General features: G+C 70.5%; 48 protein-coding genes and 1 pseudogene (2 of these 49 cut by a window edge). 22 read left to right on the top strand and 27 right to left on the bottom strand.

Translation table 11 applies throughout. From position 1 onward, the window contains the following. The 3 genes from G361_RS0132925 to G361_RS0132915 form a co-directional block, all read right to left on the bottom strand. Positions 1 to 289, bottom strand: partial view of a DUF2771 domain-containing protein gene (locus tag G361_RS0132925; RefSeq protein WP_019931401.1) — the 5' portion only. Its footprint begins 236 nt before the window's first position; the window shows 289 of its 525 coding nt (coding positions 1-289); the start codon lies at positions 287 to 289; its stop codon lies off the left edge, out of view. Between the two features lie 34 nt (positions 290 to 323). Beyond that, complete coding sequence (locus tag G361_RS48765) at positions 324 to 2,288, bottom strand: MFS transporter (RefSeq protein ID WP_019931400.1); 1,965 nt, start codon at positions 2,286 to 2,288, stop codon at positions 324 to 326. Positions 2,289 to 2,350: 62 nt separating this feature from the next. Then, a complete protein-coding gene (locus tag G361_RS0132915; RefSeq protein ID WP_019931399.1) occupies positions 2,351 to 3,142 on the bottom strand; it encodes a glutaminyl-peptide cyclotransferase in 792 nt (263 codons plus the stop codon). A 17-nt stretch (positions 3,143 to 3,159) separates the two neighbouring features. Between G361_RS0132915 and G361_RS49895 the strand changes: the two are divergent. Next, a pseudogene (locus G361_RS49895) lies at positions 3,160 to 3,886 on the top strand (DUF3027 domain-containing protein); the annotation flags it as partial. Between the two features lie 1,492 nt (positions 3,887 to 5,378). Then, complete coding sequence (locus G361_RS50570; protein ID WP_019931397.1) at positions 5,379 to 8,375, top strand: sacsin N-terminal ATP-binding-like domain-containing protein; 2,997 nt, start codon at positions 5,379 to 5,381, stop codon at positions 8,373 to 8,375. A gap of 86 nt (positions 8,376 to 8,461) precedes the next feature. Here the strand turns inward: G361_RS50570 and G361_RS0132900 are convergent, their stop codons facing one another. Both G361_RS0132900 and G361_RS0132895 read right to left on the bottom strand, forming a co-directional pair. Next, positions 8,462 to 9,088, bottom strand: a complete 627-nt coding sequence (locus tag G361_RS0132900; protein ID WP_026343791.1) for a TetR/AcrR family transcriptional regulator — start codon at positions 9,086 to 9,088, stop codon at positions 8,462 to 8,464. 141 nt (positions 9,089 to 9,229) lie between these two features. Next, positions 9,230 to 9,466: a DUF2530 domain-containing protein gene (locus tag G361_RS0132895; protein WP_019931394.1), complete on the bottom strand. Its 237-nt coding sequence runs from the start codon at positions 9,464 to 9,466 to the stop codon at positions 9,230 to 9,232. A 64-nt stretch (positions 9,467 to 9,530) separates the two neighbouring features. On the opposite strand from G361_RS0132895, the gene G361_RS0132890 reads away from it, so the two are divergent. After that, the gene (locus G361_RS0132890; RefSeq protein WP_019931393.1) at positions 9,531 to 9,968 is read left to right on the top strand and encodes a MarR family winged helix-turn-helix transcriptional regulator; all 438 of its coding nucleotides are present in this window, start codon (positions 9,531 to 9,533) and stop codon (positions 9,966 to 9,968) included. A 3-nt stretch (positions 9,969 to 9,971) separates the two neighbouring features. On the opposite strand, the gene G361_RS0132885 is transcribed toward G361_RS0132890, so the two are convergent. The 6 genes from G361_RS0132885 to pdxH form a co-directional block, all read right to left on the bottom strand. Continuing rightward, positions 9,972 to 10,361, bottom strand: coding sequence for a YccF domain-containing protein (locus tag G361_RS0132885; protein ID WP_196814735.1), 390 nt, complete (start codon positions 10,359 to 10,361; stop codon positions 9,972 to 9,974). A gap of 58 nt (positions 10,362 to 10,419) precedes the next feature. Beyond that, positions 10,420 to 11,631: a GNAT family N-acetyltransferase gene (locus tag G361_RS0132880; protein WP_019931391.1), complete on the bottom strand. Its 1,212-nt coding sequence runs from the start codon at positions 11,629 to 11,631 to the stop codon at positions 10,420 to 10,422. A gap of 139 nt (positions 11,632 to 11,770) precedes the next feature. Beyond that, on the bottom strand, positions 11,771 to 13,048 hold the full coding sequence (locus G361_RS0132875) for an AI-2E family transporter (protein WP_019931390.1): 1,278 nt from the start codon (positions 13,046 to 13,048) through the stop codon (positions 11,771 to 11,773). Between the two features lie 131 nt (positions 13,049 to 13,179). Then, positions 13,180 to 14,490, bottom strand: coding sequence for a citrate synthase (locus G361_RS0132870; RefSeq protein ID WP_019931389.1), 1,311 nt, complete (start codon positions 14,488 to 14,490; stop codon positions 13,180 to 13,182). Between the two features lie 189 nt (positions 14,491 to 14,679). Beyond that, positions 14,680 to 15,963 (bottom strand): MFS transporter, encoded by a 1,284-nt coding sequence (locus G361_RS0132865; RefSeq protein ID WP_019931388.1) that lies wholly within the window; start codon positions 15,961 to 15,963, stop codon positions 14,680 to 14,682. 107 nt (positions 15,964 to 16,070) lie between these two features. Beyond that, positions 16,071 to 16,736 (bottom strand): pyridoxamine 5'-phosphate oxidase, encoded by a 666-nt coding sequence (pdxH, locus tag G361_RS0132860; RefSeq protein ID WP_019931387.1) that lies wholly within the window; start codon positions 16,734 to 16,736, stop codon positions 16,071 to 16,073. 154 nt (positions 16,737 to 16,890) lie between these two features. Between pdxH and G361_RS0132855 the strand changes: the two genes are divergently transcribed. The 4 genes from G361_RS0132855 (at position 16,891) to G361_RS0132840 (ending at position 22,859) form a co-directional block, all read left to right on the top strand. Further along, the gene (locus G361_RS0132855) at positions 16,891 to 18,036 is read left to right on the top strand and encodes a citrate synthase 2 (protein ID WP_026343789.1); all 1,146 of its coding nucleotides are present in this window, start codon (positions 16,891 to 16,893) and stop codon (positions 18,034 to 18,036) included. 52 nt (positions 18,037 to 18,088) lie between these two features. After that, positions 18,089 to 18,973 (top strand): polysaccharide deacetylase family protein, encoded by an 885-nt coding sequence (locus G361_RS0132850; protein WP_231387179.1) that lies wholly within the window; start codon positions 18,089 to 18,091, stop codon positions 18,971 to 18,973. A gap of 125 nt (positions 18,974 to 19,098) precedes the next feature. Further along, positions 19,099 to 20,685 carry a hypothetical protein gene (locus G361_RS0132845; protein WP_155981933.1) on the top strand — a complete coding sequence of 529 codons (1,587 nt, stop codon included), beginning with the start codon at positions 19,099 to 19,101 and terminating at the stop codon, positions 20,683 to 20,685. Then, a complete protein-coding gene (locus tag G361_RS0132840) occupies positions 20,682 to 22,859 on the top strand; it encodes a hypothetical protein (RefSeq protein WP_026343786.1) in 2,178 nt (725 codons plus the stop codon). The genes G361_RS0132845 and G361_RS0132840 overlap by 4 nt, the downstream gene beginning before the upstream one ends. 6 nt (positions 22,860 to 22,865) lie before the next feature. Here G361_RS0132840 and G361_RS0132835 read toward each other — a convergent pair whose 3' ends face one another. After that, a complete protein-coding gene (locus G361_RS0132835; RefSeq protein ID WP_231387178.1) occupies positions 22,866 to 23,513 on the bottom strand; it encodes a hypothetical protein in 648 nt (215 codons plus the stop codon). Positions 23,514 to 23,640: 127 nt separating this feature from the next. Between G361_RS0132835 and serC the strand changes: the two genes are divergently transcribed. The 3 genes from serC (at position 23,641) to G361_RS0132820 (ending at position 27,237) form a co-directional block, all read left to right on the top strand. After that, a complete protein-coding gene (gene serC / locus G361_RS0132830; RefSeq protein WP_019931383.1) occupies positions 23,641 to 24,768 on the top strand; it encodes a phosphoserine transaminase in 1,128 nt (375 codons plus the stop codon). Positions 24,769 to 25,137: 369 nt separating this feature from the next. Further along, positions 25,138 to 26,310, top strand: a complete 1,173-nt coding sequence (gene sepH, locus G361_RS51530) for a septation protein SepH (protein ID WP_026343785.1) — start codon at positions 25,138 to 25,140, stop codon at positions 26,308 to 26,310. A gap of 198 nt (positions 26,311 to 26,508) precedes the next feature. Then, on the top strand, positions 26,509 to 27,237 hold the full coding sequence (locus tag G361_RS0132820; protein WP_026343784.1) for a DUF6928 family protein: 729 nt from the start codon (positions 26,509 to 26,511) through the stop codon (positions 27,235 to 27,237). A 12-nt stretch (positions 27,238 to 27,249) separates the two neighbouring features. Here the strand turns inward: G361_RS0132820 and G361_RS0132815 are convergent, their stop codons facing one another. Then, positions 27,250 to 27,558, bottom strand: a complete 309-nt coding sequence (locus tag G361_RS0132815) for a DUF2537 domain-containing protein (RefSeq protein WP_019931380.1) — start codon at positions 27,556 to 27,558, stop codon at positions 27,250 to 27,252. Then, complete coding sequence (locus tag G361_RS0132810; RefSeq protein ID WP_026343783.1) at positions 27,558 to 28,361, bottom strand: RNA methyltransferase; 804 nt, start codon at positions 28,359 to 28,361, stop codon at positions 27,558 to 27,560. Before G361_RS0132810 ends, G361_RS0132815 begins: the two co-directional genes overlap by 1 nt. Positions 28,362 to 28,485: 124 nt before the next feature. Between G361_RS0132810 and G361_RS0132805 the strand changes: the two genes are divergently transcribed. Further along, positions 28,486 to 28,848 (top strand): FKBP-type peptidyl-prolyl cis-trans isomerase, encoded by a 363-nt coding sequence (locus tag G361_RS0132805; RefSeq protein ID WP_019931378.1) that lies wholly within the window; start codon positions 28,486 to 28,488, stop codon positions 28,846 to 28,848. Between the two features lie 44 nt (positions 28,849 to 28,892). Here the strand turns inward: G361_RS0132805 and G361_RS0132800 are convergent, their stop codons facing one another. The 4 genes from G361_RS0132800 to G361_RS0132785 all read right to left on the bottom strand — a co-directional run bounded on the left by G361_RS0132800 (position 28,893) and on the right by G361_RS0132785 (position 34,675). Further along, entirely contained in the window at positions 28,893 to 30,059 is a 1,167-nt protein-coding gene (locus tag G361_RS0132800; protein ID WP_019931377.1) for a hypothetical protein, read from the bottom strand. 154 nt (positions 30,060 to 30,213) lie between these two features. After that, positions 30,214 to 31,560 (bottom strand): HAMP domain-containing sensor histidine kinase, encoded by a 1,347-nt coding sequence (locus G361_RS0132795; protein WP_019931376.1) that lies wholly within the window; start codon positions 31,558 to 31,560, stop codon positions 30,214 to 30,216. Then, the gene (locus tag G361_RS0132790) at positions 31,557 to 32,273 is read right to left on the bottom strand and encodes a response regulator transcription factor (RefSeq protein ID WP_026343781.1); all 717 of its coding nucleotides are present in this window, start codon (positions 32,271 to 32,273) and stop codon (positions 31,557 to 31,559) included. Before G361_RS0132790 ends, G361_RS0132795 begins: the two co-directional genes overlap by 4 nt. Before the next feature lie 323 nt (positions 32,274 to 32,596). Beyond that, on the bottom strand, positions 32,597 to 34,675 hold the full coding sequence (locus tag G361_RS0132785) for an AMP-binding protein (protein WP_019931374.1): 2,079 nt from the start codon (positions 34,673 to 34,675) through the stop codon (positions 32,597 to 32,599). A 319-nt stretch (positions 34,676 to 34,994) separates the two neighbouring features. Here G361_RS0132785 and G361_RS0132780 point away from each other — a divergent pair, with 319 nt between their 5' ends. The 6 genes from G361_RS0132780 (at position 34,995) to G361_RS0132755 (ending at position 42,958) form a co-directional block, all read left to right on the top strand. Continuing rightward, positions 34,995 to 39,080, top strand: a complete 4,086-nt coding sequence (locus G361_RS0132780; protein ID WP_081635762.1) for a HAMP domain-containing sensor histidine kinase — start codon at positions 34,995 to 34,997, stop codon at positions 39,078 to 39,080. Continuing rightward, positions 39,077 to 39,490 carry a roadblock/LC7 domain-containing protein gene (locus G361_RS0132775; RefSeq protein ID WP_011207200.1) on the top strand — a complete coding sequence of 138 codons (414 nt, stop codon included), beginning with the start codon at positions 39,077 to 39,079 and terminating at the stop codon, positions 39,488 to 39,490. The genes G361_RS0132780 and G361_RS0132775 overlap by 4 nt, the downstream gene beginning before the upstream one ends. 7 nt (positions 39,491 to 39,497) lie before the next feature. Then, complete coding sequence (locus G361_RS0132770; RefSeq protein ID WP_026343780.1) at positions 39,498 to 39,872, top strand: DUF742 domain-containing protein; 375 nt, start codon at positions 39,498 to 39,500, stop codon at positions 39,870 to 39,872. Further along, positions 39,853 to 40,455, top strand: coding sequence for an ATP/GTP-binding protein (locus G361_RS0132765; RefSeq protein ID WP_019931371.1), 603 nt, complete (start codon positions 39,853 to 39,855; stop codon positions 40,453 to 40,455). Before G361_RS0132770 ends, G361_RS0132765 begins: the two co-directional genes overlap by 20 nt. Before the next feature lie 76 nt (positions 40,456 to 40,531). Further along, positions 40,532 to 42,043: a carboxyl transferase domain-containing protein gene (locus G361_RS0132760; RefSeq protein ID WP_019931370.1), complete on the top strand. Its 1,512-nt coding sequence runs from the start codon at positions 40,532 to 40,534 to the stop codon at positions 42,041 to 42,043. A 60-nt stretch (positions 42,044 to 42,103) separates the two neighbouring features. Then, on the top strand, positions 42,104 to 42,958 hold the full coding sequence (locus tag G361_RS0132755; protein ID WP_036496161.1) for an aldo/keto reductase: 855 nt from the start codon (positions 42,104 to 42,106) through the stop codon (positions 42,956 to 42,958). A 5-nt stretch (positions 42,959 to 42,963) separates the two neighbouring features. Here G361_RS0132755 and G361_RS0132750 read toward each other — a convergent pair whose 3' ends face one another. Next, positions 42,964 to 44,100, bottom strand: a complete 1,137-nt coding sequence (locus G361_RS0132750; RefSeq protein ID WP_019931368.1) for an NAD(P)/FAD-dependent oxidoreductase — start codon at positions 44,098 to 44,100, stop codon at positions 42,964 to 42,966. 93 nt (positions 44,101 to 44,193) lie between these two features. Between G361_RS0132750 and G361_RS0132745 the strand changes: the two genes are divergently transcribed. The 3 genes from G361_RS0132745 (at position 44,194) to G361_RS51965 (ending at position 46,745) form a co-directional block, all read left to right on the top strand. Next, positions 44,194 to 44,910, top strand: coding sequence for an enoyl-CoA hydratase (locus G361_RS0132745; protein ID WP_019931367.1), 717 nt, complete (start codon positions 44,194 to 44,196; stop codon positions 44,908 to 44,910). A 107-nt stretch (positions 44,911 to 45,017) separates the two neighbouring features. Then, a complete protein-coding gene (locus G361_RS0132740; RefSeq protein ID WP_231387213.1) occupies positions 45,018 to 46,094 on the top strand; it encodes an MBL fold metallo-hydrolase in 1,077 nt (358 codons plus the stop codon). A gap of 54 nt (positions 46,095 to 46,148) precedes the next feature. Next, entirely contained in the window at positions 46,149 to 46,745 is a 597-nt protein-coding gene (locus G361_RS51965) for an antitoxin (RefSeq protein ID WP_019931365.1), read from the top strand. A gap of 567 nt (positions 46,746 to 47,312) precedes the next feature. Here the strand turns inward: G361_RS51965 and G361_RS48750 are convergent. After that, a complete protein-coding gene (locus G361_RS48750) occupies positions 47,313 to 47,672 on the bottom strand; it encodes a DUF397 domain-containing protein (protein WP_196814709.1) in 360 nt (119 codons plus the stop codon). Between the two features lie 39 nt (positions 47,673 to 47,711). Further along, positions 47,712 to 48,053, bottom strand: a complete 342-nt coding sequence (locus G361_RS0132725; RefSeq protein ID WP_255359887.1) for a Scr1 family TA system antitoxin-like transcriptional regulator — start codon at positions 48,051 to 48,053, stop codon at positions 47,712 to 47,714. Positions 48,054 to 48,135: 82 nt separating this feature from the next. Here G361_RS0132725 and G361_RS0132720 point away from each other — a divergent pair, with 82 nt between their 5' ends. After that, positions 48,136 to 50,394 carry an ATP-dependent DNA ligase gene (locus G361_RS0132720; protein ID WP_019931362.1) on the top strand — a complete coding sequence of 753 codons (2,259 nt, stop codon included), beginning with the start codon at positions 48,136 to 48,138 and terminating at the stop codon, positions 50,392 to 50,394. A 10-nt stretch (positions 50,395 to 50,404) separates the two neighbouring features. On the opposite strand, the gene G361_RS0132715 is transcribed toward G361_RS0132720, so the two are convergent. The 3 genes from G361_RS0132715 to G361_RS0132705 all read right to left on the bottom strand — a co-directional run bounded on the left by G361_RS0132715 (position 50,405) and on the right by G361_RS0132705 (position 54,286). After that, positions 50,405 to 51,097: an ammonium transporter gene (locus G361_RS0132715; RefSeq protein ID WP_019931361.1), complete on the bottom strand. Its 693-nt coding sequence runs from the start codon at positions 51,095 to 51,097 to the stop codon at positions 50,405 to 50,407. Positions 51,098 to 51,296: 199 nt separating this feature from the next. Continuing rightward, the gene (locus tag G361_RS0132710; protein WP_019931360.1) at positions 51,297 to 52,034 is read right to left on the bottom strand and encodes an energy-coupling factor transporter transmembrane protein EcfT; all 738 of its coding nucleotides are present in this window, start codon (positions 52,032 to 52,034) and stop codon (positions 51,297 to 51,299) included. Next, positions 52,031 to 54,286, bottom strand: a complete 2,256-nt coding sequence (locus G361_RS0132705; protein ID WP_019931359.1) for an ABC transporter ATP-binding protein — start codon at positions 54,284 to 54,286, stop codon at positions 52,031 to 52,033. Before G361_RS0132705 ends, G361_RS0132710 begins: the two co-directional genes overlap by 4 nt. Positions 54,287 to 54,411: 125 nt before the next feature. Here G361_RS0132705 and G361_RS0132695 point away from each other — a divergent pair, with 125 nt between their 5' ends. Then, on the top strand, positions 54,412 to 55,482 hold the full coding sequence (locus G361_RS0132695; protein ID WP_019931357.1) for an AraC family transcriptional regulator: 1,071 nt from the start codon (positions 54,412 to 54,414) through the stop codon (positions 55,480 to 55,482). A gap of 12 nt (positions 55,483 to 55,494) precedes the next feature. Here the strand turns inward: G361_RS0132695 and G361_RS0132690 are convergent, their stop codons facing one another. The 3 genes from G361_RS0132690 to G361_RS0132680 all read right to left on the bottom strand — a co-directional run. Beyond that, a complete protein-coding gene (locus tag G361_RS0132690) occupies positions 55,495 to 56,274 on the bottom strand; it encodes a metallophosphoesterase (protein ID WP_019931356.1) in 780 nt (259 codons plus the stop codon). A gap of 144 nt (positions 56,275 to 56,418) precedes the next feature. Then, positions 56,419 to 57,168: an RluA family pseudouridine synthase gene (locus G361_RS0132685; RefSeq protein ID WP_019931355.1), complete on the bottom strand. Its 750-nt coding sequence runs from the start codon at positions 57,166 to 57,168 to the stop codon at positions 56,419 to 56,421. 17 nt (positions 57,169 to 57,185) lie between these two features. Beyond that, positions 57,186 to 57,671, bottom strand: partial view of a TetR/AcrR family transcriptional regulator gene (locus G361_RS0132680; protein ID WP_019931354.1) — the 3' portion only. Its footprint extends 99 nt past the window's final position; 486 of the gene's 585 nt are visible here — the last part of the coding sequence; the start codon falls outside the window, past its right edge; its stop codon occupies positions 57,186 to 57,188.

The raw sequence follows: 57,671 nt of genomic DNA, 5'->3' as shown, positions 1-57,671 counted from the left end.
CGACCTGCCGGGGCAGCGACAGCTGTAACGGATAGCCCGCCGGGGTCGCCAGCGGCGCGGTGACGCCGCTCTGGCGGCAGCTCAGCGCCAGCCGCTGACCCTCCTCCTGGACCGTGCAGTACCGGTACGGCGGCACGGTCACGGTCCGGCCGTGCGCGTACGCGGTGAGCTGCGGATCCGCCCGGTGGGCACGATGCACCGCCGTGGCCACGATGCCCGCGACGGCGGCGATCACCACGATCAGCGCCACCGCGGCGAGCACGGCGAACTTGCGGGTGCTGGGCTTCACTGGTCAGTCCTGTCGCTCGGGGGCGGGCGGCCCGTCACAGCCCCGGCGCCTCGGTGCCGCTGGTGACGTCGGCGGCGCCGCCGGGAATCTCCTGCTGCGCGTGCTGCGGCCGGTTGCCGCCCAAACCGGGCAGCAGCGAGTGTCCACGGTAGCTCACGACGGTTTGTGCCAATCCCACCGCCAGCAGCGCCGTGACCACGGCGAAACCCTTCCAATACTCCGTCGGCAGCAGCACCCCGCCCGCGCCGCCGATCACCCAGGACAGTTGCAGCACCGTTTCCGAGCGGCCGAAGCCGGAGGCGATCGACTCCGGCGGCAGATCGTCCTGGATGGACGCGTCCAGCGAAACCTTCGCCAGCGCACTGGCCCCGGCGCCGATCAGCGCCGCGACGGCCGCGCCCAGCAGGTTGTCCAGGAAGGTCGCGATGATCGCCGCCGCCGTACACGCCGCCGTGCAGCTCACCACCAGCAGCGCGGGCCGGCCCAGGGTCAGCCGGGCGCCGGAGGCGTTGCCGATGAAGTTGCCGATCGCCGCCGCCGCGCCGACCGCGCCGAGCATCGCGGCCTGCTGCACCGGCCGGTGTTCGGTGGATTTCGCGACGAAGGCGACGTAGAAGGTGAGGAAGCCGGTCAGCACCCGGATCGAGCTGTTACCCCACAGGCCCGTCACCACCGAGCGGCCCAGCGGCTGGCGGCGGCGGGCCGGTTGCACCACGGCTTGCCGCCGACCGCTGTCGGCGGTGTCCTCGGCAGTCTGGCTGTCGTCCTCGGCGGCGGGCCGCTCACCGGCCTCAGCGGCGGGTCGCGTACTGCCCTCGGCGGCGGGCCGCCCACTGCCCTCGGCGGCGGGCCGCCCACTGCCCTCGGCGGCGGGCCGCCCACTGCCCTCGGCGGCGGGCCGCCCACTGCCCTCGGCGGCGGGCCGCCCACTGCCCTCGGCGGGCCGCCCCTCGTGGTCGGTGGCGCGCCGCCGACCGCCTTCGGTGAGTCGCTCGTCACGAGCGGCCGCGGGCGCCTCGCGATCGGTGACGATTTTGCCGACCCGGCGGTGATACCCCAGCGTGGTCGGTACCTCGCCCTCGGTGACCTCCACCCAGGACGGGATGCGCAGGCTCAGATAGGCGCCGCCCGCGGCGATCAGCGCGGCGAATACCAGCGCCCCGCTCGAACCGGCGATACCGGCGATACCCCCGGCCACCGCGCCCGCGCCGAGCGTGCCGCCGACCAGCCCGAACACCGTGAGCCGGGAGTTGGTGCGGACCAGGTCGATACCCGGCGGCAGCACCCGCGGCGTCACCGCGCTCTTGAGTACCGCGAACGACTTGCTGAGGATCATCGCGCCCAGGGCCAGCGGATACAGCGCCCAGCTGTTGACGTTGAAGATCAACAACAGCACGAACGCCACGCGGGCGGCGAACGAACCGGCCAGCGCCAGCCGTCGGCCGCGTTGCAGCCGATCCAGCAGCGGCCCGATCAGCGGCGCGATCACCGCGAACGGCGCGATCGTGATCAGCAGGTACAGCGCCACCTTGGATTTCGACTCGGCGGTCGCGCTGGCGAAGAACAACGTATTTGCCAGGGCCACCGCGATGGCCGCGTCGAGCGCGAAGTTCGCCATCGTGGCGTAGACCAGGGCCGCGAGCCCCGATTCGCCGGCGCCGTCCGCCTTCGCGGCCCGCTGGAAGGACTGGAAACCCTTCTCGGTGAGTTCCAGACTGCGCATCGCCACCACGCGGGTGACGGTGAGCTTGCGCGGAACCCGTCGGGTGGGCGGGTCGGCGGGCTCGGGGGGCGGCGAGGCGGTGGGGGACGGGTCCAGGGCGGTCATCGGTTTGGTCCGGGGCTTCCCGTTCCGGGAACCGTTCTCGCGGGACTTCCGCTCCGACGACGGGTTCGGCGGCGGATATCGGTCGTAACCGGGATGCCGCTCGAGCATCGGGTACTCCTCGCCGTCCCACCGACCTGGATCGGTGCCGGAGGGATCGCGGGAGACAGTCACGCTGTCGATTCTCTCGCACGCCGGGCGAGTGCGGTGTCCAGCCCGGGCGGCGATCCGCGCTTTCACACCGGGACGAAGCGAACCTCGAAGGTCAGGGGCCAGTTCTTCCCGGAGAGCAGAAATCGGTCCGTGCCCGGGATCTGCGCGATTCCGTTGAGCACGTCGGTGCCCGGCTTGTCCGTCGGCGCCAGCAGGCCCGCGGCGTCGATATCGCCCAGGACCCGGCCGTTGTCCGGGTCGATGTGCAGGATGTGGTCGGTCGGCCAGGCGTTGGCGTACACGGTGCCGTCGGCGGCGCAGTTCAGCGAGTTGAGCCGGACGGCCGGGTGGTCGGCCAGCCGTACCGTGCCGGTTTCGGCGAAGGTCGCCGGATCGCGGAAGGTCAGGGTGTCGGTTCCGTTGCTCATCACGACCCGATCGGCGCGGGTGCACAGGCCCCAGCCCTCGCCGTCGTAGTGCGCCCGGGTGCGCTCGGCGAGGGTGAGCGGGTCGCGGGCGAACGCCACCTGGTTCTTCCAGGTGATCTGCCAGACCGTGTCGCCCACCCGGGTGACGCCCTCGCCGAAGAATTCCGGCGGCAGGTCGACACGCCCGAGTTGCGCACCGGTCGTGGCGTCGTCGACCCGGAGGGTGGAGCGGCCCTCCAATCCGGTGCTCTCGTAGAGCAGACCCCCGTCGATCTCCAGTCCCTCGGTGAATGCCGTGCGATCGTGCGGCCGGGTGGCCACCACCTGTACCCGCAGTTGAGGGGTGTGCACGGCGTCGTCACCGGGGTCGCAGGCCGCCGTCGAAACCGGCAGCGCCGCCAGCACGATCGAACCCACCACGGCCCACGCACGATGTTTGCGTCCCATACGGCAAAATGTAGGTCGTGAGCGCTGTTCCTGTTTCGGAGTCCGGTGTGCGACCGATCCTGGCGGAGGCGGTCGAACTGGCCCGTCGTGCGCTCCTGGAGTTGCAGCCGCTTGGTGTGGGCGAGCATCTGGGGGTGACCGGCGAGGACGAGTACGCGGCCACCCATCACTTCGCCGCCACGCTGCCCGGTTACGGCGGCTGGCAGTGGGCGGTGGTGGTGGCCGCCCCGCCGGCGGCCGACCATGCCACGGTCAGTGAGTCGGCGTTGCTGCCGGGCCCGGATGCCCTGGTGGCCCCCGACTTCCTACCCTGGGATCAACGGGTCCGCCCCGGCGATCTGGCCCCCGGTGATCTGCTGGCGACGAGCCCCGACGACCCACGCCTGGTCCCCGGCTACCTGCTCAGCGGCGACCCGGTCGTCGACGAGGCGATCGAGGAGATCGGCCTGGGCCGCCCGCGGGTGCTGAGCCTGGAGGGCCGCGAGGAGGCCGCCGGGCGCTGGTACTCCGAATACGGCCCCGATACCGACATGGCTCGCGCCGCCCCCTCGACCTGCGGCCTCTGCGGCTTCTTCGTCCCCGTGGCCGGCGCCCTGCGCGCCGCCTTCGGCGTCTGCGCCAACGCGATGGGCGCCGACGGGCACGTGGTGCACACCGCATACGGCTGCGGCGCCCACTCCGACACCGAACTCCCCACCGGCCAGGGCTCCCCCCTCTACGAGGCCTACGACGACGCGGCCGTGGACATGCTCCCCACCGCCGACCTCCGCCGCCCCACCGCGGCTCCGGCACCGGACGCCGCGCCGACCTCCGAGGACTCGGCCACCGCTGCCGAGATTGATCCGAACAGCGGCCCGGGCGCTGCGGCCTCGACCACCACCGAGCCCTCCGGCCCGGCCGACGAGGTCGAATCCTTCACCGCGACTGCCGGTGCCGAGTCCGCAGCTGGGGCGGGCGATGTCGAGCCCTCCGCCGAGGTGGGTCGGGCCGAGTCCTCTGCCGAGGTGGCTGGTGACGAGCCTTCCGCCGAGGTGGCCGGGGCCGAGTCCTCAGCCGAGGTGGCCGGTGGTGAGTCCTCTGCCGAGGTGGCCGGTGGTGAGTCCTCTGCCGAGGTTGCCGGCGCACAGCTTTCTGTCGAGGTCGGTGATGTCGAGCCTTCTACCGAGGGCACCGGTGTCGAGCCTTCCGCTGAGGTGGCCGACGTCGTCTCCGACGATCCGGCGAGCGCGAGTGGTGCCGAGACGGTTTCGGTGGGCGAGGTCGGGATCTCGGCTGGTGCCGCGTCAGGTGCCGAGGAGAACGGCGTCACCGGGGATTCGCCGGTGGCGGTCGGCACGGCTGCTGAGGCCGATGTCGCCGCTGGTGATGCGACGCACGCGAGTGATGCGGGGGCCGAGACGGTTTCGGTGGGTGAGGTCGGGATCTCGGCGGATGCCGCGTCGGGTGGCGAGGAGAACGGCGTCACCGGGGATTCGCCGGTGGCGGTCGGCACGGCTGCTGAGGCCGATGTCGCCGCTGGTGATGCGACGCACGCGAGTGATGCGGGGGCCGAGACGGTTTCGGTGGGTGAGGTCGGGATCTCGGCGGATGCCGCGTCGGGTGGCGAGGAGAACGGCGTCACCGGGGATTCGCCGGTAGCGATCGGCACGGCCGCGGAGGCCGATGTCGCCACCGATGGTGTCGGCACGGCTGCGGAAGGCGATGTCGCTGCCGATGGTGTCGGTACGGCTGCGGTGGACGATGTCGCTGCCGATGGTGTCGGTACGGCTGCGGCGGGCGATGTTGCCGCTGGTGATGCGGCGCACGTGAGTGATGCGGGGGCCGAGGTGGTTTCGGTGGGTGAGGTCGGGATCTCGGCGGGTGCCGGGGCCGGTGGCGAGGAGAACGGGGTCACCGGGGATTCGCCGGTGGCGGTCGGTACGGCTGCGGAGGCCGGGGCCGTGACCGGGGACGGTGAACGTGGTGTCGGGGCGGAAACGCCGGGGGCGCAGTCGGTTTCGGGGTCGGAGGCGCCGGGGGATTCGGGTGCCGAGGCTGCTACGGTTGCCGACGTCGCGAATGAGCACGGTGCGGTTGCCGAGTCGGGGGCCGCGCACGCGGAACCCGGGTCGGACGGTGAGTCCGGGCCGGGTGAGCGGTCGGGCGCGACGCGATACGACGATGCCTGGGCCGTGTCCGCGGTTCGGGTCCGGCCCGATGAATCCGGAGTGGCGGGGTCGAACTGAGCAACACGGTTGTGGATACGTCCGATCCGTTCGGGACGGCGGCACTGCGAGCCGGAGTGCTGGCGGCATGGCGGGATTCACCGACCAGACTGCGTGAGGACGCGGCCACCGAGGCCGACCTCGTGCGTGCCGGGTACCGGGATCGGCTGCTGACCGAGCTGGCGCAGAACGCCGCGGACGCGGCGGTCAAGGCCGGTGTGCCGGGGCAGGTGGTGGTGCAGTTGCGCGATCGCGCGCTGCATGTGATGAATACCGGTGTGCCGCTGGATGTTTCCGGTGTACACGCGCTCACGGCGTTGCGCGCCTCGGCGAAGTCGGGGCGGGATTCGGTGGGTGAGTTCGGGGTCGGCTTCACGGCGGTGCTCAGCGCCGGTGACGAGGTCGAATTCCGTTCCGCCAGCGGGTCGCTGCGGTTCTCGCGGGCGCGCACCTGGGCGGCGCTGCGTGAGACGGGGGTGCCGATCCCGGAGGGCGCCGCCGAGAGCCGGCGCGCCGAAGGCGATTTCGCCCCGCCCGCGCTGCGGCTGGTCTGGCCGGAGGCCGCGACACCGGCCGCCGGATTCGACAGCGAGGTGGTCGTCCATCTGCGCGCGGATGTCGACGCGGACGCACTGCTGACGGCGATGCGGTCCGAGGCGATCGATCTGTTGCTGGAACTGCCCGCGCTGCGGTCGATCCGGGTCGGCGACGACGAATTCCACAGTGTGGTCACCGATCTCGGTGGTGGGCTGGAGGAGTTGCGGATCGGCCGGGGACCGGTGCCCACGGTGGGGCAGGGTTCGATACCCGCGCTCGGGGGTGGCGACGGCCGGGGGTCTGGTGACGGTGCGGCAGGTGAGCCGGATCCGTTCGATCTACTGCTCGCCGGGCTGGATGCCGAGGCGGCGACGATCGGGGTGGCCGATCCGTTCGGCGAGCTCGACGACACCGGCACCGAGCCCGGGGCGGGGGTGTGGTGGCAGTTCCGGACCGCGCGCGGCCGGTGGCTGTTGCCGGTGCGCGACGGGCGTCCGGTGCCGGCCCGGCCGGATGTGCTGCGCGCGCCGACCCGTTCGGACGAGGAGCTGTCGCTGCCGGCGCTGCTGATCGCCGACATCGCGATGCAGCCGGATCGGCGGCGGCTGCTACCCGGCGGCCGGATCGCCGAATTGGCTTCCGGCTATGCGGATTTCGCGCGGGCACTGCCGCCGCGTGACCGGTTGCTGCTGGTACCCGCACCGGGCTTCGCGCGCAGCGAGGTGGACTCGTTGCTGCGCGAGGCCGTGGTCGCCGAACTGCGCGAGGGCTCGTGGCTGCCGGTGCTGACCGTCGACGACTCCGCGGTGGAGGACGGCGGCGAGCCGGTGGTCGTCGAGGGTACCGCCGTTCCGACCCGGTCCAGCGTATTCACCGGCGCCAGTGCCGAATTGGCTCAGCTGCTGGCGGATCTGCTGGGCCCGTTGGTGATTCCGGAGCTGTCCGGTCGCGCGGTCGCGGATCGGCTCGCGGTGCTGGATGTGCACCGGATCGGGCTGGCGCGGATCGCGGAGCTGTCGGCCGGTCTGGAACGGCCGCTGACCTGGTGGTATTCGCTGTACGACGCATTGCAGTCGTTCGTCGGCGATCCGCTGACGGTCGAGGAACTGGGTGCGCTGGCGGTGCCGCTCGCGGACGGCCGTCAGGTCACCGGGCCGCGCACGGTGGTGGTGGACGACCAGCTGCGGGTGCCGATCCCGGTGCACTGGGCCCGATTGGTGCATCCCGAGGCCGACCACGATCTGCTGATCCGGCTCGGTGCCCGGCGGGCGACCGTCGAGGAGCTGCTCACCGATCCCGCGCTGCGGGCCGAACTCGAGGAGCAGCCCGACGATCCGGACACCGTCGACGCGGTGCTGCAACTGGCCGAGCTGCTGCCGGAGGACGTTCCGCTGCCGGAATGGCTGGGCATGCTCGAATTGCCGGACGACACCGGCGAACTGCTGCCCGCCGAGGATCTGCTGCTGCCCGGCGCGCCGATCGCCGACCTGCTGGTCGACGATTCCCCGTTCGGCACCGTCGATTCCGAGCTGGTCGACCGGTACGGCGCGGCGGCGCTGCGGGCGGTCGGCGTGGGCTGGGGCTTCTCCGTTGTCACCGAGGCCGATCCGACCGGGCCCGATCACGACCTGGACGAGGAGGACCTCTGGTGGGACAGCCTGCCGGAGGATCCGCCGGTGCTCGCCGCGGTGCGCGATCTGGACCTGATCGACCCGGACGTGTGGCCGGATGCGTTGCGGCTGTTGCTGTCCGAGCCGGACACCCGCGCGCTGCTGGCCGACCGGGACGGCTACACGGTGTGGTGGTTGCGCCGTTACGCGCGCATCGACGGTGTGCCACTGGGCATCCACCGCGCCCCGGCCGACACCGCGTACGCCGGGCTGTTGCCGGAGCTGACGGGTTTCGGTGAGACCGATCTGCTGGCGTTGCGCGGCGTGCTCGCCGATCCCGACACCATCACCCAGTATTCGGCCGCCGTCCTGCTGGAGGCGCTCGCCGATCCGGCGAGAACCCCGTCGCCGGAAGTGATCTCGCGGGTGCACGCGCGGCTGGCCGATGCGGTGCCGCGGCTGTTCCTGGAGGCCCTGACCCTGCCGGATCACGTGCGCGCGCTGTCCGGTGCGGTCCTCGAACCCGGACGGGCGCTGGTCCTGGATCAGCCCTGGTACGCGGCGGCCGTGCCGCCGGACCGGCTGGTGGTCGGTGATCTGGCGACCGCGCCGGCGCTGGCCACACTGCTGGATCTGCCGCTGGTGTCGCAGGCCGTCACCGCCGAGGTGCTGAGCACCGGCCGCCGGACCACCTGGACGGACGAACCGCTCGGGGTGCTGCTGCGCCTGCGCGGCGGCGGGCCCGAGCCGGTGGGCGAGCTGGTGGTGCACGAGCGACTGCGTGTGCGATTGTCCGGCGCGTACGAGGCCGAGGTGGATGTTCCGTGGTGGCGAATCGGCGACACCACACATGTTCAAGCGCCGCCGGCGATCGGCGGGTAGCGCGGATTCGCGGCCGGTATCCGGCCGCGTTCGCGGCCCGGTCCTTTCCCGTCGGCCACTGCCGGGGAATCGGGCCGGGCCGCGAATCAGCCGGCGTACGAGGTGATCATCTCCGCGAGCAGGTCCAGCTGGGTGCGGACCGCCGCGCTGTCGTTGTCGACCAGCCAGCGCAGCACGATGCCGTCGATGACGGACAGCGTGAACCGGCTCAGGGTCTGGACGGAGACCCGCCAGTCGGTGCCGGTGGCGTCGCGGGCGTGTTCCAGAACGTCCGCGACCGTGGAATCGTTGAACGTGTACTGCTCCCGGGCGATGGCGAGTTTCGCCGGGGTCTGCTCACCCTCGCGCAATGCGTAGGTGGTGGTCTCGTAGGTGAGCAGCTGTCGTTCGGGAGTGGCCTCGATATTGAGCCACAACAGTTCGAGGCTCGCCCGGACCAGGTTCTGGAGTGAATCCTTCCCGTTCCGGACGTCCTGCCAGACCGCATCGTTGGTCTCGACCGAATCGCGCAATTCCATCGCTAGCGCCTTGACCAGTTCGGTCATGAGCGCATCCTTGTTTTCGAAACAGTAATGCACCACTCCGAGCGAAACACCGGCTGCCTGAGCCACATCGCGCGTGGTTACTCCGGCCACCCCCTTTTTCTCCGCGAGGCCGATCGCGGCCTCGATAAGGTGGGCTCGTCGTTCTTCGACGCTCAATCGGGAGGACACCCCGTGGAGTAAAGCGGGAAGGACGCGTTCAGTCAATTCGCCTACCGCGAAACGGCTCTGGGGGCGGGCAGCGCCGTGACCTGGTGAAATCCGACTCGTTGGATTTTCGCTCGATGCACGACCCGTCGTGCATCCTTTCGTTCAGAGCCCTTTCTGTGCACCCTTGTCACCGCGCCGGGCAGAACGGCGTTGCAGGAGAAAGATGCCGTAGGCGAGCAGCCCCACCACCAGCCCCATGAGGCAGACCGGCCGTGCCGGCGCCCAGCTGTCCACGAGCCACACCACCACCGTGGCTATCAGCCACAACCCCACGCCGACGGCCACCACCGGGCGTGGATCGGTCAGCCGCTGCGGTATCTCGGGCACCTTCTGGGTCACGGGTCCACGATAGCCGCGGGGAACAGGAGGTCGGTCCGCGGCGTGTCATGTATCGTTTGCCTCTGTGACAACGCCTTCCGACATCCGTGCGCTGGCCGCCGAGCTTTCTCTGGCGGTCGTGCGCTTGACGCGCCACCTCCGGGGCCGTCGTACGGATGCCCTGATTTCGCTCACCCAGCTGTCGGCACTGGCCACGCTCAACCGCGACGGCGCCATGACACCGGGTGCGCTCGCGGCCCGGGAACGCGTGCAGCCGCCGTCGATGACCCGGGTCATCGCCTCGCTCGCGGAATTGAAACTGGTGCAGCGCGACCCGCATCCGACCGACGGCCGGCAGATCATCGTGTCGCTGTCCGAGGCCGGTCGCGCGCTGATCCAGGACGAGAACAACGCCCGCGAGGCGTGGCTCACCGAGCAGTTGTCCGGACTCACGCCGGATCAACAGGAGGTGTTGCGCGAGGCGGTCGTCATCATGAAAAAGTTCGTTGCCGAGGATAAATAGAACTCAGCGGGGGAAAGCGTCCTCGCTGGAAACGATTTCGTGACCCAGCGGCATCATCGAAACCGGAATCAATTTCAGATTCGCCCAGCCGAACGGAATTCCGATGATCGATGCGAACAACGGGATGCTGGTGAGCAGATGTCCGAGCGCCAGCCACCATCCGGCAACGATGAACCAGATGACGTTCCCGACGAGCGAGGCCGTACCCGCACCCGGTTTCGGAACCACCCGATGGCCGAACGGCCACAGCACGTGGGCGCCGATCCGGAACGCCGCGATCCCGAACGGAATCGTCACGATGAGCAGGCAACACACCACCCCGGCGGCGAAATACCCCAGCGCCATCCAGAATCCGCAGAACACCAGCCAGATCACGTTGAGCAGCAGTCGAATCGGTGACACGACCCCAGGGTAGGCGCGCCGGCTGAACGGAGGCTGTGAACCGCGCCGGTCAGAAGAACCAGCCCAGGGCGGCTTCGCGCTCGCTGCCGAAGGCGAGATCCAGTGCGTTCAGCCGCGCCTCGTCGCCGATCCGCAGCCGGTTCGCCGCGGCGAAGGCGCGGGCCGGATGGGCCCCGAGGTACATGCCCGCGAGCACGTCGATGCCGAGTTCGGCATCGGCGGCGCGATCGGTCGGCGCGCAGTCGGCCACCCCGTCGCGCACGCGCAGCGCGAACGTGCCGCCGGCGTTCCGGAACGGATCCCGCACGGCCAGAACGATATCCAGGTCGCCGCGGTAGCCGCGGGCGGTGAGTGCGGCGGGCACGTCCATCACCCGCACCCACAGCGAGTCCCGGCGGCCGACGGTGCGCACCTGCCGCGGATCGGTCAGCAGGTACGGCAGCGGATCGCCCGGCACGACCGACGCCTCCACCCGGTCGAACAGTTCCTGCGCGAGCAGCGCGCGCCACAACCCGGCGTGCGCGTCGTTCGTCACCGCGCGCATCTCCACCACCTCGATCGCCGAGCCAGCGGCGCGCCGATAGTATCGGTACAGCGCGTAGCCGTCGGGATGCACGAATGCGTACAGTTCGGTCCCGCCGCCGCGGCGATCCGCGGGCTCGTCGAACCGCCGCGCCCACGCGATCTCCGGCCGCTGCTGGGCGCCGGGTGTGCCGCGCTGCCACCGCTGATAGATCTCCGGAATCGCCTGTCGCGCAACCGCGATCGGTACCAGCTCCACGCCGCCGGGATCCGGTGTGGTGGGCAGGAAGGCGGCCCCGGCCCGCGCCACCACGATGTCGTGCTCGACGATCGCCGGCGCGTACCCGAACCGGCCGTAGATACCGCCCTGACTGGCGGTGAACATGGTCAGCGGCAGCCCGGCGGCCTCGGTGCGGCGATGCTGTTCGGTGTAGAGCGCCCGCAGGATCCCGCGCCGGCGATGGGTCGGCGTGACCGCGACGTTCGCGATCGTCTCCACCGTGACGCCGCGCTCGCCCGGCACGGTCACGGTCTGCGGCCGCGCCGCCGAATATCCGACCACCCGATCCCCGTCGACCGCCACCAGCGCCCGCTCGAGCGGGAAGATCCCGAACTCGTGCGGATCACCCGGGTCCCCGCTGACCCCGAACCCCGCGTTGGTGATCAGCAGGACCGCCTCCGCATCCACCGCGGTCGCCGGGCGGACGAGAATGCCGTGCTCGTTCGGCGTCGAAGTCATGGCTGCACCTTCGCACGCCCCCGGGCCGGGCCGCACACCATTTCCGGGCGAGTCCGCCACCGGTCGCCGCCGCGATCCCGGCGCACCCCGATCGGAAAACGCTGTCCGGCAGCAATTTCGGGATCATCGCCCGACCGCGTCACGGTGTTGCGTCGTCCTCGTCGTTTCCCGCATCACCCGCGGGCTTCGAGGTGTCGTCTCCACCATCCGGCGCGTCGTCCCCGGCCACCGGCTTCCCGCGCCGCAGCGATCCCCCGCGCCCCTGCGGGATCTTCCAGCGGGACCGCCGCACATCGCGTTCGATGCGCGGATCCTCGGCCACCTCGTAGCGGGTGACGTATTCGCTGAGGAACGCCTGCACGGTCGCGGTCGCCGGGATCGCCAGCAGCGCGCCCACCGCGCCGAGCAGCGCGCCGCCGGCCAGCACCGCGAGCAGCGCCACCGCGGCATTCACGTCGACCGTGCGCGCGGTGATCCGCGGTTGCAGCAGGTAGTCCTGGAACCACTGGTACAGCACCACGAACCCCAGCACCCACAGCGCGTCGATCGGATGGATCGTCAGCGCCACCAGCACCGGCAGGATGCCCGCGATATAGGTGCCGATGGTCGGCACGAAGGAGGCGACCACGCCGAACCACACGCCGAGGGCCAGCGCGTTCGGCAGTCCGAGGATCGCCAGGAAGATCCAGTGCCCCACCGCCGAGATCACCGCCAGCAGCGCCCGCGAATACAGATAGCCGCCGGTCTTGCCGATGGCCAGATCCCAGGCGTGCAGGACGGTCGCCTGCCGGTCCGGCGGCAGCAGCGAGCAGATCGTCCGCCGCAGCTTCGGCCCGTCGGCGGTGAGATAGATACTGAACAGCGCGATGGTGAGGAACTGCACCAGCCCGCCGAGGATCGTGCTGGACAACCCCCACACGTTGTTCGCGGCCCGTTCCGCGTACCCGGACAGGATGTTCGAGTCGTGCAGCAGCCGATCCCGTAACTGGTCGATCGTGAAGTGCTGGTGGAAATGGTGATTCACGAAGTCCACCAACTCGTTCAGCAGCCGGGGCAGCTCCTCGAGCAGATTGCTCACCGTCTGCACCAGCAGCGTCACCAGTGCCGCGAGAAACCCTGCGACACAAGCGAACAGCGTGATGAACACCGCACCGGTGGCCCAGCCGCGGCCGATTCCCTTGCGCGCCAGGATATCCACGGCCGGCTCCATCGCCAGCGAGACGAAGAACGCCACCAGCATCATGGTGGCCAGTCCGAACAGCTTGTGTCCGGCCCAGTCCAGCAGCTGATAGCCGGCCAGCAGCGCGAAGGCGAGCAGCATGGCCCGCGGCAGCCAGCGCGGCATCCGCTGCTCGGCCGGCCCGGTGGATCCGGCCGAGCCGTTCGGTTCCGCGGATTCGGACGTGTGCTCGGCCACCGGACCAGTCTCGCCGATCCCGGCGCGCAGTCCCGGGGCGAAACGCCGCTACCGGCCGAGAAGCCGATCACACCACGAACGACCGAGGCCCGCCCCCGGGAACGGGAAGCGGGCCTCGCGGTGAATCGGGTTCAGCGACCGGTGATCTCGTGGTAGTCACGCTCGGGGTAGCCGGTGTAGATCTGGCGCGGACGGCCGATCTTCAGCGGCTCGGACTGCAGTTCCCGCCAGTGCGCGATCCAGCCGGGCAGCCGGCCCATCGCGAACAGCACGGTGAACATGCGGGTCGGGAAGCCCAGTGCGCGGTAGATGACGCCGGTGTAGAAATCGACGTTCGGGTACAGTCGGCGCTCGATGAAGTAGTCGTCCGACAGCGCCGCCTCTTCGAGTTCCTTGGCGATGTCGAGCAGCGGATCGCCGCCGAGCTTGCCGAGGATCTGGTCGGCGGTCTTCTTGACGATGGTCGCGCGCGGGTCGTAGTTGCGGTAGACGCGGTGGCCGAAGCCCATCAGCTTCACCCCGTCCTCCTTGTTCTTGACCTTGCGGACGAACTCCTTGACGTTGCCGCCGGAGGCCTTGATCTCGTCGAGCATCTCCAGCACGGCCTGGTTGGCGCCGCCGTGCAGCGGGCCCCACAGCGCGTTGATGCCGCCGGAGACGGAGGTGAAGAGGTTGGCGTCCGAGGAGCCGACCAGACGCACGGTGGAGGTGGAGCAGTTCTGCTCGTGGTCGGCGTGCAGGATCAGCAGCAGATCGAGGGCGGCGGCCACATCCGGGTCGACCTCGTAGGGCTCGGCCGGGAAGCCGAAGGTCATCCGGAGGAAGTTCTCCACCAGCGACAGCGAGTTGTCGGGGTAGAGGAACGGCTGGCCGACCGACTTCTTGTACGAATAGGCCGCGATGGTCGGCAGTTTGGCCAGCAGGCGGATGGTGGACAGTTCCACCTGCTCGGGATCGCGCGGATCCAGCGAGTCCTGGTAGTAGGCCGACAGCGCGTTCACCGCGGACGAGAGCACCGGCATGGGGTGCGCGTTGCGGGGGAAGCCGTCGAAGAAGCGCTTCAGATCCTCGTGCAGCAGGGTGTGCCGGCGGATCCGATCGGTGAAGTCGTCCAGCTGGGCCTGGGTCGGCAGCTCACCGTAGATCAGCAGGTAGCTGACCTCGATGAAGTTGCTGCGGCCGGCCAGTTGCTCGATCGGGTACCCGCGGTAGCGCAGGATGCCGGCCTCGCCGTCGATGTAGGTGATCGCCGACTTGGTCGGAGCGGTGTTCGTGAACCCGGGGTCGTAGGTCACGTATCCGGTGCTGGCCAGCAGCTTGCCCAGATCGATTCCGTCGTTGCCCTCGGTGGCCTTGGCGATCGTCATGGGGTATTCGCCGCCAGGGTAGGACAGTACCGGCTTGGCGTCGTCGTCGACGTTGATGATGTTCTCAGCGGGCACGGAAGGATCCCTCTCAGGCTAGAACGGCAGGCACCGGACGCGATCGGCAACCGATGCTTGGCCTCCACGCTAACCCGCGTCTGTTACGGGCGATCAGCGAGGGTGCGCGTTAACTACTTCGCAGTACGTTTCACAACTCAGCGAATTCCGACTGGTCGGCCGGGGTGCCGGAGAAGATCGTCGGCGGCTTTACGACACGGTGACCTCGGCCGTCGGCCGCCCCACCCGGAACCGGACGAAGGCCGGGAACACGACGGCCGCCAGCACCACGCCGGCAACGACCAGCAACCCGCCACCGGCCGCAGCGGTAGCTGTACCCAACGCTGCGGCGGCGAAACCATGGGCAACGTCACCGATACGCGGACCGCCGGCAACCACGACGATGAACACGCCCTGCAGCCGCCCGCGCATCTCGTCGGTGGCCACCTGTTGCAGCATCGAGTTGCGCAGCGCCGCGGAGAACATGTCGACCGCGCCGCCGAACGCCAGGCAGACCAGCGCGACCCACAGCCCGATCCGGGTCGTGAGGCCGTGCCCGGTACCGCCGACCGCGAGCCCGAAGCCGACCATCGCCACACCCCACAGCGCGATGCACACGACCACCGCGAGGCCTTGGCGCCGGACGTGCCCCAGCCAGCCGGAGAACACGCCACCGGCGACCGCGCCGACCGACATCGCCGCGAACAACAGGCCCAGCGCCACGCCACCCGCCGCCGGATCGACGAAGGTGTGATGCGCGATCTCGGGGAACAGCGCGCGCGGCATCCCGAAGACCATGGCGATGATGTCGACGGCGAACGAGGCCAGCAGGATCCGCTGGGTGGCCAGATAGGTGAAGCCCTCGACCACGGCCTTCAGCCCGGCCCGGCGGGCGGCCCCCGTGGGCGGCACCACGGGCAGTCGCCACACCGCCCACAGCGTGGCCAGCACCGCGACCGCGTCGAGCAGATAAAGCATCGGCAGCCCGGTCAGCGGGATCAGCGCGCCGGCCAGCACCGGACCGGCGATGGCGCCGAACTGCACCACGGTCATGTTCAGCGAGGTCGCGGCGGGCAGCAGTTCCGGCGGCAGCAGGCGGGGCAGCAGCGCGCTGCGGGTGGGCTGGTTGACCGCGAAGAACGCCTGCTGGATCGCGAACAGCGCCAGCACGACCCAGACATTGGCCACCCCCGCGGCCGCCTGCACCCAGAACAGCAGCGAGGTGATCCCGGTGCCCGCGGTGGTGATCAGCAGCAGTCGCCGCCGGTCCATCACATCGGCGAGCGCGCCGCCCCAGAGCCCGAACACGATCAGCGGCACGAGCCCGAACAGGCCCGCCAGGCCGACATAACCCGAGTTGCGGGTGATCTCGTAGATCTGCTGCGGCACCGCGACCACGGTCAACTGGGCGCCGATGGTGGTGACGACACCCGCCGTCCACAACCGGCGGAACGAGTCGGTGCGGAGCGGGGTGAGATCGGCGAGCAGTTTCACCGGGCGAAGATTAGCGTCACGAACTGTGTCATGAACACAAATTTTCCGTGAATCATCCCATGACTACAACCCTTGCGCGGGACCGTTCCGCCGCTCCGGGCTGCCGGTCACGGTTGCAGCCGCTCGACCGCGAGCGTCTCGCCGTTGTCGTCGAGCCGCACCCGGATCCGGTTGTGCAGCCGGCTGCGGCGGCCCTGCCAGAACTCGACCACCTCGGGGCACAGCCGATATCCACCCCACCGCGGCGGCACCGGAATGTCCTCGACATCCTCGAATCGCGCGGTGACGTCGGCGAGCAGCCCGTCCAGTTCGGCGCGCGAGCCGACCGGCCGGGACTGCTGCGAGGCCCAGGCGCCGAGCCGGGAACTGCGCGGCCGGGAACGCCAGTATTCGATCGTGACGTCGTCCGGAACCGGATGCACCGCACCGCGCAGATGGATCTGATGGGCCAGCGCCGGCCAGACGAAGGTGGCCGAGGCGTACGGCACGGCCGCCAGCTGACTGCCCTTCGCCGAATCGTGATGGGTGTAGAAAATCACACCCGCGGGCGAGAGGTCCTTGCACAGGACGGTCCGGGAGTAGGGGCGCGGTCCCTCGTCGGTGAGTTCGACCGTCGCCAGCACCATCGCGTTCGGCTCGGCGATTCCCGAGGTCACGGCGTCTTCGAGCCATCGGCGCACGAGTGGTTCCCAGCCGTCGGCGAGCCAGGATTCGGTCAGATCAGGTTCGCCGCCGTACTCCGCGCGCATCGCGGCGATATCCAATTCCCGCATGAACCCAGACGTTACTCCCCAGTAACGGGCGAGCTATGGTGTGTCCGAGCGGCGTGCGACCCCTCCGATTCTCCTTGTCGCGGGCGTCGCACTCGCCGGCACGCTGCGGCCGCCTCACAGACGTCGCGGCCCGAACGCAAGGAGAGTCGGATCCATGACTGCCAGCGCTGCGGCTCCTCTCAACTCGGAAATTCCCGCCGACTTCGTCAGCGGGCTCGAAGGTGTGGTGGCCTTCACCACCGATATCGCCGAACCGGACAAGGACGGCGGGGCGCTGCGCTATCGCGGCGTCGACATCGAGGACCTGGTCGCCAATCGGGTGACCTTCGGTGATGTGTGGGCGCTGCTGGTCGACGGCGAATTCGGCCGTGGCCTGCCGCCCGCCGAGCCGTTCCCGCTGCCGGTGCACACCGGCGACGTGCGGGTCGACGTGCAGGCCGGACTGGCCATGCTGGCCCCGATCTGGGGCTATCTGCCCGTGCTGGACATCGATGACGACACGGCCCGGGAGAATCTGGCGCGCGCCTCGGTCATGGCGCTGTCCTATGTCGCGCAGTCCGCGCGCGGTATCTATCAGCCCGCGGTCTCGCAACGGAAGATCGACGAATGCGTCACGATCACCGAACGGTTCATGACCCGCTGGAAGGGTGATCCGGATCCGCGGCACACCGAGGCGATCGACGCCTACTGGGTGTCCGCGGCCGAGCACGGCATGAACGCCTCCACCTTCACCGCGCGCGTCATCGCCTCCACCGGCGCCGATGTGGCGGCATGCCTGTCCGGCGCGATCGGGGCCATGTCGGGTCCGCTGCACGGCGGCGCCCCGGCCCGGGTACTGCCCATGATCGAGGAGGTCGAGCGCTCCGGCGATGCCCGCGCGCTGGTCAAGGGCATCCTCGATCGCAAGGAGAAGTTGATGGGCTTCGGCCACCGGGTCTACCGGGCCGAGGACCCGCGCGCCCGCGTGCTGCGCGATACGGCGCGGCGGCTGGCCGCGCCGCGCTACGAGGTGGCCGCGGCGCTGGAGCAGGCCGCGCTGACCGAACTGCGCGAGCGCCGGCCCGATCGGGCCATCGAGACCAATGTGGAGTTCTGGGCGGCGGTGATCCTCGATTTCGCCGAGGTGCCCGCGCACATGATGCCGGCCATGTTCACCTGCGGCCGGACCGCCGGCTGGTGTGCCCACATCCTGGAACAGAAGCGGCTGGGCAAGCTGGTCCGGCCCGCCGCCATCTACACCGGCCCGGCTCCCCGCAAGCCGGACAGCGTCACCGGCTGGGAGACCGTGGCCGGCCACTGACCGGCCCGGGCGATTCGGGCGAAAACGGTTTCCGTCACGTAACATCCGTCGCGTGTCGGTTCCAGAGTTGTCGCGGCGACGGTTGCTGGTGTCCTCGGCGGTGGCTGCCGCCGGATTCGTAGCGGCCGGCTGCAGTACTTCGCAGAACAATTCGCCGGTCGCGAAATCGGTTGCGCCGCAGTCGAGTTCGGCCGTTCCGACGGGTGACGCGGTCGCCGCGCCGGTACCGGTGGCGCATACGGGCGCGTCACCGCAGGCGGTGGCGGCGCGGTACGCGGGCCGGCAACCCGGCCGGTGGGGGATGGATCTCGACGGCATCACCACCACGATCCCGGTGACCGGTAAGCAGATGGCGCTCACCTTCGACGCCTGCGGCGGGCCCGGCAACAACGAGATCAACGACGACCTGATCGACTTCCTCATCGCGCGTGAGATTCCGGCGACGCTGTTCCTGAACAAGCGCTGGATCGACGCCGACCCGGGCCGCGCGGCCCGGCTGGCCGCCAACCCGCTGTTCGAACTCGGCAACCACGGCACCCGGCACTGCCCGCTGTCGGTCAACGGCCACACCGCCTACGACATCGACGGCACCGCCTCGCCGCAGCAGGCGGTCGACGAGGTGTGGGGCAATCACGAGCGGCTCACCCAGCTGACCGGGCAGCCGCCGCGCTTCTTCCGCGCGGGCACCGCCCATTACGACGAGGTCGCCGTCGCGATCGTGCACGACCTCGGCGAAACTCCGGTGGGCTTCAGCATCAACGCCGACGCCGGCGCCACCTACACCGCGGCGCAGGTGCGTCGGGCGATGTCGGAGGTGGCGCCCGGCGCCATCTCCATCGCCCATATGCACCGGCCGCAGTCCGGTACCGCGCCGGGCATGTCCGCCGCGCTGCCCGCCCTGCACGCGGCCGGCTACGAATTCGTCAAGCTGCCCTGATCGACCTCCTCGCGACACCGGCTCGAAATCCGCTCGAGCCGTAGGGTTCACCTCGAGTTTCCATTGCTGGGAACGAGTCGGTCCCCGGGTGACAATCGTGGCGAAAACACCCAGGGAGATTCGATATGGCTGATTCGTTTTTCGTGGACGAATCCGGCCTGCGCGCGACGGTGGCCGAACTGCGCCGTCTCGCCGCCGAGGGATCGCAGATGCTGGCGGACCTGCAGAATGTCGTCGACCACCAGGGACAACCCTGGGGCACCGACGAGACCGGTGCGCAGTTCGCGAGGAACTATGTCCCGGATGCCCAGCGTGGCATGCAGAATCTGCGGGATCTGGTCGCGAGCCTGCACGGATTCGGCGACAGAGTCGCCGCGAGCGCCGAGGCGTTCGACCAGCAGGACGCGCTGGGCGGGACGGCGCTGGGCCGGGCGGATTTCGGCGCGGACAATGCGTCCGCTCCGGTGGACACGGCACCCGCGCCGACCACCGGCGGTACGCCTTTCCCGGATCCGGTGACTCCGGGCACCGCGTCGCCTGCCGTTCCCGTTCCCTCTCCCGGCACCGCCCCGGCCGCGACCCGATCCGGGCTCGGGACGCCGGAAACCACCGCCGGACCCCGGCCGATGGCATCCGGACAATCTGCGGCGCAACCGAATTCGGCACAGTCTCGCGATCCCCGCGCCGACGATCCGGCGCGGCAATCGGAAAGCGCCGCGCCGCACTCGGATTCGCGGTCCGATCCCCGGACGGGTGATATTGCGGCCGAAGCCGATCCGAGGACCGATCCGGCCGCCGCGGCGAGTGCCCCGGAGCATTCGGATCCGGCTCGGCCGAAAGGGAATTCGGCCGCGGCCGAATCACGCTCCCGCACACCGTGGTCCGCGCGCGGCGCCACCAGCACGCCCTGGGCCGAGCCGACCGGCGGCGTCCCGGGGAACGAGCCGGCGCCCCGGGTGTCCCCGCCGCGTCGCGCCGATCGGCCGCCGCGGCCCGCCCGGCCCGCCCCCTCGAAGCGGACCGGTCGCCGGTCGACGCCGGAACGTGCCGTCCCCCGCGCCGATACCTCGGCGCTACGGATACTCCGCGAGGCCGCCGCGCGGCACGGACTGGCGCTGTCCGGATTCGACACCTGCGGGATCGGCCCCGACGCGGCCCGGGAACTGGTCGCCGCACTCGACGCGGTACTGCCGAAATGCCCGGGCCTGCTGCACGGACTGGACGTCGACGGGCGGCCGGGGCCCCGATCCAGGGTGGAGGCCCGGGACACACCGGGTGACCGCCCGGCACTGTGGATCGTGCTCGACCCGGACGCGATGCCGGACACCGCGCTGTTCGGGAATGCCGCCGGCGCCACCGCGGCCGTGGCCGAGATCGGCGGGACCCGGCCGTTGTACGTCACGATCGTCCGCGAAATCGGTGCCGCCCTGGCGATCTCGGTGGGCGAACCGGTGCGGCGCCGGGTACAGCGAGCGCTGATCGCCGAATATCTGCGGATCCGTGGTGCGCGGGCCGATCCGCTGAGCGAGGTGGTCACCGGCTATCGGCGCTGGCGGGAACGGCTGGGCGCGAGCTGTTTCGACCGCGGCGTGCTGCGTCCGGGTGTCGCGCTCGGCGAGGGATTCGCGGAGGTGGAGTTGTGCGGTGACGCCGCCGGTGCGCCGGCCCGTGTCCTGCATCGGCTCGCGCTGCTCCCGGCCACGCGCACATGATCTCGGCGCTGCCGGCGAATTTCCCGGTGGGACTGGTGGAACCGGTCCTCGGTCCCCGGCCCGACGGCGATCCGGACGAGATGCGCCGCTGCGCTGACCAACTCGGCGACACCGCGTCGATCTGCCGCTCGATCTCGGCAGCGCTGTCCGCGCGGGCCGCGGCGACCCCCGCGACGCTCGACGGTGACACCGGTACCCATCTGACCACGCGGCTGCACAGTACGGCGGCCGCCTGGACCGGCGCCGCGGACTATCACGACAGCCTCGCCCGGCAGGTGTACGAGGGCGCCAACTCGATCGAGGAGGGCCAACTCACCTGGGAGGGAATGGGTATCGTCCTGGTCGCGCAGCTGGCCGCGGACGTGCTGTTGCTGCAGGCGGGCGCGGCGAAGGCCGCCACCGACCGGATCCAGGCCCGGCAGGGCTGGCGCGCGTTCATTATCCGGCAGCTCGATCGCATGACCGCGCGCGGAATCACCTTCACCGCCACCCGATCCCGGATGCTGATCACCGCGACGCTGACCGGCGGTATCGCCGGCGCGGGCGTACCGCTGGCGGCCGAGGCGCTGCAGATCGCCGCGGGACATCGGCACGGGTTCGACCTCCAGACCATCACCGTCGGCGGGGTCGGCGGCCTGGTCGGCGGGTTCACCGGTGGCCTGACCGGAACGGCCCTCGCGCCGCGGGTCGGGCGGTGGCTCGGCCGGCGGGTGCCGAATCCGGTGGGCTCGACGGTATTGCGGACGCTGGTGCTGGGCGCCGCCGGTGGCGTCGGCGGCGCACTGCCGGGCACGCTCGCGGCGAGCCTGACCCGGGCGGCCTTCACCGGCGAATTCCGGTTCGACGGCCGCGGCCTGATGGCGAATCTGACCACCGCGGTGGTGGGCGGTGTCGTCGGCGGCACCGTCACCGCCTTCCACGGTCAGGGGTACGAGCCGGTCACGCTCGCCGATCCGCCCGCTCGCGTTCCGGAATCCGCTGCCGCGCCGACCGATCACCCCCGGATCGCGCCGGACGGGGTCGTGACCCCGGTGGCCCGGCCGGGCGGCCCACGAGATCCGGTGCGCCTCACCGCATTCGGAGACGACGGCCCGGGATTCGGCCCGGCGGCGGCACATCGGCCACCGGGTACGCCGCCGGCATCGATGGCGGATCGGCTGGCCGACCTGGTCGCCCGCCGGGTCGCGGTCGTGCGGGACGAGGCGTGGGCCACCCTCACCGATCGCACGGCGGATCTGCCGTTCGGCCCGGACCAGGTGGTCTCCGGCGAATACCGTGACTACCTGGCGGATCCGGCGAAACGGGCCGAATTCGACGCGGCGACAGCGGGTTCGGGGGAGGCCGACCGCCTCACCCGGATCGCGCAGCTGGAACGGGAGGCCGCGCGGTATCGCGCGGCGGGGGAACCGATCTCGCGCGATACCGGCGCATCGGCCGCGATCCCGGTCGTGGCGAATCCGCAGCGGCTCGCGCCGGCCGAGGCCGGAGCGCTGGTCGCGGATGTGATCGAAAGCCGGTTGCTCGGCAGGCCCGCGATCTACGGGACCGGCCGGGTCGCCCCGCAATTGCACCTGTTCGACGAGTGGGCGAAATCGGACCGGGTCGACGGGATGCCCGGATTCACCATCAACACGGTGGCGAACTGCATCAAACTGCCGCTGTACGCGGGTGCGCTCGGCGGCGTCGTCGACCGCGGCTATCTGCGGTCGCTGATCCGCTTCGAATGGTGGAACGACACGCTGGTCGACGACGGCGGCGCCGGCCTGGTCTGGCGGGACGGCCGCGCGATCGACCCCGCCGAAACCGACCAGCACAGCCGGGTGAACCTGCTGGCCCTGGCACCGCACGGCGTGCGTGAATACGACGGCGCCGCGACCCACGCGCCGGATCGGGGCGATCTGGTGTTCTTCGGCGGCCTGCACCATGTCGCGGTCGCCTCCGGGCGCATCGCCGCCGACGGCTCCCCGGAGGTGTTCTCGTTCTGGCCGTACGACACGTGGCCGAAGCTGGACACCGTCCACACCTCCTCGATCGATACCGAGTCGGCCCGGCTCGCGGAGGTCGGCGGCGTGGCCGGACTCGGCGTGGAGTACGGCCCCGGGCCCTGGGGCCGGGATGCCGGGCGGTTCGAGCACCTGATGGCGGACTGGCTGGACCGGCACGGCGAGCGGTGAACCGGCTCACTGCTCGTGCGAGGCCGCCCAGTCCACCGCCACCGATTCGCCCCGGTCCACGGTGAAGAAGGCGACCTCCAGATGCCGGCCGAGGTCGACCAGTTCGATGGCGTTCAGCGGGACCGGTTGCACGATGCGGACCCGCCACGGCCCGGGTTCGTCCCAGGCGTACAGCTCCAGATCCAGGCGCAGGACCGGATTGTCGCGGCCGGTGTAGTCGGCGGCAACGGGTGTGGCGGCCAGGACGGTGGCGTCCGCGCGGCGGCCGTCGGCGAGGATCTTCGCGATGCTGACCCGGCCGGTCTGCCCGGGACCGGCCGGGTGCAGCACCAGCCGGTCGCGGTCGCCCGGGTCGACCCGGCAGCCGACGACGTCGCCGGGCTGCATCAGCACCAGATCGGCGTCGGGGAGACGCTGCCGCACCCGGGTCTCGTACGGGGTCTGCCCGTCCACCCGGACCTGGACCCAGAACCGATCGGCGCGGACGCCCAGGATCGTGGCGGTGCCCGCGAGCCCACGGCGCAACAGCTCGCGCTGGGCGGATTCGGACATCGCCGAATGCCGCAGGGTGAAGGCGCTCATGCCGTACCGACGGGGTACCGGCAAGCGCTCGTGCTCGCGTCGCGCCGTCGCCTCCGGCCGTTGACCGTTCATGCCGACACGGTAGCCGGGACGTGTCGGACATCACTTTCCGAGGTGGGCAGGCATGATTGCGGAAGGTTGCCGGGGGACGGTGACCCACGCGCGGGGGAGATGCCGGTCACGCTCTAGGCTGGTCACCATGACCGCTGCGTTCCCGACCATCCCCGACGACCTGAAGCCCGTTGACGGCCGTTTCGGCTGCGGCCCGTCCAAAGTCCGGCCCGAGCAGCTGCGATCTCTCGTGGAGGTCGGCGCCTCGGTGTTCGGCACCAGTCATCGGCAGAAGCCGGTCAAGGATGTGGTGGCGCGGGTGCGCTCCGGGCTGCGCGAGCTGTTCTCGCTGCCCGAGGGGTACGAGGTGGTGCTCGGCAACGGTGGTACCACGGCGTTCTGGGACGCGGCCGCGTTCGGCCTGATCCGGGAGCGTTCGCTGCACCTCACCTACGGCGAGTTCAGCTCGAAGTTCGCCTCGGTGGCCAAGAAGAATCCGTTCGTCGGCGATCCGATCGTGGTCGCCACCGAGCCCGGCACCGCGCCGGAGCCGGTCTCCGATCCGAGCGCCGACCTGATCGCCTGGGCGCACAACGAGACCTCCACCGGTGTGGCCGTACCCGTGCAGCGCCCGGCCGGTTCCGAGCAGGCGCTGATCGCGATCGACGCCACCTCGGGTGCCGGCGGGTTGCCGGTCAACGTCGCCGATGCCGATGTCTACTACTTCGCACCGCAGAAGTGCTTCGCGTCCGACGGCGGCCTGTGGGTCGCGCTGATGAGCCCCGCGGCGCTGGAACGGGTTTCGGAGATCGCCGAATCCGGCCGCTACACGCCGGAATTCCTGTCGCTGCCGATCGCGATCGACAACAGCGGCAAGGACCAGACCTACAACACCCCGGCGCTGTCCACCCTGTTGCTGTTCGCCGATCAGATCGAATGGCTCAACGGCAACGGCGGTCTGGACTGGGCGGTGAAGCGCACGCTGGATTCCTCGTCGCGGCTGTACTCCTGGGCCGAGTCCAGCGAGTTCGCCACCCCGTTCGTCGCCGATCCGGCGCAGCGCTCGCAGGTCGTGGGCACCGTCGACTTCGCCGATTCGGTCGACGCGGCGCAGGTCGCGAAGATCTTGCGGGCCAACGGCATCGTCGACACCGAGCCGTACCGCAAGCTGGGCCGTAACCAGTTGCGGATCGGCATGTTCCCGGCGATCGATCCGGAGGACGTGTCGCAGCTGACCCGCAGCATCGACTGGGTCGTGCGGAACCTGGCCGGTTAGATTCCCGGACCGCGGTTTTCGCGCGGCCGATCCCGTACGTGCCCGACGCCCGGTTCCGCGACTCGCGGGGCCGGGCGTCGTCCGATTTCCGATTTTCGCGGTGGCCGATTCCCGCGTGGTCCCGGACGTTTCCGATGGTCCGTCCGGGTGCGGCCGGAGCGGGAATTCGATTGCGGCACGACGCTTTTCCGGCGCGCCGACAGTGCCGAACGGCACTGCTGTGATCATCTGGAACTCAGCAGATTAGCCCTATGCGGTTGGGGCGCGGTAGATTTTCGGGCAGCGTGTCTTGCCCCACGAATCTCAGAAGTGCACTACTGTTCCAGAACGTGGGCGGTGTCGCGGAGCCGACGCGATAAGGAGGTAACGGTGCGTGAACTTCGAGTGATCGGATTGACGCCCGATTCCACGCACATCGTGTGCATCGATACCGAGACCGGCCAGAAGTATCGGCTCGCCGCCGACGAGAAATTGCGTGCTGCCGCCCGTGGAGACCTTGCCCGATTCGGCCAGATCGAGATCGAAACGGAAGCTACTATGCGTCCTCGCGATATCCAGGCTCGTATCCGTGCCGGTGCCTCCGTGGAGCAGGTGACGGAGGAATCCGGAATGCCCGCCAGCCGGGTCGAGCGGTTCGCCTACCCGGTGTTGCTGGAGCGTGCGCGGGCCGCGGAGCTGGCGCAGCGCGCGCATCCCGTGCGCAAGGACGGGCCCGCGGTGGAAACCCTCATCGAGGTGGTCTCCTCGGCGTTCTCCGAGCGCGGGCACAACATCGATATCGCCGAATGGGATGCCTGGAAGGACGAAAAGGGCTACTGGGTCGCCCAATTGCAGTGGCAGGCCGGTCGTTCGGTCATCGCCGCGCACTGGCGCTACCAGCCCGACGCGCACGGCGGCTCGGTGTCGCCGCTCGACGATCCGGCCTCCGATCTGGTCGATCCCGATTTCGGCCGGGCGCTGCGCGGATTGGCCACGATCCTGCCCGAGCCCGCCGCCGCATCCGGTGCGGCCGAGGCGGCCGCGGCCCCCGCACCCGCGCCGCGCGGTGAGGGCGCCACCGCGGCCCGCGCCGCGGCGGAGCGCAGCCAGCAGGGCTTCGACGAGTACTACGAGCAGCGAGCGGCCGTCGGCGGCAACGCCGTTGCGGTGACCGGCGGCGTGCCGCCGAAGGCCCCCGCCGCGCCGCAGCACGCCCCGGCGCCCGCGGCCACCGCCCCGGCGCCGCAGCATGCCGCCCCCGCGGCGCCGCAACCCGGCGGCACCGCCGCACCGCAGCCCGGCGACCCCGCTGCGCCGCAGCCGGTTTCGCCGCAGCCCGCGGCCCCGGCGGCGACCGCGCCCGCACCACCGGCCACCCCGCCGGCCGCGGAACCCGCGCCGGCCCCGGCGAAGTCGGCCCCCGCGGCGGCCAAGTCCACGCCCGCCGCCGCGAAGTCCACGCCCGCCAAGGCGGCGCCGAAGGCCCGCGCCAAGCGAGGTGGCAAGGCGCCCATGCCGTCCTGGGAGGACGTGCTGCTCGGCGTGCGCAGTTCGGGTCACTGAGTACGCGAACAATCCGGACACGCAGGACCCGGGAAACCGAAGCGCAACGTTTTCGCCGGTCGGGGGAGTAGATTTTTCGTATGTCCCCCGGCGGTTCTCGGGGGGTTTCGGCTGGTCTCGGAGGTGGGCCCGCTCCGCCCCCTGGGTTTGCTGAAGAGTAGCTCTGCTTACTCGAACGAGCATCGGGAGGTGCCCGAAGTGCCGTCCACAGCTTCGTCCCTCTGGTATGTCGACGACCCCGATCCGGTGGCCGTGTTGCGACGCCGACCGGAACCCGATCCGGAGGCCGCACTCGCCCTCGCCAAACAACTCCACCCCGACTGCGACGTGATCCCGGCCGCCTCGGGTTCGCTGGCGGCCTGGGCGGGACCGGATCCGGGTTCGATCTACATCGGCTGTTTCCCCGGCCTGACCGTGGTGTGCACCGCCGCGGCCGCGGTCACCAAGCCGACCCGGTTGCCCGAGTTGCTGATTCGGCCGCTCGCCTCCGAGCACACCTATCTGGTGTCCTACGACGTGCCGCGCGCCTGGGGCGCGTTCGCGCACTGGGAGCGCGGCGAATTCCGGCGGTCGTTCAGCGCCACCCGCGTCACCATCCTCGAGGACGAGGGCCTGCCGCTGGTGTGGGAGCGACCGTACTGGGCCGGTGAGCATCCGGTGCCGCTGCGGCCCGGTGAGCGGCCGGATCCGCAGATCCTGCCGTTCGACCCGCCCGACTTCGCCGGCGAGGCCAATGCCGAATGGCTCGGATTCCACTATCGGGCAGCCGATTCCGACGGCGCCGTGCACCCGGGGGACATCCCGGTCAGCGGCTTCACCCTGTTCCCCAAGGGGCAGGCGCCCGCGGTGGCGGTCCCCGACGACGGCGAATCGGCCTCGCACACCAAATGGTTCGGCTGGTTGCGCAACCGCGATCGGGTCGGCTGACCGTCCGGCGGATCAGGCGAGGATCGCGGCGATCAGCAGGAGCAGCCAGCCGAGGAGGACACCCCCGGCGACCCCGCCGAGCACCCAGCGCGTCACCATGAGGCCGCGCCAGCGCCAGGCGGTCGGCGTCACCCCGCCGACCGCGACGACGTTGACCACCACCGCCAGCAGCCAGCCGACGTGCGGGACCTCGGCCAGGGCGACTCCGAAGGCGTAGACGCCGACGGTGGTGAGAATTCCCACGACGATCGCGACCGCGAGGCCCGCCGCCCACGGCGTCGGCTCGGGGTAGTACCCGTGGCGGTTCCCGTCCGGCTGCATCACGAGGCGCGCACCCTTTCGTAGAAGGCCATCGCCGCGGCGGTGGCCACGTTCAGCGAGTCGGTGCCCGCGGACATCGGGATGCGGGCCCGCACATCGCTCGCGGTCATCGCGGCCGCGGTCAGTCCCGGACCCTCGGCGCCGAGCAGCAGCGCCACCCGGTCCCCGGTCAGGGCCGCGGCCAGTGTCGCCGCCGCCGGATCCGGGGTCAGAGCGATGATCCGGAAGCCGGTGTCCCGCAACAGCTCCAGACTATCCGGCCAGGTCGGCAGCGTGGCGAACGGTACCCGCAGCACATGTCCCATGGAGACCCGCACCGCCCGCCGGTACAGCGGATCGGCGCACCGATCGCCGAACAGTATCGCGTCGGCCCCGAGCCCGGCCGCGTTCCGGAAGATCGAACCGATGTTCTCGTGATCGTTGACACCCTCGAGCACCGCGACCGTGCGCGCGGTCGCCAGCAGCCGCGCCGGATCCGGCTCCGCCGGTCGCCGGGCCGCGGCCAGGACGCCGCGATTGAGGTGGAAGCCGACCACCTCGGCCATCACCTCCGCGCTCGCCCGGTAGTACGGGACGTCGACGCCGGCCAGATCGCCGGCCAGTTGCTCGTACCGCCGCTCGACCCCGAACAGGGCGAACGGCGCGAAGCGCGAGGTCAGCATGCGTTGCACCACAACGACTCCCTCGGCCAGCACCAGGCCGCGGCCTCCGGGCCGATCCGGTCGGCGGTCCGCGGCGCTGAGGTCGCGAAAGTCGGCGACCCGAGGGTCGCCGGGGTCATCGATGTCGATCACTACGGCCACGAATCACCATCCTGCACCCCCGGATGCGTATTGTGGTTTCCGGCCACTCGCGGCCCCGCGACAGATTCGCCGGGCGGCGAACCGCGACGGCGGAGGTGGCCTACCGTCGACAGAAAGAGGATTCATGACCAAGCCGGAAGTCGAGTTCCAGGACGGCCCCGCGCCCGAAACGCTGGTGATCGAGGATCTCGTCACCGGTAGCGGCTCCGAGGCCGTGCCGGGCGGCACCGTCGAGGTCCACTACGTGGGTGTGGAATACGACACCGGTGAGGAATTCGACTCCTCCTGGAACCGTGGCGAATCCATCACGTTCCCGCTGCGCGGGTTGATCCAGGGCTGGCAGGACGGCATTCCGGGGATGAAGGTCGGCGGCCGCCGGCAGCTGACCATCCCGCCGGAGCTGGCCTACGGCAAGGCGGGCGCCGGACATCACCTGTCCGGTAAGACCCTGGTCTTCGTGATCGATCTGCTGAACGTCGTCAACTGACGCGGTGCGGGCGGGTTCCGGCGCCGCGCCGGAACCCGTGCCCGCTACTTCCGCACGATCTCGACCGGATCGGTCAGTGATTCGGCGATCGCCGACTGCTGCGAGCTGCTGTGTCCCGGCAGTGCGGTGAGCGCCTTCCCGGTCTGGGTGTTCAGATTTCCCACGATCTGCTGCAACTGCTGCACCCCGCCGGTGAGCTGCGAGATGGCGCTCACCAGCGCCGCGGAACCCTGATCGGCCAATTGCGGGATCTGCCCGGCCATTCCGGCGCCGGTGTTCAGCAACGTGCCCGCCTCGTCGAGGCGTTTCACCGCATCGCGCAACAGGGTCGCCAGCGGCGTGCCGGGATCGGTACTGCTGCCGGCCAACTGGGCGAAGCCCTGCAACTGCCCGGCCGCCTGATTCGCCACCCCGCGCAGCGCGTCCAATTTGCCGATGACATCGGTCAATTGGGGATCGGCCGCGAACGGCAGCGCGCGCAGCACGGTGACCGCCTGGTCCAGTCCGGTGCCGAGCTGGGTCGCCGAGGTGGTCACCTGGCCCAGCGTCAGGCCCGATTCGTCCAGTGCGCCCGCCAGACCCGAGGCGGTCGAACGGACCGCGGTCAGGGCGTCGTTCAACTGGCCGATCCCCGCGGTCAGCTCGCCGGCCCCGCTCTTGGCGGTGTCCAGGAAGCCCAGCATCTGATCGGCGCCCGCGGAGAACTCGCCGGAGGCGCCGGCCGCGGCCTGCACTCCCGCGCCGAGCAATTGGGTGGTGAAGGCCGCCTGCTGCACCGAACCCCGCGCGGTGGCGATGGCCGCCAGCACCTCGTCCACGCCCGCGGCGCCGACCCGGCGGGTCACCTCGTCCACCGCGTCGTCGACCTGATGAGCGTCGGCGTGCCGATTGCTCGCCACGGTGACCTGCGCGCGGTGCGGCGTGGCGGTGCCGAGGGTGCCGATCGAGCCGGACAGATCGGCCGGCAGCGTGATCACGGCCGCGTAGTCGGCGGTGCTCGCCCCCGGCTGCGCGGTGACCCAGTCCCGGGAGTGACTGTCCTGCAAGGCTTTCACGATGCGGACGCCGGTCGGTCCCTGGTCCGCGTTCACCAGCGCGATCCGGGTCGGTGCGCTGCCGGGCCGCAGCCACAGCGCGGTACCTCCGGCGACGGCGGCCACGACGAGCACGGCCACGGCGAGCAGGATCCAGCGAAGACGGTTACCGAACACGGACGAACCGTAGCGGGCGCACCCCGCGCCGATTCTGGCGCGTCTCTGAGGATTCGATAAGGGTCCGGGATCCGGCGGGCCGGGCCCGGACCGGCTGCGGTCCGGGATACCTTGGGGCCCAAGCCGGTTCGGCGGTGCGGCCCGAGTTCGCGGCTCACCGCTCCGGCAGTGTCAGTACCAGTCGTACCCCGCCGAGCGTGCCGTCGTCGAAACAGGCTCGGCCGCCGTGCAATTGGGCCTGCTGGGCGACCAGCGCCAGGCCCAGGCCGGAGCCGCCCTTACTGGCGTCGCGGCCGCGCACGAAGCGCTGGAACACCGCATCGCGTTCCAGGGGCGGGATCCCGCGGCCGTTGTCATCGATCGACAGCACGATCGCGCCGTCGGCGATCCGGTGCGCGGAGATCAGCGCCTCGGTCGCGCCGCCGTGCCGGACCGAATTCGTGAGCGCGTTGTCGACGGCCAGCCGCAGCCCGGTCGGCAGGCCGCAGATGATCAGCTCCGGATCCGCGTCGATGCGCACGGTCAGCGCCGGATAGTGCCGCATGGCATCGTGGGCGGCCTGATCGACCAGGTCGGCGAGATCGGTCTCCACCAGGTCGCTGTCGTTGGTGAGCTCTCCGGCGGCCAGTCGTTCCAGCGCCGCCAGCGTGGCCTCGACCCGGCCCTGACTGCGTTGCAGATCGTCGAGGATCTCCGCGCGCTGCGCCTTGTCCAGGTCGAGGGTGCGCAACACCTCCAGGTCGGTGCGCATCGCGGTGAGCGGGGTGCGCAACTCGTGCGCGGACACCGCGGAGAAATCGCGGGCGGTCTCCAGTGCGGCGGCGGTCGCGGCCTGGGCCCGGTTCACCCGCTCCAGCAGGCTGTTCAGCGCGTCGGCGAGCTGTTCGGCCTCGCGGACCCCGGACCCGTCCACCGGTTCCTCCGGTTGTCCGGTCGCGCCGTAGGCCCCGACCTGTTCGGTGAGATGGACGATCGGGCGCACCGCGCGACCGCCGAACACCCAGCCCAGCCCGGCGGTGGCGGCGATGGTGAGCAGGGCCGCCGCCAGCACCCACCGGCGTTGTTCGGAGGTGGCGTGATACGCCTGGGTGAGCGGGATACCGATGGAGACGGTCCGCCCGCGCGGCTGATTGTCGGTGGTGGTCAGCACCCGGAACGGGACGCCGTCCAGCGAGATGGTCTGCGATCCCCGCCGCAGTTCCGGCAGATGGACGCTGGTGCTGGAGACCACCGTGCTGTCGTCGCGGACCGTCACCGCCAGATCGTGATTGGGCCCGACCAGCGAGAGCACCCCCACCGCGATCACCGGCTGGATCAGCACGATCCGCGCGGCGATGGTCAGTTCCTGATCGGCCTGGGCCAGATTGTTGCGCTCCAGCGCCTGCACCGACAGCCAGCCCACCACGGCCGCGATGACGGTCGCCCCCAGGGCGGTCGCCGCCGCCACGCGGGTACGCAGCGAATACGAGCCGCGCCGCCGCCGGTGGGCGTACGCGCTCACTTCGGCGCCCGCAGCACGAAGCCGACCCCTCGGATGGTGTGCAACAGCCGCGGCGTGCCCTCGGCCTCCAGTTTGCGGCGCAGGTAGCCGACGAACACGTCGACCACATTCGTATCGGCGGCGAAGTCGTAGCCCCACACCAGTTCCAGCAGCCGTTCCCGGCTCAGCACCACACCGGCGTTGCGGGCCAGCGTGGACAGCAACTCGAATTCCCGCTTGGTGAGCTCGATCTCGTGACCGTTGAGCAACGCGCGGTAGCCGGCCACGTCGACCTCCAACGGGCCCACCGTGATTCCGGCCGGACCGGTACCCGCCGGGACGGCGGCGTCGCTGCGGCGGCGCAGCAGCGCGCGGATGCGCGCGACCAATTCGGCCAGGACGAACGGTTTCACCAGATAGTCGTCCGCGCCGGACTCCAGGCCCGCGATCCGGTCGTCGACCGAGTTGCGGGCCGACAGCACACAGATCGGCACCTCGTTACCCATCGCCCGCAGCGCGGTCACCACGCCGGCGCCGTCGAGGACCGGCATATTCATATCGAGCACGATCGCGTCCGGGGACTGTTCACCGACGCTGCGCAGCGCCGCCGCCCCGTCCCGGGCGATCAGCACCTCGAATCCGGACAACCGCAACCCACGCTGGACCGACGCGAGCAGATCCTCGTCGTCGTCCACCAACAACACGGTAGGAACAGTGGCTGTATCTGATTGCATCGGCTCCGCCTCTGTATTTGATTGCTTCGGCTCCGCCTCGCTGGTTTGCGGCCTGTAACCCCGGCGTTCCGGCACCCGCTGCCTGCTCCTTCGTCGCATCGCATCGGGCACCGGAACGCCGGGGGCGGCCGCAAACCGCGCGGGGTACGAGGGCGCGACCGTGGGCGATTCGCCCCCAGGCTATGCCATCTACACAGCGGATTCCGGGGGACCCGCTGCGCTGGGCCCGTGCCGATGCGGCGTGAAAAGCGGTGTGGCCGATCAATTCGTCCGAGGTGGGCGGCTCCGGCGACCTGTGCCGGAGAGGGCCTGCCCCGAGGCGGTCAGGAGGGGGTGTTGTCGGGTGCCTGGTCCGGGTGGGGAGTGCCCCGGGAGGTGAGGATCTGGTCCTCGAAGGCGAGGAGGACGGCCGGATCCTCGATGGTGGCGGGCATTTCCCAGGCCTCGTCGGCGGCGATCTGGCGCATCGTGCGGCGGAGGATCTTGCCGGAGCGGGTTTTCGGGAGGGCCTGCACGATCACCACGTCGTGGAGGGTGGCGATGGCGCCGATCTGGTCGCGGACCCTTGCGATGACCTCGTCGCGGAGTCGGTCGGGGGTGATGTCGGCGGCCGTCTTCAGGACCACGTACGCGATCGGCCGCTGGCCCTTGAGTTCGTCGGGGACGCCGATCACGGCGCATTCGGCGATCGCGTCGTGGCCGGCCACGGCCGCCTCGATACCGCCGGCGGACAGGCGGTGGCCGGCCATGTTGATCACATCGTCGCTGCGGCCCAGGACGAAGAGGTAGCCGTCCTCGTCGAAGTAGCCGGAGTCGCCGGTGAGGTAGTGGCCGGGGTAGGCCGAGAGGTAGGAGCGGGCGAAGCGTTCGTCGTCGCCCCACAGGCCGGTCAGGGTGCCGGGGGGCATCGGGAGGCCGATCACGATGTTGCCCTCGGTGCCGGGCGGCACGGCGCGGCCCTCGTAGTCCAGGACGCGCAGGCGGTAGCCGGGGACGGGGACCGAGGCGGAACCGGGCTTGATCGGAAGTTCTTGCAGGCCTATGGGATCCGCGCAGATCGGCCAGCCGGTCTCGGTCTGCCACCAGTGGTCGACCACCGGGGTGTCCGGGTGGCCGGCGAGCAGGACGTCGCGGACCCAGTCGTAGGTGGGGGGATCCAGGCGCTCGCCGGCGCAGAACAGGGCGCGCAGCGAGGAGAGGTCGTGTTCGCGGGCGAGGTCGGCGTCGGGATCGATGCGGCGGATGGCCCGCAGGGCGGTGGGAGCGGTGAACATCACATGCACGCCGTACTTCTCGACCAGCCGCCAGTAGGTGGCCGAATCCGGCGTACCGACCGGTTTGCCCTCGAACAGGACGGTGGTCGCGCCGGCGAGCAGCGGCGCGTAGACGATGTAGGAGTGACCCACCACCCAGCCGATATCGGAGGTGGTGAGCATCACCTGTCCCGGTCCGACGTCGTAGATGTTGCGCATGGACCAGGTCAGCGCCACCGCGTGGCCGCCGTTGTCGCGGATCACGCCCTTCGGGCGGCCGGTCGTGCCGGAGGTGTAGAGGATGTACAGCGGATCCGTCGCGGCCACCGGGACCGGGTCGGCGGGCTCCGCGTCGCGGATCATGTCCTCCCAGTCCAGCCATTGCGCCGCAACGGTTTCCGAGGAGTCCGGCAAATTCCCGGTGGCGGGCTGCGGGGCGGCGAAGCGGATCACCGGGAAGCCCTCGCGCTGCTTGACCACCACGTGGTGGGGGGCGGCGGTCTTGGTCAGGTCCAGGGCCTGCAGCACGATCGGCGGGTACTCGACCTGGCGGCCCGGCTCCAGGCCACCGGAGGCGGTGACGATCAGGGTGGGCTGGGCATCGTCGATGCGGGCGGCCAGTTCATGGGCGGCGAATCCGCCGAAGACCACCGAGTGCACCGCGCCGATCCGGGCGCAGGCCAGCATCGCGACCACGGCCTCCGGGATCATCGGGAGATAGATGACCACCCGGTCGCCGGTCCGCACCCCCAGCCGCAGCATCGCGCCGGCGAACTGTGCTACCTCCGCGAGCAATTCGGCATATGTGTAGGTTCGACTGGCGCCGGTCATGGCCGAGTCATAGATTAGGGCCGGCTGGTGTGCGCGACCCCCCGCAGCTGTGGGGCGGCCGGCCGAGTCCGGTTGGGACGCTTCGACTTGCGTCGAGCCCTCTTCCGGTGTGATATCGCGCACATGACGATCGAGTGCGTTGTAGGAGGTGTTCAGGCGGGCATCGGGAAACCACCGAGCGGTCGGTCGGGCCGTGGCGTCGAGGATCTGGTTGGGCGGAACATCCCAGCTGACAGCCTCGGCCGCAGCGCGCCAGAAGTCCGAGGGATCGACCAGGCTCGTTTGGTAGGCGGGCCGGTACTCCTGCTTCGCGTTCAACCCTGTGACTCCCTGCCTCGCCTCTGATGCCCGCCTCGATAGATCAGCCTGATTGTGGCAGACTTCACGCGACGTCCGGGCGGACGCCGCGACCTTTGATTTTGTCCAGAATGGGCTGGTTGATGGCCGGTGAAGGCCAAGTAGTCACACAAGAAGTTATTGATCCGTTAGAATCGCATGCCACATATATCGGCCGTCATGGACGCAATTTTCTCGGCCAGCCGCAGTTCTCGGCCAGCTCTGACTGTCGAGCCCAGCGTGCGATCGCGGAGGCTCGCTCATGGCGCATGGCTGGGGCCAGTTTGGAAAGTGAGTGGAGATGCGTGACGCCGCTAGGCCCGGTACGAAGCGTTGGGCGCTCGGCAACTGGGACCTGCGCTGGAAGGTGACGGCCGTCCTGGCCGTGCCCCTGCTGGTGGCGGTGGTACTCGGAGCATCCCGGATCGCGTCGGAGTTCGGTGACTCGAGTCACCTGAACTCCTCGGTCTCCCAGGTCGAGGCGATTCCGGCGGTTACCGGGCTGTCCGCCGCCGCCGGCACCATCGCCGCCTCGCAGATGGTCCAGATCGGCACCCAGTCGGTGGTCGACGACGCCGATCTCGCCAAGCTGGACGCCGCCATCGAGGCCGCCGTCAAGGCCGAACCCAAACTGGACGGTGTGTCCGGTGGGCGGGCCACGCTCGACGCCATGATCACCGGCGCCAAACAGGTGCGGGCGGCCGGGAAGACGCCGGCGAAGAGCGTGCCGGACGCGCTCAATCAAGAGGAGAGCATCCGGCAGGGCAGCGTCAAGACGGTGGAGGCCATCGTCTCCGCCATCGCGGATCCGAGCGTCGAGGCCGCGAAGCTGCAACTGGTCGACTCGCTGAACACCCGCGCGGCCCTGGTGACCCAGAGCGCCGCGATGGCCGTCGCGCTGCGCGGCAATCCCAAGGACGGGTTGCGCGACTATCTGGCCTCGCTCGCCACCGAGCGGCAGATGCTGACCGTGCTGGCCCACCGGTTCCCCGACGGCGACGCGACCATCACCGGACTGATCGCCGAGGCCGACAACCGGCAGACCCTGGCCACCGGCCCGCAGGTCGCCTCCGGCCAGGTGCCGATCCAGGACATGAAGGAGTCCTCGGAGACCAGCCTCGCGAACTACCAGAAGATCGTCGACCGGTCGACCGCCGACATCACCTCGCGGGTGAACACCCTCGCGGGCGATTCGCAGTCCGGCGCGATCCGGTACTCGGCGATCGTCATCACGACCATCCTCGCCGCGTTGCTGCTCGCCGTGGTCATCGCCCGCTCGATGATCGTCCCGCTGCGCAAGCTGCGCCTCGCCGCGCTGCGCGTCGCCGAGCACGACCTCGGGCACGAGGTGTCGCGCCTGCGCGACGGCGCCAGCCCCGAGGACGTGCCGCTGGAACCGATGCCGGTGCACACCGACGAGGAGATCGGCCAGCTGGCCCGCGCGGTCGACGACATCCACGGTCAGGCGCTGCGCCTGGCGGCCGACCAGGCCGCGATGCGTACCCAGGTCAACGACATGTTCGAGACGCTGGCCCGCCGGTCGAAGTCGCTGGTCGACCATCAGCTCTCGCTGATCGAGGCGATGGAGTACGACGAGAAGGATCCCCGCCTGCTGGAGAACCTCTTCCGGCTGGACCACCTCGCCGCCCGTATGCGCCGTAACGGCGACAACCTGCTGATTCTGGCCGGTACCCGGCAGCGCCGGACCAAGTCCGCCCCGGTCGAGGTCGCCGACGTGCTGCGTGCCGCGATCTCCGAGGTCGAGGACTACGAACGGGTGAAGCTGGGCGCCACCCCGCGCGGCGCCATCACCGAACCGGCGGCCTCCGACCTCGCACACCTGTTCGCCGAGCTGCTCGACAACGCGCTGCGCGCCTCGCCGCCGGAGACCGACGTCAAGTTCACCTTCGCGCAGGCGCACGATCAGGGCGTGCTCATCGAGGTCGCCGACCGCGGTATCGGTATGCCGCCGGCCGAGATGGCCGAGATCAACCGCCGGCTCGAGACCACCGCCGAGGTCGGTTCCGACACCGCGCGGCACATGGGCCTGTTCGTGGTGGGCCGGCTCGCCGAGCGGCACGGGCTCACCGTGCGCCTGCGGCCGACCTTCGACACGGCCCGCGACCCCGGCGTCACTGTGACGGTGCATGTGCCCAAGGTGCTCATCGTCGCGCCGCCGGGTGGCATGATCACGGTTCCGGCGCCGACGCCGAGCCAGCCGAACAATCCGGTCCAGCCCACCGGACCGCAGCGGGCCAACGGCCCGTCCTCGATGCAGATGCGGGCCGTCACCCGGACGCCCAGCGGCAACATGATGGTGACGGTCGATCCCAACGCCAGCGGCGGGATTCCGACCGGGGGCGATCGGACGGTCGCCGCCAACGGCACCGCCGGGATCAACGGCACCGCCGGACCGCAGGGCCCCAACGGCACCGCGCCGCAGTCCGCACCGCCGAGCGGTCCGCTGCCGCAGCGGCAGCCGGGCAACGCGGCGGCGGCCGGTGGCCTGCCGCAGCGCCAGCCGGGTACCAACGGCCCGACCGTGCGGCACACCGTATCCGACCCCAATCTCCGCAGTCCCGGACTGCCGCAACGGGATCCGGGTGCGAACGGTCCGCAGGCGCCCCAGCCGCAGCCCGGTACCGGCCTGCCGCAGCGTCCGGGCGGTACGGGTGCGCCGCAGCCGCAGCCGGGCCTGGCGGCCAACATGCTCAAGCGGCAGCAGCCGGGCGCCGTCCCGGGTCAGCCGCGACCGGCGGGGCCGCCGCCGTCCGGGCCGACCGGCCTGCCGCAGCGGCAGCCGGGCGCCAACGGGCTGCCGCAGCGCGAGACCGGACTGTCCCAGCGGCCCGCGGGTCCGTCGTCCGCTCCGAGCGGTCTGCCGCAGCGCGATGCCGGTGCGACCGGACTGCCGCCGCGCGCCCCGGGTGCGCCGGGTAGCGGTCTGCCGCAACGGCCGGGTTCCGGTCTGCCGCCGCGGGATCCGAGCGGCGCCGGTGCGCCGCCGGCCGCGCCGGGTCTGCCGACGCGGGATGCGCAGTCCGGTGGGTTGCCGCGCCGTGAGCCGACCTCCCCGGGTATGCCGGTGCGTGATCCGAATACGGGTCTGCCGCAGCGGGATCCGGGTAGTGCGGGTGTGCCGCCGGCCGCGCCGGGCTTGCCGACGCGGGATGCGCAGTCCGGTGGGCTGCCGCGCCGTGAGCCGACCTCCCCCGGTATGCCGGTGCGTGATCCGAATACGGGTCTGCCGCAGCGGGATCCGGGTAGTGCGGGTGTGCCGCCGGCCGCGCCGGGTCTGCCGACTCGGGATGCGCAGTCCGGTGGGCTGCCGCGTCGTGAGCCGACCTCTCCCGGTATGCCGGTGCGTGATCCGAATACCGGTCTGCCCCAGCGGGATGCCGGTCCGTCCGGTCTGCCGACGCGTGATCCGGGTGCGACGGGCTTCCCGCAGCGGGATACCGGCGCGCACGGCCTGCAGCGACGGGAACCGGGTCCGACCGGTCTGCCGCAGCGGGATACCGGCGCCACGGGCCTGCCGCAGCGGGAAACCGGTCTGCCGCAACGCGATACGGGCGCGACCCGCCTGCCGCAGCGGGATACCGGTTCGCACGGCCTCCCACAGCGGGACACCGGTTCACACGGTCTGCCGCAGCGGGACACCGGTTCACACGGTCTGCCGCAGCGTCAGCCCGGCGGTCTGCCGCAGCGCGGCGACACCGGGACCGGTGGCCTGCCGTTGCGGGCGCCGGGTGAGGGCAACGGCCTGCCCCGGCGCGAGGCGCCGGACAACGGTCTGCCGCAGCGTGATTCGTCCGGTGGACTACCCACCGGCCTACCGCGCCGGCAGCCCGGCGCGGGACTACCCCCGCGGCCGGAGCCGACGCCGGGCCTACGCCCGCCGGCGGCGGAGCGACTCGACGACGCCGGTGACGGCGACGGCGAGGGACGCGACCGCGGCCGGCACAGCTTCCGGGCCAACACCCAGAAGACCGCCTCCTTCTTCCAGACCCGGTTGCAGCCGACCGCGGAATCGGATCCGATCATCGGCGGTACGCCGATCTTCGCGGAGATGATGTCCGCCTGGCTACAGGATCCGAATGCGGACCGGTCCCAGGTGGCCGCTTCCTTCGAATCACCGGGTGACGAGGGCTGGCAGGCGGCACGCCATGCGGTGGAGTCGCAGTCGGAGCGACGGACGGCGGCCGGGTTGCCCCAGCGCGATCCGGGTAACCGACTGGTTCCCGGTGGAGTCACCGGAAACACCGACGCGTCGACCAACCGCGATCCAGAATCCATCAGGTCAAGTCTGAGTCGTCACCAGCAGGGCGTCCGGGATGGCCGCGCAATGAGAGCAATGAACCTAACCGGAGATAAAGGAGACCGATGAACCCCGATCTAGGTGGTACGAACCGTCAGCTGGATTGGCTGGTTTCGAACTTCGCCAACGAGGTTCCGGGCGTCGCTCACGCCGTGCTGGTTTCGGCGGACGGTCTGCTGATGGCCGCGAGCGCGCAGTTGCCCGTCGACCGCGCCGAACAGCTGTCCGCGGTGACCGCGGGACTCGCCAGCCTGTCGGTGGGCGTGTCCAACCTCTTCGAGGGCGGCACGGTACTGCAGTCGGTGGTCGAGATGGAACACGGCTACCTGCTGCTGATGGCAGTCGGAGACGGTTCCTACCTGGCCGTGCTGACGAACACGTCCTGCGATATCGGCCAGGTGGGATACGAAATGGCCTTGTTGGTCGAGCGAGTGGGCCAGACGGTCCAAGCGACACCTCGCGTCACGATGGGTTCCTGACGGTGGGATGGACATAAACAACCAACGCGTGGGAAGCGCCGAGCCGAGCCTCGTCCGCCCTTACTCCTTGACCGCCGGCCGGACCAGGCCGACGGTCGAGTTGGCATTGGAGGCGCTCGTCGCATCGCATCCGGTCGCCCTGGAGCGGCAGTTCGAGCTCACCAACATCGAGACGTCGATCGTGGAGTTGTGCAGAGAATCGCCGTCGGTCGCGGAAGTGGCTGCCCGACTGGGCATGCCGATCGGGGTGGCACGGGTATTGGTCGCCGACCTGATCGAAGCCGGCCATGTGCGGGTTTCGGCGACATTGAAAGACGATTCCAGCGACGACGAACGTCGCGAGCTGATCGAAAGGGTTCTCAGTGGACTCCGGCGTATATGATTCGACGTCCTCGGTCGATACCCGCACCAGTAAGCCAACCTCGGCGAAGATCGTGGTCGCCGGTGGCTTCGGTGTGGGTAAGACCACTCTCGTCGGTGCCGTTTCGGAAATCGTTCCGTTGCGCACCGAGGCATTGGTGACCAATGCCAGTGTCGGCGTCGACAGCCTGGCAGCCGTTCCGACCAAGGCCACCACCACGGTGGCCATGGACTTCGGCCGGATCAGCCTGGCCGACGATCTGGTGCTGTATCTGTTCGGCACGCCGGGCCAGTACCGCTTCTGGTTCATGTGGGACGACCTGATCCGCGGCGCCATCGGCGCGGTGGTGCTGGTCGACACCCGCAGGCTGGAGGACAGTTTCGCGGCGGTCGACTACTTCGAGGCGCGGTCCCTACCGTTCCTCGTGGCGATCAACGAGTTCGACGACGCACCGCGGTACCCGCTGGAGGACATCCGGCAGGCGCTCGCGGTGCCGGCCGATGTGCCGATCATGTCGCTGGACGCACGCCGCCGCGAGCCCGTGAAGCAGGCACTGGTCTCGGTCACCGAATACGCACTGCGCAAGGTCGTTCAGGGGTACTGAGCCGGCAACCGGTCGCGGACCGGGCCGCCGGACTCACGATCCCGGTCGAGAACGGGTGGTCGGTTACGCTCGCCGCGTGAAGATCTCGGCGCGGCAGCTGCTGGACGACCTCCTCGACCCGGGTTCCTTCGTGAGCTGGGACCGGCCGCCCCTCGAGGTCGCCGCGAACCCGGCATATCGGGCGGAGCTACGGGCGGCGGCCGCGCGAGCGGGCGTCGACGAGGCCGTGCTGACCGGCGAGGGACTGCTGCGTGGGCGGCCGGTGGCCGTGATCGCCTGCGAGTTCGGCTTTCTCGCGGGTTCGATCGGAGTCGCGGCGGCCGAACTGGTCGTGACGGCGGTCGAGCGCGCCACCGAACGGGGTCTGCCGTTGCTGGCATCGCCGACCTCGGGTGGCACCCGGATGCAGGAGGGCACGATCGCCTTCGTGCAGATGGTGAAGATCGCCGGTGCGGTGGCCGCGCACAAGGCGGCGGGCCATCCCTATCTGGTGTACCTGCGCGATCCGACCATGGGCGGTGTCTTCGCGTCGTGGGGTTCGCTGGGGCACATGACGTTCGCCGAGCCGGGCGCCCTGATCGGCTTCCTCGGGCCGAGGGTGTACGAGGCGCTCTACGGTCATTCGTTCCCGGCGGGCGTACAGACTGCCGAGAATCTGTACCGCTCCGGCGTGATCGACGGCGTGCTGCCGATTCCGGTGTTCCGCCGCATCGCGCACCGCGTGCTGAACGTGGTGTACGGCACGGAATCGGCTGTGCCGGAGCCGAATTCCGATCCCGCCGCCGAGGCGCTGGAAACCGCTGCGGCCGAATCGGTTTCGCCGGCCTGGACGTCGGTGGTGCTGTCCCGCCGCCCGGACCGGCCGGGGCTGCGGCAGCTGCTGCGCCGGGCCACCGACCGAGTTCCGTTGTCGGGCACCGGACAAGGCGAGGCCGACCGGACCGTCGTGCACGCGCTGGCCCGCTTCCACGGCCGGTCGTGCGTGGTGTTCGGGCACGACCGCAGCGGTCAGACCCGCGAGAACACCATGGGCCCGGCGGCATTACGGGAGGCGCGGCGCAGTATGCACCTCGCGGCGGAACTGCGGTTGCCGCTGGTACTGGTGATCGATACCGCCGGCGCGTCGCTGTCCCGCGAGGCCGAGGAACGCGGCCTGGCGCCGGAGATCGCGCGCTGCCTGGCCGATCTGGTCACCCTGGACACCCCGACGGTCTCGGTGCTGCTGGGCCAGGGCACCGGCGGCGGCGCGCTGGCCCTGCTGCCCGCCGACCGGGTCCTGGCCGCCGCGCACGCCTGGCTGGCGCCGCTGCCGCCGGAGGGCGCCAGCGCCATCGTGTACCGGGACACCGCGCACGCACCGGAACTCGCTGCCGCACAACGTATCCGCGCGCACGACCTGCGCGCCGACGGGATCGTGGACCGGATCGTCGGCGAATATCCGAACGCCGCCGCCGAACCCGACGCCTTCGCGCAGCGGATGGTCGCCGCGATCGCCGCGACCCTCGGCGAACTGCGCGATCGATCGCCGGAGCAGCTGCGGGCGGACCGCCGGGCGCGGTACCGCCGGCTCGGATTGCCGCCACAGTGAGCTCGAACACACCCGGGCATGTCGTTGACGGGTCCGGAAACCGCTTCTACGGTCGGAACAGTGACCTTCAGTAGCGCAAGCAACACTGTGCCGACCGTCGTCCTCAACGACGGAAACGTCATTCCCCAGCTGGGTTTCGGGGTGTGGCAGGTGGCCAGCGAGGAGGCGTACGCCACCGTCGCCACGGCCCTCGAGGTGGGGTATCGCAGCATCGATACCGCCGCGGCGTACGGGAACGAGGCCGAGGTCGGCCGTGCCATCCGGGAATCCGGGGTGCCGCGCGACGAGGTCTTCGTCACCACCAAGCTGTGGAATTCCGATCAGGGCTACGACTCCACGTTGCGCGCCTTCGACAAGAGCATGGGCGAGCTGGGCCTGGAGTACCTGGACCTGTACCTGATCCACTGGCCGGCGGCGCAGGCGAACCGATTCGTCGACACCTTCCGGGCCTTCCAGGCGCTGAAGGCGCAGAACCGGATCGGTTCGATCGGCGTCTCCAATTTCACCGCCGACCATCTGCAACGGCTCATCGACGAGACCGGCGAAACCCCCGCCGTGAACCAGATCGAGTTGCATCCGAGCCTGTCCCAGGTGAAACTGCGCGGCTTCCACGCCGAGCACGGCGTCGCCACCGAGGCGTGGAGTCCGCTCGGTCAGGGCAACGAATTGAAGAACGCGACCGTCGTCGAGATCGCGGAGCAGACCGGCCGCACGCCGGCGCAGGTGATCATCCGCTGGCATCTGCAGCTGGGCAATATCGTGATCCCGAAGTCGGTCACCCCCTCGCGGATCGAGGAGAACTTCGACGTCTTCGCCTTCGAACTGACCACCGACCAGATGCGGCGCATCAACGAACTGGACACCGCCACCCGCATCGGTCCCGACCCGGACGAGTTCACCCTCGGCCTGGTGTAGTCCGCTCAGCGGCCGGGCAGGCCCAGATATTCGGTGAGTTCGACCGCGGCGGCCCGGCCGGCGCGGTTGGCGCCGATCGTGCTGGCCGAGGGGCCGTAGCCGAGCAGATGGATGCGGGGGTCCGCGGCGACCCGGGTGGCCAGCCGCCCGGTCATGGTGATGCCGCCGCCGGGCCCGCGCAACCGCAGCGGCGCGAGATGGTCCAGCGCGCTGCGGAATCCGGTGGCCCACAGGATCACCTGCGCGGGCTGGAAGGCGCCGTCCGCCCACCGCACGCCGTCGGGTTCGATGCGCCGGAACACCGGATGCCACTGCAACGCGCCGCGCGCCCGGGCCGCCCGCACCCGGTCGTCCACCGGTAGTCCGGTCACCGACACCACCGAGCGCGGGGGCAGGCCGCGGCGCACGCGGTCCTCCACGAGCGCGACCGCGCGCCGGCCGTCGTCCGGGGTGAACGGGGTCTCGCGCCAGCGCGGTTCGGTGCGCGACACCCAGGTCGTGGTGGTCACCTGCGAGATCTCGTCGAGCAGCTGGATCGCCGAGATCCCCGCACCGACCACGACGACGTGCGCACCCGCGAACTCCGCCGCCGTCCGGTAGTCGTGTGCGTGCAGTTGCCGCCCGGCGAAGGTCTCGGCGCCCGGGTAGTACGGGACGAACGGCTTCTCCCAGGTGCCGGTGGCGTTGATCAGACCGCGCACGCGCAGGGTCGTCGCGGGTGCGTCCGGGCCGGTCTCGGCGTGCAGCAGACCGTCGGCCTCGCCGGCCGGGCAGGTGGCGGGTGTGGCCCGATCGCACACCACCCGCACCGAGACCGGCCGGCGCACGGCGAGTTCGAAACGCTTCTCGTACAGCGCGAAATAGTGCGGTACGGCGGTGGCGGCGGGGACGTCGGCGGTATCGGCCGGCAGGGTCTCCGCGAACGACATCCCCGGCAGATCGTGGACGCGGTTCACGGTGGTCAGTGTCAGCGACGGCCAGCGGAACTGCCAGGCCCCGCCCGGTCCGGGTGCGTGGTCGACGATCAGGAAGTCCCGTTCGGGCCGCAGCCCGAGCCGGCGCAGGTGGTACCCCGCCGAGAGTCCGGCCTGGCCCGCGCCGATCACGAGGATGTCGACGTCGGCAGTGGTCACCAGCGTCACAGTACCGCTGGTGCGTCGGGTGCGGCCGGGCAACCGTCGGCCCCCTACAGTGAAGGCGACAATGCTCGTCGCACGACCGGGGAGGTCCGAACCATGCTGGGTGTGAGCCGCGATGGGGACGTGGTCACCATCGAACTGCAGCGCCCGCAGCGCCGCAACGCCCTCGACGAGGAGTTGGTGGGCGCGCTGCACGAGGCGGTGACGACCGCCGCGGCCGATTCCCGGGTGATCGTGCTCACCGGCGCCGGGCCGATCTTCTGCGCCGGCGCCGATCTCGACGGGGCGCATTCGGAACGGTTCCTGCGCGCGCTGATGGCGACGCTGCAGGCGGTCGAGAACGCGCCCGTGCCGGTGATCTCCGCGATCCACGGCGGTGCGCTGGGCGCGGGTGTGCAGCTGACGCTGGCCTCCGATCTGCGGGTGCTGAGCCCGGATGCCTTCGTCGGTATCCCGGCCGCGAAACTGGGTGTGTCGCTGGACAATTGGACCGTCCGGCGGCTCGCCGCACTGATCGGCGGCGGTCCGGCCCGGACCATGCTGCTCGGCGCGGAGCTGATCCCCGCGACCGACGCCTACAACTTCGGCTACGCCAACCGGATCGGTACCCCCGTGGACGCGCTGGCCTGGGCGAAGCAGATCGCGGCGCTGGCGCCGCTGTCGCTGCGTCACCTGAAGATGGTGCTCAACGACGACGGCGCCGAGACGCCGGAACAGGCCGCGGCGTTACGCGCGGCCTGGGAGAGCGCCGACGCCGAGGAGGCGATGGTGGCGCGCCGAGAGAAGCGAGCGCCGAAGTTCGTGGGCCGATGAGTGGCGTGCGTCGACCGCTTGCGGCGGTGCGGAGGATCGGGCTCGCGGCTGCCGGTGTGGCGGGCCTGACCTGGGTGGTCCGGGCGGTGTGGGAGATCCCGTCCGCGATGGGCGCCTCCGCCGCCGCGATCGCGCCGGTCGCCACGGGTGCGGTGGGCTATCGCAATCGCCAGTTCCACAACACCGAGCCGAGCGTCCAGGTCCGGCCCGGTTCGATGGTCTCGCTGCTGTTCTCGGCGCTGACCCGGCAGGGTGCCGGGCGGCCGCCGGGTGTGATCCCACTGGCCGTGCCGCAGGTCCCGGATCGGGCCGCCGAGCTGGCCGTCACCTGGTACGGCCACGCCTCGGCGCTGCTCGAGGTGGACGGCTATCGCATTCTCACCGATCCGGTGTGGAGCGAGCGGGTGTCGCCGTCGACGCTGGTCGGGCCCGCCCGGCTGCATCCGGTCCCGGTGCCGCTGACGGAACTGCCGCCGCTGGACGCGATCGTCATCTCGCACGACCACTACGACCACCTGGACCGCGAGACCGTGCGCGGCCTGGTCGAGGGCCACGACGCCCCGTTCGTGGTGCCGCTCGGCATCGGCGCACATCTGCGCGGCTGGCAGGTGCCGGATCGGCGGATCATCGAATTGGATTGGGGCGCTTCGGTTTCGCTGGCTGCCCTGGGTCGCGCGCACGATTCCGGCGACCTGGTGCTGACCTGCGGTCAGGCCCGGCACTTCTCCGGTCGCGGGCTGACCCGCAACACGACGCTGTGGGCGTCGTGGATCGTCCGGGGCCCGTCGCGGCGGGTGTACTTCGGCGGCGACACCGGGTACACGAGCGCGTTCGCGGAGATCGGCGCCACCGAGGGACCGTTCGATCTGACCCTGCTGCCGATCGGCGCATACGACGTGCACTGGCCGGATGTGCACATGAATCCGGAGGAGGCGGTGCGGGCGCACGCCGACGTGTGCGGCGGCGATCCGGGCCACGGCCTGCTGGTGCCGATCCACTGGGCCACCTTCAATCTGGCCTTCCACGAGTGGGCGGAACCGGTGCGCCGGCTGGTGTCCGCGGCCCGCGCCGCGGGAACCCCGGTCGCCGTGCCGATTCCCGGTGAGCGGATCGATCCCAATGCGCTGCCACCGCAGGACCCCTGGTGGGAAAATGTCCGCAGTGCGGCATCGCCGCCGCAGTAACGACAGGCGGCACCGCCGCAGCAGTATCAACAAGCGAAGAGAGTGCAGGGTCCGATGGGTCTGATCGATACGCTCAAGGGATTGGTTGGCCGGGGCAAGGAACTCGCCGCCGACAACGCCGACAAGATTCACGAGGCCGTCGACAAGGCGGGCGGATTCATCGACGAGAAGACCGGCGGCAAGTACACCGACAAGATCGAGAAGGGTACCGACGCGGTCAAGAGCGTGATCCCCGAGGTCCCCGCGGCCCCGGAATCCGACTCCGCACCCGAGACCGAGGCCGCCGCACCGGCGGCCGCGCCGGAGCCCCCGGCTGCGGAGGAGGCGGCGGTCTCCCCGGAGACCGCCGCTGCCGCCGAGCCGGAACCGGCCGAACCGGCAGCCACCGAACCGCCCGCGGAAACCGAGCCCCCCGTGGCCGAGGCAGTGGTCCCGGAGTCCGCGATCGGCGAGCCCCCGGTCGCGGTGCCCGCACCGGGCGTGGAACCCGAAACACCCGCCGCCGAGCCGGCACCCGCCGAGGCGGTGGTTCCCGAGTCCGCAATCGGCGAACCTCTCACCGAGGTACCTGCCCCGGCCGCGGAATCCACCACCGAATCCGCGGAGGCCGCTCCCGAGGAACCCGCCGCCGCCGAGCAGCCGAAGGAATAAGACCCGCTGGAGCTGAGCGGCCCTCGAGACCGAGGACCGCTCAGCTCTGGTGAGCGCCTGCCGCGGCGATGCCACCCGGTAGTCGGCCCCGGGATCAGGTAGCTGGACGACAGCGCGGGGTTGCTGGGGGACCGGCGGCTGATTGCCGAACCACGTGCGGTGAGGGTCGATGATCATGAACTTCGCTGTCCTGCACGGCAACAGGGCCCAACGTTCCGCACGGACCAAGGCGTCACTACCGCGGCGTATCCCGTCCCGCTAAGAGATCGCCGAGTTGGTGACCAGCACGCTACTGCTCCGGGTCTTCGCGGACCGCGAGGAGTCAGCTGAACCGAACCTGAACTTCGCCGTTCCCCTGCTGCTCCCAGGGCTGCTGACGGGTCATCGCGACTCGGTCGAAGCCGAACCAGAGTGGCGGCTTGCCGCCGAGGCCAGCGAGTCGGTGGCGATGTATCACCCGTGCCGCCGAGGACCGGGATCCGGGACTTGTCAGGGAATACGTCGTTGTCTGACAAAAGCAGAGCTACCAGGCCCTCCCTGGCACCCGTCCGACCGGTCGTAATTGTGTTAGACAGCAACCGCCGCGCGATCGAATTCTCCGGTGAGCACTCCAGTGGAGAATGCCTCCCATTCGTGGAGCGTATAGGTCAAAGTATCTGTGCCGTCAGAAAGCGAGACATTGCCGGTTGCACTGTAAGCGATGCTGGGAAGGCCATCGGTGCCCGCAGTGGTGCGATACTGCACCGCAGTGAGGAATGTTGGCCATTGTGCCGTGGCAATGCGGAGTATCGGTTGCTGGTCCGGATCGTTGGCGGGATTGCGCAGATATTTGCTGTCACGGATGAGCGTTGCTTCCGGCGTGAAGGCGATCTCGACGCAGTTCATGTTGCCTGATCGTATCGCCTTGAACCAACGTGGCGCGGTCATGCCTGTACTGTTGCAGTCCTTGCTCATCTGACATTTCTTCTAATCTATGAGTTGCTTGATGAAATTCAGGGATTGGTCCTGGTCGAGCGATTCCGCTTGGAGTTGACCAAAGACGGCTTTCAGGTTTCGTGTTCGTTCCTGATCTTCGATCAACTCGCCATAAGCGGGTGTCTCGGACCAGGCAAGCGCCGGCAGAGCGGGGCGGGCGAAATAAAAAATAAGGAAGGGGGCGTATGCGCGGATCGCCCCTGCGTGGCTGGTGAACGGAAGCACTCGGAAACTGAGAGTTGACTCGAGTCGTTCGATTGTTGTGGCGACGTGACGTAGTGTCGCACACACCAGTGAGGAGCGCGGGATCACCGACGAGGTGGGACAAATCATCCTCGCCGGGAACGAAGCCGCGACCTCGACTGACCAGCGCCGTTCGGACCGGGTTGTCGGTGCCGGCACTTACACTGCGACCATGGTCTCCCGTCGTGAATTCGGGGGTGTCGAGGTTGAGCTGACCAACCTCGACAAGGTGCTGTACCCCGCCACCGGTACCACCAAGGGGCAGGTTGTCGACTATTTCACCGAGATCGCGCCTGCTCTGTTGCCGCATGTCGCGCAGCGGGCGGTCACTCGGAAGCGGTGGCCGAACGGGGTCGCGGAGCCGTCGTTCTTCGAGAAGAATCTGCCCGCGCACGCGCCCAAGTGGTTGCCGCGGCGGTCGGTGGACCATTCGGATCGGCGGGTGACCTATCCGCTGCTCGACTCGGTTGCGGGGCTGGCCTGGATCGGGCAGCAGGCGGCGCTGGAAATCCATGTGCCGCAATGGCGTTTCGATGGGGAGGAGCGCGGGCCGGCGACGCGGCTGGTGTTCGATCTGGATCCGGGGCCCGGGGTGGGGCTGGCCGAGTGTGCGGTGGTGGCGTTGTCGATTCGCGATACGGTGCGTGATGTCGGACTGGACGCGTATCCGGTCACCAGTGGCAGCAAGGGAATTCACGTCTACGTTCCGCTGGATCGGACGCTCACCGGGCACGGCGCCTCCACGGTGGCGAAGCAGGTGGCCGCGGGACTCGAGCGGCTGCACCCCGAGCTGGTCACCGCCACGATGTCGAAATCCGCGCGGCCGGGCCGGGTCTTCCTGGACTGGAGTCAGAACAATCCGGCCAAGACCACCATCGCGCCGTACTCGCTGCGCGGCCGGGAGCGGCCGGCGGTGGCGGCGCCGCGCTCCTGGGACGAGATCGAACAGCCGAAAGACCTGCGGCAGTTGGGTTTCGAGGAGGTGCTTGCCCGCTGGCGCACCGGCGGCGATCTGCTCGCCGGGCTGGATCCGCCACTGCCGGAACGGGTTCCGGACGCGTTGTCCACCTATCGGTCGATGCGGGATCCGGCCCGGACCCCGGAGCCGGTGCCGTCCGAGCCGCCGCCGAGCGGCTCCGGCGACCGGTTCGTCATCCAGGAGCATCATGCCCGCCGCCTGCATTGGGATCTGCGGCTGGAGCGCGGCGGGGTGCTGGTGTCCTGGGCGGTGCCGAAGGGGCCGCCGACCTCCACCGGGGAGAATCGCCTGGCCGTGCACACCGAGGACCATCCGCTGGAATATCTCGACTTCCACGGTGCGATCCCGAAGGGTGAGTACGGCGGTGGCGAGATGACGATCTGGGATTCCGGCACCTACGAGACGGAGAAGTGGCGTGAGGACGAGGTCATCGTCCGGCTGCGCGGCACCCGGCTCGACGGGCGGTACGCGCTCATCCGGACGAACGGCAACCAGTGGCTCATGCATCTGATGAAGCCGGAAAGTGATGCCGGACAATCGGTTTCGAAGGATACGACCGGCCGATCCGCGCCGATGCCGCGCGGCCTGTCGCCGATGCTCGCGACCGCGGGTGACGTCTCCGGTCTCGACGCCGCCGAATGGGCCTTCGAGACGAAATGGGACGGTTTCCGGCTGATCGCCGAGATCGCCGATGGCGCGGTCACTCTGCACAGCCGCGCGGGCAACGTCGTCACCGGCCGCTATCCGCGGCTGGCGCGGCTGGGACAGGAACTGTCCGGGCACCGCGTCGTCCTCGACGGTGAGGCGGTGGTGTTCGACGATCACGGGGCGGCGAATCTCGGCCTGCTGCAAGCGGATGCGGCGCGGGCGGTGTTCGTCGCCTTCGATCTGCTGTATCTGGACGGAACCTCGCTGCTGCGCAAGCGGTATTCGGATCGGCGGCGGGTGCTGGAGGCGCTGGCCGCGCGGGCGCCGTCGCTGGTGGTGCCGCCGCGGCTGGACGGGTCCGGCGCGGATGCGTTGCGCTACAGCCAGGAACACGATCTGGAGGGGGTCGTCGCCAAACGGCACGACAGCGTCTATCTGCCGGGCCGGCGCGGCCAGTCCTGGATCAAGACCCGCAACTGGCGTACCCAGCAGGTGGTGGTCGGCGGCTGGCGGCGCAGTACCGCGCGGCCGTTCGCCTCGTTGCTGATCGGGGTGTGGCACGCGGACCGGCTGTACTACGTGGGCCGGGTCGGCACCGGATTCGACGAGCGGGAGATGGCCGATCTGGCGGCGCGGCTGCGCCGCCTGGAGCGCCGGACCGTCCCGTTCGACAACGAGCTCACCGCCGTGGAGCGCAAGGACGCGGTCTGGGTGACCCCGAAGGTCACCGGCACCGTGCGGTACATGAACTGGACCGAGGCCGGGCGCCTGTGGCACCCGGCCTGGATTCCCGCCTCGGATTAGCGGCGCCGGATCAGCGCTGCCACTTGGTGGTGCCGGCCGGCGCGATGAACGTGCCGGCGAGATCGATACCCGCGATCATCAGTGCGGGACCACCGACGACCAGGGTGCCGATGATGCCGCCCAGGGTGGCGCCGGTGATCACGCTGGCGACCACGGTGACGCCGCCCACGATGCCGATCAGACCCGCGACGGCGCCGAGTGCGGTGCCGAGCAGGGTCCCGATCCCGGTCGCGACGCTGAGCTGGGTGTTGAACGCGTCGAGCGCGCGCTCGTTCTCCAGTGCGGAGGCCACCGGGGTCGCGGCCACCGGGGCCGGCCGGGCCGTCGCGGCGTCCTTGACGGCGGTCAGCCCGAGGGTCCGGCCGTCGTCGCTGATCCGGTGCGGCAGTTGGTATTCCAGCCCGTCCTGGCGGAACGACAGTGGCAGGGTCACCAGGGTGCCGCCGGCCGCGTCGAGGATGTCGACCGTGCGTTGATCGCCGGCCACCCGGAAGGTTCCGCTGTCGAGGGCGGTCTCGATGACGTTGTCCTTCAGGGCGATCCGATAGTGCACATCCGGTGCGACCGGTGCCGCGGGCGTGGCCGGCGCGGTCTGCACGGTGGATTCCGGGGGCGCGACCGGATCTGCGTGAACCGTGCCCGACCCGAGGGCGACGGCCACGGCGACCGGCACCGCCGCCGTGGTGAAGGTGCGCAATTTCATTGCGGGTATTCCAATCTTCATCAGGTGGTGAAGTGACGAGCCGGGTGTGTCCCGGGCGCGCGGGATTCCCCTGCTGTGCTCACCCTCTGGTTTCTTTCCCGCCGTGCCCGGTGGCCGCGGCCGGACCCATCAAGATAACCGTACACGTTTCACAAATGTGGAGCGTCCGAAATCGCGTGCGAACTCGAAGAATCGATGATCACATCAGCAGATCGAGGGCCACCGCGGCCACGCACGCCGCGGCCACCATCGCCAGCGCGATCACATCGGCGCGGCCGGGCGCGTTCGGCCGGGCGGTGAGCTGTCCGGTGCCGCCGCGGGCGGTGATGGCCTCGCCGAGTTCCCCGGCGCGACGGGTGGATACGGCCATCGCGGCGGTGAGGATGTCGATCAGCGGATTGTCGGTGGCCCGTTGCAGCAGATTCTCCCGCGGCCGCAGCCGGCGCGCGGCCCGCAGGATGCGCATCTCGTCGAGCAGCAGCGGCAATCCGCGCAGGGTCAGCGCGACCACCACGGCCCATTCGTCCACGGGCAGGCGCAGTTTGCGCAGCGGCGCGCCGAGGGTGGCCAGCGCGGGCGCGATATCGCCCATCGGGGTGGTCCAGGCGATCAGGAACGAGGTGGCCAGCAGCACCAGCCCGAAGATCAGCACCTGCACATAACGCACCACGGCCGCGCTGCCGACCGGGACGTTGATCAGCGCCCCGGCCGCCAGCAGCGCCCAGAACCACCAGGGCAGCCGGGGCAGGGTGCCCAGCGGCAGCCGCGCCGCCAGGCCCGTCGCGATCAGGAAGGCCACCATCACGCCGAGCACCGGCCAGCCGGGCAGGAACATCAGCAGCACGCCGACCGCGAACGCGGCGATCATCTTGGTACCGGCCCACAGCCGATGTACCGGGCTGTCGACGGGTACCTCGCGCAGGATCACCGCGCTCATCGTGGACCTCCGAGTGCGTCGGGCCGGTGCAGGGGTGTGGTCCAGGCCGGGTGTGCCGCGGCCGCCACGGCGGGTGCGGCGGTGGCCGTGGTCTCCAGGATGCGGCCGGATTCCAGGTGGACGGTGCGATCGCAGAGCATCGCGGCGTCCTCGATGTCGTGGGAGATCACGATCAGGGTGAGACCGGAATCCCGCAGGCGGGCGAGCAGTTCCACCACCTCGGTGCGGCCCTGCGGGTCCAGCCCGGCCAGCGGTTCGTCCAGGACCAGCAGTTGCGGGCGCGCGGCCACGATCGCCGCGAGCACCACGCGTTTGGCCTGTCCGCCGGACAGTTCCTCCACCGAGCGCGAGGCCAGTGACCGATCCAGGCCGACCGCGTCCAGCGCGCGCCCGACCGCTCCCGATCCGGTGCCGCGCCCCCACGCCGCGATCTCCGAGCCGACGGTCTGCCGCTGCAACTGCAGCCGGGAATGCTGGAAGGCCAGCTCCACCGCGCCGATCCGCCGGTGCACCGGCTGCGATCCGCCGGTGCCGTGCAGCACACAACTACCGGAGGTCGGCACGACCAGCCCGGCCATGATCCAGGCCAGCGTCGACTTGCCGGACCCGTTGCCACCCACCACCAGGACGGCCTCACCCCGCTGCACGACCAGGTCGACACCGTGCAGAGCCGGTGCGGCCCAAGGAGTTTCGCGATCGTAGGTGTGCCGGACTTCGCTGAGTTCCAGCAACGGCGGACCGGAGTATCCGGTCGCCCCGGCGTAACCGGTTGCGGCCCCGGCATACTCGACCGGCAACCCGGCCGGCCGGACCGCGGGCCCGGCGTATCCGGGGATCGGCCCCGGATCGCCGCCGCCCGGCACGATGCCGGCCGCCGTCGGGGTCCGGGCCGATCGGTGCCGTACCGAGGGCCGCGGCCAGGCGGGCAGGCGGTCGACCTGACGGCCCCCGGCGACGTGGACCACCCGGTCGGCCGCGGCGGCGTCGGCCTCGTGATGGGTGACCAGCACCACCGCCATCGCATGCCGCCGCGGTAGTTCGGTCAGCAGGGCGACCAACTCGCGGCGGCCCTCCGGGTCGATCATCGCCGTCGCCTCGTCGGCGATCAGCAGGACCGGTCGCCGGGCCAGCGCGGCGGCCACGGCGAGCCGCTGCTGCTGCCCGCCGGACAGGGTCGCGGTCTCGCGGCCGCCGAGCCCGCCGAGGCCGACCTCGCGCAACATCTCGTCGATGTCGACGTCCGCGGCGGCCTCCCGTGGCAGCCCCCACACCACGTCGTCGGCGACGAGGACGCCGAGGGTCTGACTCTCCGGGCGCTGCAGGACCAGGGCGGTACCGCCGCGCAGTCCCAGGCCCGCGGAACCGGGCCGATCGACCGTGCCGGTGGTCGGCGGCCGTCCGGCCAGCACCCGGGTCAGGGTCGACTTGCCGGAGCCGTTGTGCCCGACCACAGCCACGAATTCGCCGACGTCCACGGTGAGCTCGATACCGGACAGCGCGTCGGCGCGCGCGCCCGGATAGCGGAACGACACGTCGTGCAGCGCGACCGGCAGCGGGCCGATCGGCCGGTCGTCCGGCGGCGCGGCCAGCAGATCGCGGCCGGGCAGCCATTCCAGCCGGTCCAGCACCCGGCCGAGGACGAACCAGGAGAACACCGCGGCGGACAGCACGCCACCGAGCACGCTCGCCGCGACCAGCACCCACCACCAGTGCAGCGCGAGATCGGTGAGGCGCGCGACATCGTCGCCCAGCGGCCGCAGCGCGGGCTGCCGCGCGGCCAGGTTGGCCACCCCGCGCGACGCGTTGCGGATGTTGTCGAACAGCAGCGCCCGCGACTGGGTGAACAGCAGCAGCGTGCCCACCGCGAACAGCGACCAGCCGACGCCGGCCAGTACCGACAGCCCCAGCACGGCCGCCAGGCCGCCGCCGCGGCGCTTCACGGTGCCGATGATCCCGCCGATGGTCGCCGCCGACACCACCGTGCCCGCGGACGCCAGCCCGGCGGCCACGAAGGTCACCAGGGTGGCCGAGACGGTGGCGGCCAGGCTCGCCCGCAGCCGGTAGCGCTGGGCCAGCAGACCCATCGGCACGGCCGCGACCAGCTGCAACGCGGCAGCGAACGGGATCACCGAGCCGATGGTCACCAGTCCGACGGTGACTCCGCCGAGCACCGCGGCGGTGGCGAGCTCGATCGGGCGCAGCGCACCGTGCGTGGGGGACAGGCCGTCGCCGACCGGGGATACTGCGGTCACGCCGTCAAGTCTGCCAGTCGCCGCGCGGTACGGACCGGCATCGCGGCTGGGCCGAGGTCGCCGTCACCGTGGCGCAGTGTTCCGAACCGGTACAACGAATCGGTATTTCCGGCCATAATCGGCGGATGGCGACGGTGCAACAGGCGGATGTGCGGGACTGGGACTTCCCGAGAGGGGTGGCCAGTGCGGCGCTGATGGTCGGTTACGCCGGTGAGCACGGGGTGTCGCCGGCCCGGATGCTGCGCGGGACCGGACTCTCGGATCGGGCGCTGTCGGATCCGAACGCGCAGATCGACGCGCGGACCGAACTGGCGGTGATCCGCAATCTGGTCCGGACGCTGGGGTCCGAGCCGACCGATCTGGGGATCGCGGTGGGGCGGCGGTACCGGATCACCACCTTCGGCATCTTCGGCTTCGCCTGCGTGTCCAGTCCCACCCTCGGCGAGGCGATCGCCTTCGCGCTGCGCTATCTGGAGCTCAGCTTCACCTTCTGCATCCCCGTGACCCGGTGGGAGGAGGGCGAATACGTGGCGTACGTGCACGACGAACGGGTGCCCGCCGATGTGCGCCGGTTCCTGGTCGAGCGCGACGTGCTGGCCATGCATCAGGTGATGACGGATCTGCTCGGTCATCCGCCGGTCCTGCTGCGCGCCGAATTCGATTATCCGGAGCCGGAATACGTCGAGCGGATGACCGAGATCCTCGGCGTGCGGCCGCGGTTCGGCCGGTCGCGGAATCTGCTCGTGATGGATCCGGCGACGCTGGATCAGCCACTGCCGCAGGCGAACGAGCACACCTGGGCGATGTGCCTGGCGCAGTGCCGGGAGCTCGTGCACCGGCGTCGCGCCCGCACCGGCATCGCCGCCGAGGTGCGCGGCCGGCTGGTGCCCCGCGGCGGTTCCGACGGCATCACGACGCCACCCGGAATCGATTCGGTGGCAAAGGATCTCAATATGAGTACGCGCACGCTGCGGCGCCGGCTGGTGGACGCGGGCACCAGCTACCGAGCGCTGCTGGACGAGGTGCGGCACGCACTGGCGGAGGAGATGCTCGGTGCCACACCACTTTCCGTGAGCGATATCGCGATCCGGCTGGGCTATGCGGAGGCCTCCACCTTCATCTACGCGTTCCGGCGCTGGACCGGCACCACCCCCTCGGCGTACCGGCGCGAGCGGGTGACCGTCGCGGGGGTGTGAGCGACCGCGAATTCAGCTGGGCTGCACGGCGATCCGGCCGCCCATCGGCACGGTACGGACGATGGTGGTCAGCCGCCGGTCCTCGATCACGTGCAGCAGGATCGACGGGTCGGGGCCGTAGTCGATCGGCACCTCACCGGGCCGGGCCACCTCCCAGACGCCGCCGATCAGCGACGCCACGCTCGGCGCGACCACCAGCGGCCGGCCGCCGAACAACGTGGTGCCCATGGCGTGCATATGCCCGCTGATCACACCCACGATCCGCTCGTCGGCGGCCACCACGGACTCCAGCGGTTCGGGGTTGATCAGCCGGATCGGGTCCACCACCGTGCTGTACATGGGCAGCGGCGGATGGTGCAGGGCGATCAGGACCGCGTCCCCGGCAGGGGTGTCGCGCAGGACATCGGCGAGCCAGGCCAGGGTTTCGGCGGACAGTTCGCCGCCACTGTGGCCGGGCACGGTGGAGTCCAGCAGGGCGACGGTGACATCCGGCAGTCGCAGGACCTGGTTCAGTGGTCCGGTGGTGGGCGGCTCGCGCAACAGCACCTCGCGCAGGGCGGCCCGATCGTCGTGGTTGCCGGGCATGAATCGCACCTCGACGTCGGCGAGCAGTGCGGTGCGGGCCTGTTCGTACTGGCCGGGCCGGCCGGTATCGGTGATGTCGCCGGTGACCAGGATGGCATCGGGCCGGCGGGGCAGGTCGGCGAGATAGGCCATCACCGCCTCGACTCGCTCGGCATTGTGTTCGTGCAGGTCGAAGTGGGTATCGCTGAGCTGCGCCAACAGGATCATCGGCTCGCTTTCTCTCCGATCGCGCCTTTGCGCCCGAACGTGCCGGTCCCGGCACCTTCCCAGGCTAGAGGCCCGGACACGCCCGCGTCTGCATGAGACTCGCCACCGAATATAGCCAGTGGATATGAATGCGCCTGTCGGTGCTCACGCCGAGCTGAGGATCGTGGCCGGGTCCGCGGTGATCGGATCCGGGCCGGTGGCCCAGAAATCCGAGCCGGGTGCGGCGGTCAGATCGAGCTCGCCACCGCGCCAGGGCGCGGCCAGCCGCAGCCGCCAGGAGTGCAGATGGGTGCGGTCGCAGAGTTCGGACCGGTCGAACAGCGGGTCACCGGCGATGGGGTGCCCGATCCAGGCCAGGTGCACGCGGATCTGGTGGCGGCGGCCGGTGATCGGCCGGATCGCCAGCACGGTGTGCGTCGCGGTGCGGTGCACCGTGGTGAATTCGGTGCGCGACGGATAGTTCCGGCCGGCCAGCAGGTCCGCGGGGGCCACCGCCCAGGTATCGCCGGTGCGGGTGATCCGTTCGCGCGGCGCCGCGATCCGCACCCGATTCTTGCGGCCGACACTCAGCGGCAGCTCGATGACGCCGTGATCCGGGAGTCCGGTGGAGGCGGTGATCGCCAGATACCGCTTGTCCGCGGTGCGTTCGCCGAACTGGCGGGTCAGCGGCCCGTGCGCGGCGAGATCCTTGGCCAGCAGCACCAGCCCGGAGGTCACCTTGTCGATCCGGTGCACCGGATACAGCCGTTCGCCGTGCGCGGCGGCCTGCTCCACCAGATCGGAGTCGTGCCGCTCGCCGGTCACCGAGATCCCGGCCGGTTTGTTCAGCGCGAGGATCGCCTCGTCCTCCTCGATCCGGCAGCGTTCGCGCAGCTCCGGCCAGTTGATCTCCACCGGGATCAGGGTAGAGGTCAGCCGGTCGCGGGCCGGGAACCGGTGCGGATCAGCGGTGCGACGAACCGTTCCAGCACGGCCCGCTCCTCGGCCTCGGTACCGCCGGGGACGGTGAGCAGCGAGACGATCACCCGGGTCAGCCACTGCGCCAGGCTCGGCTCGCCCGGATCGTGCGCGGCGTCGCCGGCCGTGGCCGGCAGCGAGTCGGCGATGGCGGTGACGACCGCCGAGGTCTCGGCCAGTTCCAGCGCCAGACCCGCGTCGCCGGGCCGGAACCACGCGATCAGCAGCGGATCCGCGCGCACCACCCGCAGACTCGCCAGCACCCCCGCCACCAGTTGTGCGGCCGGATCGCCGATATCGTGGATCTCGGCCGCGACCTGCGCGCCCACCCGCCGCGCGGCGCGGTGCACGAAGGCCCGCTGCACCGCGCGGCGGCTGTCGAAGTAGCGGTACAGCGTCGCCCGGGAACAGCCCGCGGCCTTCGCGATATCGGCCATCTG

It is taken from the genome of Nocardia sp. BMG111209, assembly GCF_000381925.1.
Lineage (GTDB): Bacteria > Actinomycetota > Actinomycetes > Mycobacteriales > Mycobacteriaceae > Nocardia.
This window is presented reverse-complemented; position numbering and strand designations above follow the sequence as displayed.

What these genes read in the sequence shown, in the direction of transcription:
- G361_RS0132720 (WP_019931362.1), top strand. Translation starts at nt 48,136, where the DNA reads ATGGTCTCCCGTCGTGAATTCGGGGGTGTCGAGGTTGAGCTGACCAAC.
- G361_RS51965 (WP_019931365.1), top strand. Translation starts at nt 46,149, where the DNA reads ATGGGTCTGATCGATACGCTCAAGGGATTGGTTGGCCGGGGCAAGGAA.
- G361_RS0132715 (WP_019931361.1), bottom strand. Translation starts at nt 51,097, where the DNA reads ATGAAATTGCGCACCTTCACCACGGCGGCGGTGCCGGTCGCCGTGGCC.
- G361_RS0132725 (WP_255359887.1), bottom strand. Translation starts at nt 48,053, where the DNA reads ATGATTTGTCCCACCTCGTCGGTGATCCCGCGCTCCTCACTGGTGTGT.
- G361_RS0132690 (WP_019931356.1), bottom strand. Translation starts at nt 56,274, where the DNA reads ATGATCCTGTTGGCGCAGCTCAGCGATACCCACTTCGACCTGCACGAA.
- G361_RS0132710 (WP_019931360.1), bottom strand. Translation starts at nt 52,034, where the DNA reads ATGAGCGCGGTGATCCTGCGCGAGGTACCCGTCGACAGCCCGGTACAT.
- G361_RS0132770 (WP_026343780.1), top strand. Translation starts at nt 39,498, where the DNA reads ATGGACATAAACAACCAACGCGTGGGAAGCGCCGAGCCGAGCCTCGTC.
- G361_RS0132805 (WP_019931378.1), top strand. Translation starts at nt 28,486, where the DNA reads ATGACCAAGCCGGAAGTCGAGTTCCAGGACGGCCCCGCGCCCGAAACG.
- G361_RS48750 (WP_196814709.1), bottom strand. Translation starts at nt 47,672, where the DNA reads ATGACCGCGCCACGTTGGTTCAAGGCGATACGATCAGGCAACATGAAC.
- G361_RS0132840 (WP_026343786.1), top strand. Translation starts at nt 20,682, where the DNA reads ATGATCTCGGCGCTGCCGGCGAATTTCCCGGTGGGACTGGTGGAACCG.
- G361_RS0132880 (WP_019931391.1), bottom strand. Translation starts at nt 11,631, where the DNA reads ATGACTTCGACGCCGAACGAGCACGGCATTCTCGTCCGCCCGGCGACC.
- G361_RS0132915 (WP_019931399.1), bottom strand. Translation starts at nt 3,142, where the DNA reads ATGGGACGCAAACATCGTGCGTGGGCCGTGGTGGGTTCGATCGTGCTG.
- G361_RS0132815 (WP_019931380.1), bottom strand. Translation starts at nt 27,558, where the DNA reads ATGCAGCCGGACGGGAACCGCCACGGGTACTACCCCGAGCCGACGCCG.
- G361_RS0132835 (WP_231387178.1), bottom strand. Translation starts at nt 23,513, where the DNA reads ATGAACGGTCAACGGCCGGAGGCGACGGCGCGACGCGAGCACGAGCGC.
- G361_RS0132780 (WP_081635762.1), top strand. Translation starts at nt 34,995, where the DNA reads ATGCGTGACGCCGCTAGGCCCGGTACGAAGCGTTGGGCGCTCGGCAAC.
- G361_RS0132855 (WP_026343789.1), top strand. Translation starts at nt 16,891, where the DNA reads ATGACTGCCAGCGCTGCGGCTCCTCTCAACTCGGAAATTCCCGCCGAC.
- G361_RS0132745 (WP_019931367.1), top strand. Translation starts at nt 44,194, where the DNA reads ATGCTGGGTGTGAGCCGCGATGGGGACGTGGTCACCATCGAACTGCAG.
- G361_RS0132775 (WP_011207200.1), top strand. Translation starts at nt 39,077, where the DNA reads ATGAACCCCGATCTAGGTGGTACGAACCGTCAGCTGGATTGGCTGGTT.
- G361_RS0132845 (WP_155981933.1), top strand. Translation starts at nt 19,099, where the DNA reads ATGGCTGATTCGTTTTTCGTGGACGAATCCGGCCTGCGCGCGACGGTG.
- G361_RS0132695 (WP_019931357.1), top strand. Translation starts at nt 54,412, where the DNA reads ATGGCGACGGTGCAACAGGCGGATGTGCGGGACTGGGACTTCCCGAGA.
- G361_RS0132740 (WP_231387213.1), top strand. Translation starts at nt 45,018, where the DNA reads ATGGGCGCCTCCGCCGCCGCGATCGCGCCGGTCGCCACGGGTGCGGTG.
- G361_RS0132790 (WP_026343781.1), bottom strand. Translation starts at nt 32,273, where the DNA reads ATGCAATCAGATACAGCCACTGTTCCTACCGTGTTGTTGGTGGACGAC.
- pdxH (WP_019931387.1), bottom strand. Translation starts at nt 16,736, where the DNA reads ATGCGGGAATTGGATATCGCCGCGATGCGCGCGGAGTACGGCGGCGAA.
- serC (WP_019931383.1), top strand. Translation starts at nt 23,641, where the DNA reads ATGACCGCTGCGTTCCCGACCATCCCCGACGACCTGAAGCCCGTTGAC.